The sequence below is a fragment of the Micromonospora gifhornensis genome (genome assembly GCF_016863515.1).
GTDB classification, from domain to species: domain Bacteria; phylum Actinomycetota; class Actinomycetes; order Mycobacteriales; family Micromonosporaceae; genus Micromonospora; species Micromonospora gifhornensis.
This window is the reverse complement of record NZ_BOPA01000026.1, coordinates 1-55590: the sequence shown is the minus strand read 5'-3', so window position 1 is coordinate 55590 and position 55590 is coordinate 1. Positions and strand designations below refer to the sequence as shown.

Below are 55590 nucleotides of genomic sequence, written 5' to 3'. Positions count from 1 at the left end.
ACACGGGTTCCGCTGTACCGACGAGCCGCCGGCTTCGGCTTCCCCGGCGTCCGGGTGGACGGCAACGACGTGCTGGCCACGTACGCGGTGGCCCGGCACGCCCTGGACAACGCCCGCAACGGGCAGGGCCCGAGCCTGATCGAGGCGTACACCTACCGGATGGGGGCGCACACCACCTCCGACGACCCGACCCGCTACCGCATCGCCAGCGAGGTCGAGGCCTGGCAGGCCAAGGACCCGATCGCCCGGATGAAGGCCTTCCTGGAGCGGGAGAAGATCGCCGACAGCGACTTCTTCGCCGAGGTCGACGAGCAGGCCCGCCGGGAGGCGATCGACCTGCGCGAGCGGGTGCTGGCCATGCCGAACCCGGAGCCGGTCACCATGTTCGACCACGTCTACCCCAACGGGTCGCCGCTGCTCGACGAGCAGCGCACACAGTTCAACAGGTACTTCGACTCGTTCGAGGGGAGCGCGCACTGATGGCCACGGAGACGCTCACCCTCGGCAAGGCCCTCAACATCGGCCTGCGCAAGGCCCTGGAGAACGACCCCAAGGTCGTCATCATGGGCGAGGACGTCGGCAAGCTCGGCGGCGTCTTCCGGATCACCGACGGGTTGCAGAAGGACTTCGGCGACCAGCGGGTGATCGACACGCCGCTCGCCGAGTCGGGCATCATCGGCACCGCGGTCGGCCTGGCCATCCGGGGCTACCGGCCGGTCTGCGAGATCCAGTTCGACGGCTTCGTCTACCCCGCGTACGACCAGATCGTGTCGCAGGTGGCGAAGATGCACTACCGCTCGGGCGGCAAGCTGAGCATCCCGATGGTCATCCGGATTCCCTTCGGCGGTGGCATCGGCGCGGTCGAGCACCACTCGGAGTCGCCCGAGGCGTACTTCGCCCACACCGCCGGGCTCAAGGTCGTCTCCTGCGCCAACCCGCAGGACGCGTACGTGATGATCCAGCAGGCGATCGCCTCGGACGACCCGATCGTCTTCCTGGAGCCGAAGCGGCGCTACTGGGAGAAGGGCCAGGTCGACCTGGACGCCCCGCTCGCCGAGGCGTACCCGCTGCACTCGGCCCGGGTGGTGCGGCCCGGCACGGACGCCACAGTGCTGGCGTACGGCCCGATGGTGCGCACCTGCCTGGACGCGGCGACCGCCGCGGCCGAGGACGGCCGCGACCTGGAGGTCATCGACCTGCGCACGCTCTCCCCGCTGGACCTGGGCGCGGTGTACGAGTCGGTGCGGCGCACCGGCCGCGCGGTGGTGGTGCACGAGGCACCGTCCAACGTGGGCCTGGGCGCGGAGATCGCCGCCCGGATCACCGAGGAGTGCTTCTACTCGCTGGAGTCGCCGGTGCTGCGGGTGACCGGCTTCGACACCCCCTACCCGGCCGCCCGGGTGGAGGAGGAGTACCTGCCCGATCTCGACCGGGTGCTCGACGCCGTCGACCGCACCTTCGGCTGGTGAGCGGCATGTCCCGGATCAAGGAGTTCAACCTTCCCGACCTGGGTGAGGGCCTGACCGAGGGCGAGATCCTCGCCTGGCTGGTCAAGGTGGGCGACACCATCGAGCTGAACCAGCCGATCGTCGAGGTGGAGACCGCCAAGGCGGCGGTGGAGATCCCCGCGAAGTGGGCCGGTCAGGTGCAGGCGATCTTCCACCCGGAGGGCACCACGGTCGAGGTCGGTACGCCGATCATCGCGATCGACACCGACCCGGGCGCCGGGCCGATCGAGTCCTCGGCCGAGGAACTGCCCACGCCCTCGGCGGCCTCGCTGGCCGCTGTCGACATCGCCCCGGCGGAGGGCGCGGTCGAGCCGGGCCTGATCGGTGGTCCCGCACCGGGCGGTCGTACGGCCGTGCTGGTCGGCTACGGCCCGCGCACCACCGCCGCGAAGCGCCGTCCCCGCAAGGGCGCGGCCCAGGCCACCGCCCCGGCCACCCCCGCCGCGCCGGCCCCGGTTGTCACGGCTCCGGTCGTCGCGGCTCCGGTGCCGGTGCAGGCCGCGCCGACGGTGAACGGCAACGGTCACCACGGCGGCCCGGTGCTGGCCAAGCCGCCGGTACGCAAGCTCGCCAAGGATCTCGGCGTCGATCTGCGTACGCTGACCGGCTCGGGCCCGCTCGGCTCGATCACCCGGGAGGACGTCCAGCAGGCAGTGGCGGCGTCGTCGGCCGAGCCGCTGACGGTCGGCGCGGCGGCCACCTCCGCCGCGAGCTTCGGCGCCGACCGTGAGCAGCGCATCCCGGTCAAGGGGGTACGCAAGCTCACCGCCGAGAACATGTCCCGCTCGGCGTTCACCGCGCCGCACGTCACCGAGTTCCTCACCATCGACATGACCCGGGCGATGAAGGCGCTGGACCGGCTGCGTGGCCGGCGGGAGTGGCGCGACGTACGGGTCTCGCCGCTGCTGCTGGTGGCGAAGGCGGTGCTGCTGGCGGTCAAGCGACACCCGATGGTCAACTCGACCTGGGCCGGCGACGAGATCGTCGTCAAGGAGTACGTCAACCTGGGCATCGCGGCGGCCACCGAGCGCGGCCTGATCGTGCCGAACATCAAGGATGCCGGCCGGCTGACCCTGCGCGAGTTGGCGGACGCGATGACGGACCTGGTGCAGACCGCCAAGGCCGGCAAAACCTCGCCGGCTGCCATGTCGGGCGGCACGCTGACCATCACCAACGTCGGTGTGTTCGGGGTGGACACCGGGACCCCGATCCTGCCGCCGGGGGAGTCGGCGATCCTGGCCTTCGGGGCGGTGCGGGAGCAGCCCTGGGTGCACAAGGGCAAGGTCAAGCCACGCATGGTGACGACGCTCGCGCTCTCCTTCGACCACCGGATCATCGACGGTGAGCTGGGTTCGAAGTTCCTGCGCGACATCGGTGACTTCCTCACCGACCCCGAGGCGGCACTGCTCGCCTGGACCTGACGCACTGCGACGACGGCCGGTGTGCCACGGGTGAACGCCCGGCACACCGGCCGTTGCCGTTGGGCGAAGAATGCCGGTCCACATCGCATCCGATACCTACGATTCGTAGGCTCGTGGCGCAGCTCACCTAATAATCGATGGATGTTGGCGGGGTTTTGCTGTTCAATAGAGACATCAACGGGCCGACAACCGAATAGCCAGCAGGAGAGAACACCATGAGCATGATCGAGCGAATCCGTAGCCGCCGCGACGCCAACCGCCGCGCCCGGGCCATCGAGCGGGCCCTGCGCTCCGCCAGCTCGCCGGCCGTACGCGACGAGATCCTCGTCATCGCCCAGCGTCACATGCACTGACGCCCACGACATTTATTCACCTCCTCCCCGACGACGACCCGCCCGGACCACCGGGCGGGTCGTTGTCATTGCGCCCATGCCCTGACACCGGGATACCGCCTCGCCCCAGCGCCCGGTACGGTGGGGCACGGTCGTCATCCCCGGCTCGGGAAGGTCGATGCGATAGATGCGAATCGACACCACCCGGCAACGGACAGTGATGACTGGCGCTCCCCGGATGCGCCCCGGTGACCACCGGATACGGTGCGGGGGGAGCCGGCACGGCCGGCACGCCGGCACCGCCGGCTGCCCGGCCGAGACAATCGGCGACGGCGGCCGACATGTGATGGAGGAGGCGCACGCATGACGTCCGAGGGCCCGCACCACCCCGGCCACGAGCCGGACGAGGTGCCGCCGGGCGGCGGCGGATCGGCGCCGTACGGCGACCGCCCGGTTCAGCAGGACAACGGCTACGGCGCACCCGCCCCGGACCTCGGCTGGGCACCCCCACCGCCGGCCCGCCCCGACCAGGCCGCTCCCGCCTGGGCGAGTCAGCCGGGTGCCGGCTGGGGCAGCCAGCAGGCCAACCGGCAGGCGCAGGCGCCGAACTCCGGCACCTGGACGCCGGCTGCCGGCGGCCAGCCGTCCTGGACCCCACCGGGCGAGCAGCCCGCCGCCAACTGGCCGGCAGCGTCCACGTCGGACCAGCCGGCCTGGGCCAGCGCTGGGCAGAGCAATCCGGCCTGGGGTGGTGCCACCACATCAGAGAGCACCCAGCCAGCTGAGTGGACACCCCACCAGACCTCGTCGGACCAGTCCGCCAGCAGCCAGTCAGGTTCCCCGCCCGCCAGTTGGCAGGGCAACCAGCAGCCGGAGTGGAACGCCACCCCCCGCCCCGCGGAGCAACCGCCCGGCTGGGCCGCAGGCGCACCCGAGTCGGCGCAGCCGGACTGGGCGCAGGGCAACGCCCCCGCACAGCCCAACTGGACGCAGAGCAGCCCGCCTGCGCAGCCGGACTGGGCGCAGGGCAACTCGCCCGCACAGCCGGACTGGGCGCAGGGCAACTCGCCCGCGCAGCCGGATTGGGCGCAGGGCAACTCGCCGGCGCAGCCCGACTGGGCGCAAGGCAACTCGCCGGCGCAGCCCGACTGGGCGCAGGCCAACCCGCCGGCGCAGCCGGACTGGGCGCAGACCAACCCGGCCGCCCAACCGGAGTGGGCGCAGGGCGGTCCCTCCGCGCAGCCGGACTGGGCGCAGACCGATCAGGCCGCGACGCGCGCCGAGCCGGCCGCCCGGGCCACCGCCCAGGTGCCACCGGCCGACCCCGCGCCGCAGCAGCATTCCGCCCCCGGCGACCCGGCCCGTGCCGGTGCCTGGCCTGGCGAGCAGGAACAACCCGGTTGGGCCGGCGGCCAGGGACGCCAGCCGGAAACGGGCGGGTGGGCTCAGGACCAGGCCCCGGCCTGGACGCCCACCGAGGCCGCCAGCGGATCGGCATCGCCGCTGCCGTCCCGCAACGCCGGTGACCGCGCGCCGCTGACCGAGGTCGAGCCGTGGGCACCCGGCGAGGCCTGGGGTGGTGGCGGGGCACCCGAGGCAGGGCCGTCCCGATCCGACACCGGGCGTGCCGAGGAGAGCCCGGTGTACCAGCCCGCGCCGGCGCCCGGCATCTCGCCGGCCAACATGGTTCCGCTGCCGCCACAGGAGCAGCGGGTCCCCGGTGCCAGCCTGGCCGCGGCACCCCCCACCGACTACCCCGCCCCGGGTCAGTACCCCGGCGACCAGTCCGTGCCGAGTCAGCGCCCCGGTGTCGACCAGCCGGCCGGCAGTTGGGGGCAGCCCGAGTCGCGGCCGGACGAGCCGCAGCCGTCGGCTGAGGCGGCGATCCCCGCCCCCCGTACCTCGCCCGAGTCGGTCGGCCGGGCCACTCCGACGGCGGCGGCCGGCGGCGTCTCGGCGAGCGCGTCGGTGCCGACGGCCAGCCGGGTCACCCCGCCGGCCGACCACACGGCCCTTCCGACCGGCGCGCCGGCACCTCGGGTGTACGGCCGACCGGCCCGCCCGGAGCCGGAGGAGCCGGTCCAGGAGCGCGAGGAGCAGCCCCAGCCACCCCGGTTCGGCCAGGGCCCCGAACCACGCTTCGCCGATCACGAGCAGGCCGGACCGGCCGCCTTCACCGGCGCGGCCGCTCCCGCGTCCCCGGCTTTCCCGCCGGGACTGCCCGCCTTCGCCGACGCGCCGGCCACTGATCGGCCGGTCAACGGCGTCAAGCCGCACCCCGAGCCGGACCGACCGGCCGACCGCTTCGGCGGCGCGGCCGGGGATCCCTTCGGCGGCCCGGCCGGGGATCCCTTCGGCGGCCCGGCCGGTGACCCGTTCGGCGGCGCGGCCCGTGACCCGTTCGGCGGCGCGGCCGACCGCCCCGGCGTCACCTACGGTTCGCCCGCCCGTCCGGAGTCGGGCCCAGACCACACGTCGGCCTTCCCGCCGGGGCCCCAGCCGAACGCGCCGTGGAGTCCGGGCACGCCGGCAGGCGAGCCGGAGCAGGGCCGCTTCGACGCGTTCAAGCCGGTCGCCGAGCCGGCCGCCGACGCACCGCCACCGAAGGTACGCAACGGCCGGGTGCTCGCCGCGGTACTTGTCGCCGCGGTGCTCATCCTCGCCATCCCGCTCGGCCTGCTGCTGCTGCTCGGCAAGTTCGGCGGCTCGGACGACAACGCCTTCGACCCGGCGGTCGGCTCCTGCGTCAAGCGCTCGGGCGACTCCGCCGTCGAGGCGGTGTGCGGGGAGCCGGAGTCGTTCAGCGTGGTGTCGAAGGTCGAGTCGAAGGACAAGTGCCCCGACCCGGCCCTGCCGTACGTAGAGTTGCGCGGCGACGTGGCCAACCCGGTGCTCTGCCTGAAGAACTCCACCGGCTGATCACTCCGTTGCGCCGGAGTTGCGGTATCCCGGCGGCTTGGATACCGCAACTCCGGTGCAACTGTGCGGTTCACCCGGAGATCGCGCCCAGCGGGTCGGTCCCGGCCGGCCGTACGGCACGATGGGGGTATGAGTGCACGCGTACGGGCGCCGGAGCTGCGGGGTCGGGGTTGGCTGAACACCGGTGGGCGTGAGCTGACGCTCGCCGACCTCCGCGGCAAGATCGTGATCGCCGACTTCTGGACGTTCTGCTGCATCAACTGCCTGCACGTGCTTGACGAACTGCGCCCGCTCGAGGAGAAGTACGCGGACGTCCTCGTCGTGATCGGGGTGCACTCGCCGAAGTTCGAGCACGAGAAGGACCCGGTCGCGCTTGCCGACGCCGTCGAGCGGTACGGCGTGCACCACCCCGTACTCGATGATCCTGAAATGGACATGTGGCAGCAGTACGCTGCCCGCGCCTGGCCGACCCTCGCGGTGATCGACCCCGAGGGCTACGTGGTGGCCACGATGGCCGGCGAGGGTCACGCCGAAGGGTTGGCCCGGTTGATCGACGACCTGGTCGCCACCCACGAGGCCAAGGGCACGCTGCACCGGGGCGACGGCCCGTACGTCCCACCGGCGGAGCCGCAGACGACCCTGCGTTTCCCCGGCAAGCTGGTGGTCGGGCCGGACGGCACCCTGCTGGTGTCGGACTCCGCCCGGCACCGGGTGGTCGAGTTGGCCGCCGACGGGGAGACGCTGCTGCGCGCCATCGGCACCGGCAGCCGAGGCCGGGTCGACGGTACGGCCGACACCGCGACCTTCTCCGAGCCACAGGGGCTCTGCCGGCTCCCGCCGCACGTGGCCGAGGTGGCCGGCTACGACCTGGTGGTCGCCGACACGGTCAACCACCTGCTGCGCGGCGTACGCCTGAGCAGCGGTGAGGTGGTCACCGTGGCCGGCACCGGGCGGCAGTGGCGCTCCACGGTCGACGACCACGCCCACGACGCGCTCTCGGTCGACCTCTCCTCACCCTGGGACCTCGCCTGGTACGACGACAAGGTCGTCATCGCCATGGCCGGCATCCACCAGCTGTGGTGGTTCGATCCGATCAAGCGGACCGCCGGCATGTACGCCGGCACGACCGTGGAGGCGCTGCGCGATGGGCCGCTGGCGGAGGCCTGGCTGGCGCAGCCGTCCGGGCTCGCCGTCTCCGCCGACGGCCGCCGACTCTGGGTCGCCGACAGCGAGAGCAGTGCCATCCGGTACGTCGAGGACGACGTCATGGGTACATCGGTGGGCCAGGGTCTGTTCGACTTCGGTCACGTGGACGGGCCGGCGGCGCAGGCGCTGCTCCAGCACCCGCTCGGCGTCTGCGCGCTGCCCGACGGTTCGGTGCTGATCGCGGACACCTACAACGGGGCGGTGCGGCGCTACGACCCGGCGACGGGCGAGGTGTCGACAGTGGCCACCGACCTGGCCGAGCCGAGCGACCTGGCGCTCACCCCGGACGGTGCGGTGCTGGTGGTGGAGTCCGCCGGGCACCGGATCACCCGGTTGGCTCCGGGCGCGCTCTCCGCCGTCGGCGCGAGCACCGTCGACGGCCAGCGCCACCGGACCGAACGCAAGCCGACCGACCTGGCGGCCGGTGAGGTGACGCTGGACGTGATCTTCACTCCGGCGCCGGGGCAGAAGCTCGACGAGACGTACGGCCCGTCCACCCGGGTGATGGTGTCCGCGTCCCCGCCGGAGTTGCTGGTCGAGGGGGCCGGCACCAGCACCGAACTGTCCCGCCGACTGGTGCTCTCCGACTCGGTGACCGAGGGCGTGCTCCAGGTGACCGCCCAGGCGGCCACCTGCGACGCCGACGTCGAGCACGCGGCGTGCCACCTGACCCGACAGGACTGGGGCATCCCGGTACGCGTCGCCACCGGCAGCGCGACCCGTCTCCCGCTGGTGCTACGCGGCCTCGACGCCGGCTGACGCGGGCATCGGGCGGATTGTGTTAAGAGGGGGCCCTCCTCTACCGCAGGCGTTAACAAGGTGCCCTTCCTTTCACCTCAGGTGAAGGGGGTGGGGGTGGCGCCGGCGTCGATGAGGGCGGCGCGGACGAGTTCCGCGGCGGCCACCGCGCCGGGGCTGTCGCCGTGCAGGCAGATCGAGTCGACGACGCACGGGAAAACGCTGCCGTCGATGGCCACCACCGTCTGCTCGGTGGCCATCCGTACGGCCCGGCGGGCCACCTCGTGCGGATCGGTGACCAGCGCGTCGGGCGAGGTACGCGGCACCAGTTGGCCGTTGGGCAGGTAGTTGCGGTCGGCGAAGCCCTCGGCGACCACCCTCAGTCCCGCGCCCTGGGCGAGTTGGGCCAGCACCGAACCGGGCAGGCAGAGCAGGGGCAGTTCCGGGTCGTAGTCGTTGACGGCGGCGACCACCGCCGCCGCCTGGGTCTCGTCACGGGCCGCCGCGTGGTAGAGCGCGCCGTGCGGCTTCAGGTAGCGGACCCGGGTGCGGTACGCGCGACAGAAGGCGTCGAGCGCACCGAGCTGGTACAGGACCTCGTCACGCAGCTCCGCGAACTCGTACGCGATGTGTCGACGGCCGAAGCCGGCCAGGTCGCGGTAGCCGACCTGGGCGCCGACGGCGACCCGGCGTTCGGCTGCGGCGGCGCAGACCCGGCGCATCGTCACCGGGTCGCCGGCGTGGAAGCCGCAGGCCACGTTGGCCGAGGTGACCAGGTCCAGCAGTGCCTCGTCGTCGCCGAGTTGCCAGACACCGAAGCCTTCACCGAGATCAGCGTTGAGGTCCATGGAACCTGACGGTAGTGCCTGGTCTGGCCTGGGCGAGCGGGGTCACGTCGTCCACCACGGCGATGACGGGATATCCGCCGGTGGTGGGATGGTCGGCGAGGAAGATCAACGGCTGGCCGTCCGCCGGCACCTGGACCGCGCCGAGGACGACACCCTCGCTGGGCAGTTCCCCGGGCACCGCGCGGGGCAGCGGTGCGCCGGTCAGTCGCGCGCCGACCCGGTTGCTCAACGGACTCACCGTGTACGCCGTGCCGTACAGCCGGTCCAGCGCCACGGCGTCGAACCAGTCGTGTCGCGGCCCGAGCCGGGCGGTCAGGTGCAGTTCCTGCGGGTACGCCGTCGGCACGGTGACGTCGACCGGGGCGGGTGGGCCGACCGGGACGCCCACCGGCAGCCGGTCGCCGTCGCGCAGTGGCGCCGGTCCGAGTCCGGCGAGGGTGTCGGTGGCCCGGCTGCCCAGCACCGGCTCCACGGCGATGCCGCCGGCCACCGCCAGCCAGCAGCGCAGACCCCGTCGGGCGGGGCCGATCCGCAACACCGCCCCCGCCGGTACGGCCAATGGGCGACCGGGGTCGCCGGGCCGGTCGCCAACCCGCACGTCGACCTCGGCCCCCACCACGGCAACTGTGCCGGCCCGGGTGAGGCGAAGTTCGCAGCCGGTCATGGTGATCTCCAGGCCGGCAGTCGGTTCCGGGTTGCCGACCAGCCGGTTGGCCAGCCGTAACGCGTCCGGGTCGAGCGCGCCCGAGCGGGGGACCCCGAGGTGCGCCCAGCCGGGGCGGCCCAGATCCTGCACGGTGGTCAACGCCCCGGCGGTCAGCACCTCGATCTCGCTCATGTCGGCAGCAGGCGCACCGGGGTGCCGGGGGTGAGCCGGGCCGGCGGGTCGGCGCGCACGTCGAACAGGGCCAGCGTGGTACGCCCCACCAGCAGCCAACCGCCGGGCGAGGCGGTGGGGTAGATCCCGGCGTACGGGCCGGCAAGCGCCACCGAACCGGCCGGCACCCGGGGTCGCGGCGAGGGCAGCCGGGGCACCGCCAGTTCGGCGGGGAGCCCGGTCAGGTAGCCGAAGCCGGGTGCGAAGCCGCAGAAGGCCACCCGGAATTCGGTCTGCGCGATGCGGCGCACCACGGACGGCACGTCCGTGTGCCAGTGTGCCGCCACCCGGGGCAGATCCTCCCCGTCGTACGTCACCGGCACCTCGACCGGTTCGGCGGCGGCCGACGTGGTGAGCGGCGGCATCGGGGTCCACGTCCTGATGGCGGCGGCGGTGGCCGCCGGGTCCGGTACGCCGTCGAGCAGCACGGTGGCCGCTGCCGGAACGATCTCGGTGGCCACCAGTTCGGCGCGCTCCCGACGACGCCACAGCTCGGCCCGCCACCCCTCCACCAGGGCGGGGTCCACCGGCTCGGCCGGGGTGAGCGCGTCGGGGCTGTCGGGCTCAGAGTCGGTGGGTGCGGCGAAGTCGAGGAGCAGGGCGTGCCCGCCGACGCGTCTGATCCGCATGCCACTATCCTTCCGGACCGGGGCACCCGGACGCGTCATCCGGCCGTCCGCAAGCGTGACCCGTTGCACTACCCGAAAGTAACCTACGCTGCCGTAACCTGGTGATGTGACGACCTCAGCACCGTCCCGGCTCAAGCCGGTCGACATCGGGAAACCCCGGATGCGCGGCTGGCTGCACACGTACGCGTTCTTCGTCGCCGTGGTCTGTGGCATTGTGCTCTGTTCGATCGCCGCCGCCCGGCCCGGCTGGACACCCCTGATCAGTTGCGCGGTCTACAGCTTCACCGTCTGCGGCCTCTTCGGCACCAGCGCGCTCTACCACCGTCGCGTCTGGTCCGCCCGCGGCTTCCAGGTGATGCGGCGGATGGACCACTCGATGATCTTCCTGTTCATCGCCGGTACGTACACGCCGTTCTGTCTGCTGCTGCTCGACAACCGCGCCACCGTGACCATGCTGGCGGTGGTCTGGGGCGGCGCGCTGGCCGGCGTGGCCCTCAAGATGATCTGGCCGCACGTCTCGCGGTGGGTCTCCGCACCGCTCTACCTGGCGCTCGGCTGGGTGGCGGTGGCGATCCTGCCGGACATCCTGCACCAGGGCGGCGTCACCGCGTTGGTGCTGCTCAGCGTCGGTGGCGCGATCTACACCGTCGGCGCGGTCTTCTACGCGCTACGCCGGCCGAACCCGTGGCCCACCGTGTTCGGGCATCACGAGTTCTTCCACGCCTGCACCCTGGTCGCGGCGATTTGTCACCACATCGCCATCTACTTCGCCCTCTTCGCCTGACCGCACGGGGGGTCGGCGGGCGAACCCACCGACCCCCCGGGTTGCGGACGCGGATCAGACAGTGGGGCCGGGCCGGCGCACCTCGCGGTACTCCTGCACCACCCGGTCGTCCTGGACCGGTACGGCCCGGTCGGCGACGACCCGCTCCTGACGGACCGGGGTGACCACGGTCCGTCGGCGCGAGTTCCAGAAGTAGAGCGTCACGAGCAGGCCGGCAACCCCGGTGAGCATCAGCACCCAGCCGACGACGCTCAGGTTGAGCCAGCCGAGATCCGCCTCCACGGCGAACGCGAAGATCGCGCCGAGCGCGATCAGGAAGATACTGCCACCGATGCCCATCTCTCGTCTCCTCGGCTATCGAAGCTGCATTCCACTTCGCCGCGGCCATCGATGAGGTTGCGGCATGCCTGGACTTACCCCGCCACGGAGATCGCCAATCGGGCAAGCTGGTGACATGAGGGACGGCGCGGTGCAGGAACGGACGCTCGTGCTGCTGCGGCATGCCAGGGCGGAACCACCCACGGCGGACGGTCTCGACGTCGAGCGCCCGCTGTCGGCGCGGGGGCGAGCCGACGCCGCCGCAGCCGGTGCCTGGCTGGCCCGGTACGGGCTGCTGCCCGAGGTGGTGCTCTGCTCGGCGGCGCTGCGGACCCGACAGACCTGGCACGGCGTGGAGATGGGCATGACCGGGTCACCCCCGGAGGGTGGCCCGGCCGGTCCGGTGCCGGAAGTCCGTTACGAGCCGGATGCGTACGAGGCACATCCGGACGATCTGCTGACCCTGGTACGACGGGTCGAGCCGACGGTCGGCACGGTCCTGCTGATCGCCCACAACCCGGGCATCTCGCTGCTGTCGGAGTTCCTCGACCCACCGCGGGCCGACCCGGACGGGCTGCGCACCAGCGACCTGGTGGTGCACCGGAGCACGCTGCCGTGGGCGGACCTGGCTCGCGGTACGGCCGCGATCAGCGCCCGGCACACCGCCCGAGGCTGAAAGAGGCTGAAAACGGACGCGCCGAGCCAGCGGGCCGGTGGCCCTGCTGACTCAGCGCGTGTGGTGCCTCAGCTCGGTGGTGCGGTGGGCGGCGGCGGATCGGGAGGTGGCGGCATCATCGCGGTCGGATGAGACAGCCGGTTCTCCTCCACGATCAGCGTCCTCGCCCGCTTTCGGCGATCCTGCCAGAACCAGAGCGTGGTGAGCAGGACGCCCAGGCCGGCCAGGATGAAAACCCAACCGACCGCGCGTAGGTCGACCCACCAGACGTTTGCCCGGATGGCGAAGGTCAGGATCGCACCGATGGCGATCAGGAAGATCCCACTACCAATGCCCATGTGCGCGGCACTCCCCCGTGCGGTTGCTTCTGGGCGTACGTTGACTGGCCCGCGACGGTTACCCGTCCGAGCCGGGGTTACCCGCGCCGCGCTGGGCGAACACGCCGACGGCCGGCGGGCAGTACGCCCACCGGCCGTCCGGAGCCGCTATCGGCAAATCAGAAGATCTCCTCCGGGAGGTCCATGATCTCCAGGTCGGTGCCCTCGATGATGCGCCGGTCGGCGCCGATGCGCGGCAGCACCTCGCGGGAGAAGAACCGGGCAGCAGCCACCTTGCCGGTGTAGAACGCCTTGTCCGCCGCCGAGACCTCACCGGCCAGCGCCTTCAGCGCCACGTCCGCCTGCTTCTGCAGCAGCCAGCCGACCACCAGGTCACCGATCGCCAGCAGGAACCGCCGGCTGGCGAGCCCGACCTTGTAGAGCGCGCGGGTGTCGCCGCCCTGTGCCTCGCCCAGCCAGCCGGTCAGCACGCCGAGGATGGTCTGGATCTCGGCCAGCGCCTTGCCGAGCGCCTGGCGCTCCTGCTTGAGCTGGCCGTTGCCGCCCTCGCTGGTGATGAACTCCTGGATCTCGGCGGCCACCGCCATCAGGGCCTTGCCGTTGTCCCGGACGATCTTCCGGAAGATCAGGTCGAGGCTCTGGATCGCCGTGGTGCCCTCGTACAGGGTGTCGATCTTGGCGTCCCGGACGTACTGCTCCAGGGGGTAGTCCTGGAGGAAGCCGGAGCCACCGAAGGTCTGCAGGGACTCGTGCCCGAGCAGCTCGTACGCCCGCTCCGAGCCGACGCCCTTGACCAGCGGCAGCAGCAGGTCGTTGACCCGCTTGGCCAGCTTGGTGGCCTTCTCGTCACCGGCCGCCTCGGCGATGGCGACCTTGTCCTGCCAGGAGGCGGTGTAGCAGACCAGGGCCCGCAGCCCCTCGGCGTACGACTTCTGCAGCAGCAGCGAGCGCCGTACGTCGGGGTGGTGGGTGATGGTCACCCGGGGGGCGGTCTTGTCGGTCGACTGGAGCAGGTCGGCGCCCTGCACCCGGTTCTTGGCGTACTCCAGGGCGTTCAGGTAGCCGGTGGAGAGGGTGGCGATCGCCTTGGTGCCGACGAGCATCCGGGCGTACTCGATGATCATGAACATCTGCCGGATGCCGTCGTGCTTGTCGCCCATCAGCCAACCCTTGGCGGGCACGCCGTGCTCGCCGAAGGTCAGCTCGCAGGTGTTGGAGACCTTCAGGCCCATCTTGTGCTCGACGTTGGTGGCGTAGACGCCGTTGCGCTCGCCCAGCTCGCCGGTCTCCTCATCGAAGTGGTACTTCGGCACGACGAACAGCGACAGACCCTTGGTGCCCGGGCCGCCCACGCCCTCCACGCCGACCGGGCGGGCCAGCACGTAGTGGACGATGTTGTCGCTGAGGTCGTGCTCACCGGAGGTGATGAAGCGCTTCACGCCCTCGATGTGCCACGAGCCGTCCGGCTGCGGGATGGCGCGGGCCCGGCCGGCGCCCACGTCCGAGCCGGCGTCCGGCTCGGTGAGCACCATCGTCGAGCCCCACTGCTTGTCGACGAAGAGCTTGGCCCACTTCTTCTGCCGCTCGGTGCCCTCGACGCGCAGCACGTGCGCGAAGGACGGGCCGGAGGCGTACATCCAGATCGGGGCGTTCGAGCCGAGCACCAGCTCGGCGAGGGCCCACCACAGCATCCGGGGTGCGTTGCTGCCGTCCAGCTCCGCGGGGAGGTCCAGCCGCCAGAACTCGGAGTCCATGAACGCCTGGTACGACTTCTTGAACGACTCCGGCAGCGGCGCGGTGTGCGTGGCCGGGTCGAAGACCGGTGGGTTGCGGTCGCTGTCGGTGTAGCTGGCGGCCAGGTCCTCGCGTGCCAGGCGGTCCATCTCGGCGAGGAAGGTCCGCGCCGTGTCGACGTCGAGGTCGGTGTACGGCTCCTGGCCGAACGCCCGGTCCGCCCCGAACACCTCGAACAGGTTGAACTCGAGGTCCCGAAGGTTGCTCTTGTAGTGGGTCATGCCGCTGGCCCCGCTTCCGGACAGGTGTTACCGATCAGTAACCCCGACTGTATTACTCACGGGTAGACAGCGACAAGTCGCTCGCCGAAGTGACGGCAATTACACACGATCGAACATGGCCGGCGCCTCAGCCCTCGGTCGCGCCGACCTCCCAGCTCGGCACCACCGCTGTCACACCGCTCGCGGTGCCCGTGTACTCCATCAACACCAGGGCGATGTCGTCGTCGAGCCGCCCGTGCACCCACTCCTTCAGCGCGGTCTCCAGCGACGCCAGGCCGTCGGCGACCGTGCCGTGCCCGAGCAACCGCCAGGCCCGGTCCGCAGTCGGGAAGAACTCGCCGTCCCGACGTGCCTCGCCGAGACCGTCGGTGAACAGCAGCAGGCGATCGCCCGGCTCCAACCGCTCCACCCGGGGACGGACCACCGGCATGAAACCCAGCGGCGGCGCGGGAGCGGGCGGCTCCAGCGGGATCACCGCACCACCGCGCAGCAGCAACGGAGCCGGATGCCCGCAGTTCACGATGGTCAGCGTGCCGCCACGCTCCTCGACAAGCGCCGCGGTGACGAAGTCCTCGTCGCCGACGTTGCGGGCCACCGCGCGGTCCAGGTCCGCCACCACGGCCCGCAGGTCGGCCCGCTCGTAGGCCACGTGCCGGTACGAGCCGAGCACGATGCTGGCCAGCCGGACCGCCTCCAGCCCCTTGCCGCGTACGTCTCCGATGATCATGCGTACGCCGTACGGAGTCTCGATCGCCTCGTACAGGTCGCCACCGATCTCCGCCCGCGCGGTGGAGGAGATGTACCGCCCGGCCACCGACAGGGCGCCCACCCGAGGGCCGAGCGGGCGCAGCACCGCCTGCTGGGCGACCGCCGCCAGCTTGGACAACTCGGCGATCTGCTTGGCCTGCCGCTCCCGTACCGACGCCACCGCCGCAGCGATGCCGGCGCCCAGCACGATGCCCGCCACGGCGACCGCGGTGGACAACGACAGCATCCGCTCGGCCAGCGCGAAGCCGGCCCCGAGCAGGGAGGCCGCCGCCCCCACACCGAGCACCACCCGCCAGGACGCCAACGCGGCGGCCAGGAAGGGGGCGGCCACCATCAACGCGATGTAGTTCGCGGCGGGACCGTCGGCCAGCTCCACCGCCGAGACGGTTGCGAGCAGAACGAGGGCCGCGCCGAGGCCGGCGCGGGATCCGGGGCTCAGCGGGCTACGGCCCGGCTGGAGGAGTCGCGTGCGTACGTCCGACAGCATGCCTGATGGATGTGAACGAAAGCACGAACCTGACCCGTCGTACGAGCGGACTCTGACCACCAGGATCGTGGGCCAGAGCCGATCGCCGGCCGGCACCGGCTCAGCCGAGCACCTCGTACCGGACCTCGATGTGGCCCAGGTCGAGCGAGGCGATCTCGGCGAACGCGGCCCGGGACAGGTCCAGGCAACGGCCGTCGATGAACGGCCCCCGGTCGTTGATCCGGACGGTGATCGACTTGCCGTTGGCCGGATTGGTCACCCGGACCTTGGAGTTGAACGGCAGCGTCTTGTGCGCGGCCGTCATGTCCTCCGGGTTGAACGTCTCGCCGTTGGCGGTCATCTGACCCTGCCAGTAGAACGACGCGCCGCAGGAGCCGGTCTCCACCACCGGTCGCGCCGTCGTCTTCTTCGCGGTGGGCGTCGGCTTCGTGCTCGGCGTCGGCTTGGCGCTGGGCGTACGCGGCTTGCTGCGCGACGGCGCCTGCGCGGTACGGGTCGGCGTCGGGCTCGCGGTAGCGCTCGGCGAGCCGCTGGCGCTCGGCGAGCCGCTGGCCAGCTCAGGCGTGGCGGAGCTGGGCGAGAAGTCGATCGCCGCCGGCCGGACCGGCTCCAACCCGGCGGTCAACTGTACGGCGCCGACGGTGCCACCGACGGCGAGCGCGACGGCCACCACCGCGCTGGCCGCGATACCGGCCGGCGAACTGATCCTGCGGGTACGGGTGTGCCTACCAGTCACCGGCCCGGTCCTTTCCTCAACAGATCAAATCGGGTCGGACCATAGCGAGAGAAGCACTTCCGAAGTCAACGTGATCATGGTGGTATGGCCGGAATTGCGGCGATACCTGAAGCCGATCATCCGACCTGCGATCGGCCGGGCGGCCCGCTGCCCGCCGACGTCCCGGCGCACCATAGGAAGATGTCCGCCGAGCTCAGCAAGCGTCTCGTCGAGTTGTTCCGTTGGGTCGACCCGGGCCCGGACGCGAGCCACCTGGTCAGCGACATCTCCGGCTGGTGGCGGGACCCGACCGTCCTCGCCGAGTTGGGCCCGGCACTTGTCGCACCGTTCCGGGCGGCCCGACCCACAGTGGTCGTGGCACCGGCGGTCACCGGGTTCCTACTCGGCCCGCTGGCCGCCACCGCGCTCGGCGTCGGCTTCGTGCCGGCCCACAAGCCGGGCGACGGACGGCTGCCCGCCGGGCCACTGACCTGGGCGCAGAGCCCGTCCGACTTCCGTGGTCGGCGCGTCGACCTGGCGGTGCAGAGCCGACACCTGAACGCCGGCGACCGGGTGCTGGTGGTGGACGACTGGGTCGCCACCGCCGCCCAGGTCCAGGCCCTCTACGACATCTGCGCCAGCCTCGGCGCGGAACCGGTGGGCACCTCCGCCGTGGTCGTCGACTGCCCCCCGTCCGTAGCGACCACCCTCCGCATCCACGCCCTCACCACCCTGCCCACGTGAAAGGAAGGGCACCTTATTAACGCCTCAGGTAGAGCAAGGGCCCCTTGTTAACACCCGCACCGCGCCCACACCAGCGCCGCGCACGCAGCCGCACCGCGCCCACACCCGCACCGCGCACGCAGCCGCGCCGCGCACGCAGCTCAGCTCAGCGGACGCGGACGAAGCCCTCGACCACGGTGCAGACCCGGCCGAGCGCCTCGGCCGAGTGGGCCAGCGGCCCCGGCACCATCAACGCGTGATCGGCGGCCGGGATCTCCAGCACGTGCGGGGTCAGCCGCCGGGCGGTCGCGCTGTCCCAGGACGAGTCGGCCGTACCCCCGACCAGGATGAACGGGGCGGTGGCCCGGCGCAGCGCGTCGACCAGCTCCGCCCGGTGCAGCAGCGGGGTGAGCCAGACGGCGGGCAACCCGCGCGCGGCGGCCAGCGGCGCGGCCAGCGTGCCGAGCGACTTGCCGACCAGCAGGTCCGTGCGTTCATTCAGGGACGGAGCGACCTGGTCGCACACCCACCTGCCGATGGTGTCCACGTCGAAGTCCTCCGGCACCTGCCAGGAGATTCCGTGCAGCCCGAAACCGGCCCGCCGCAGCGCCTCACCCAGATAGAGGAACAGTGGGTACCGGGTGTCGTAGCCACGCCCCGGAATGAGCACCGCACGTCGGTCCGCCATGGACATCTCCTTCTTGTCGGGCATCGACCGTACCGCCAGAAAAGCCGCAGCGGCATGGCCGAAGCGTCACCGGGCGCCCACCGGCTGGTCGGCCGGTACCCTCGGCAGGATGTGGCCACGGATCGGCGACCTGCGCGCCCTCGCTCTCGGTACCCCCGGCGAGCTGCGAACCCACCTCAACACGCTGGTGCTCAACGGGGTGAAGACCGCAACCGCCGGCCTGCTCGACGAGTACGCCGAGGACGGCGAGGAACTGGAACACGTAGGTGAGCGGCTGGCCCTCGTCGACGACCACGACGCGCTGGTGGGCGTCGTCGAGGTGACCGATGTGCAGATGTACCGCTTCGCCGAGGTGCCGTGGGACTTCGCCCGCGCCGAGGGTGAGGGCGACCGTTCGATCGAGGAGTGGCGGGCCGGCCACGCCGCCTACTGGGCCCGTATCGGCACCCCGGTCACCGACGACACCCAGATCGTCTGCCTCCGTTTCCGCCTGGTCAGCGCCGGCGAAGGCGGCATCGCCACCGGCGACCTGAGCACCTGACCCCGGCGTCCTCAGCCTCTCAGCTGCGGCAGGAGGCGGGTGGCGACGTCGGCCAGGACCGCCTCGTCACCGGCGTACCAGCTGCTCTCCCGGGGCCAGTGCGTGATCACGTCGGTGAAGCCCAACTCGGCCGCCCGCCCGACCTGGTCGGCGAAGAACTGGGCACTGCTCAACGAGAAGACCGGAGCCGCGTCCAACGAGAGATAGCGGTCCAGCGCGTCCGGGTCACGTCCCTGTGCCGCCAACACCGAGTCGAACCTGGCCACCGTCTCGGCCACCCCCGCCCACCAGGTGTCGAGGTCGTCGCCACCGACGCCGATGGTCACCCAGCCCTGGCCGTACCGGGCGGCGAGCCGCATCGAACGCGGCCCGTTCGCAGCGACCACGAACGGCACCCGTGGCTGCTGCACACACCCGGGGTTGTTGCGCGCGTCGACAGCCGCGAACCAGTCGCCGCGCCACGTCGTACCGTCCTCGCGCAGGATCGCGTCGAGCAGCTCGGTGAACTCGGCGAACCGGTCCACCCGCTGCCGCGGCGGCAGCGTCTCGCCACCGAGCACCGCCGAGTCGAAGCCGATGCCACCCGCGCCGAGCCCGAGCAGCACCCGACCGTCGGAGACGTCGTCGAGCGCCGTCACCTGCCGGGCGAACGCCGCCGGATGCCGGAAGTTGGGCGAGGCGACAAGCGTCCCGAGCCGGATCCGGGAGGTCACCGTCGCGGCGGCGGTCAGCGTGGCCATCGAGTCGAACCAGGGCCCGTCCACCAGATCCCGCCAGCCCAGGTGGTCGTACGTCCAGGCGTGGTCGAACCCCCACTCGTCGACCTGCTGCCAGCGGTGCCGGGCCACCGACCAGCGCTGGTCGGGCAGAATCACGATGCCAATCCGCATGATCACCAGGGTACGGCGATCCCGGTCATCGGGCGCGGCACCATCGCGTCGGAGACCTCGGTCCCTACTTGCGGTTCCGTCGCGCCATCCAGAGGCCAGCGACGGCCGCCGCGGCGAGCGGCACCAGACAGCACAGGCTGAGAATGAACAGTTGCCACGGCTTGATCGCTCCCACGGCCAGCAGCGTATCGACAGTCGGCCACCTACGAAGTTCCGTGGTCGACGGCGCTCGTCTCGCCCCGATGTGTTCTGGTCCGGTTACCGTCCTTCTGATGGTTGCCTGGCCCAGCCGATGAAGCGTCGATGCAGCGCCCCAGCCGGCGGCCAAGGCAGGTCGCAGCCACCACAGCTCCAGATCAGCAACACCGGACCGTGCGTGCTCACCGCACGCCCCCCAGGAACCGGGCCACGCTCGCGCGGGCCTGCCGGCTCGTCGCCCATTCCACCTGCCAGCACGGGTACGGCACCAGCCGCGCCCACCACACCCGGCAACCCGCACACATACCGTCGAGCCCTCGGACGTGTACGGCGAGAATCATGCGCTCCGGCCCGCCGGTCACTGCTCACTCTCCTGCGGCCAGTGGCCACGGTTGATCGGGATCCGATGCCGGGCACGACAGGGCAGGTCGGCACCGCATCGGCAGACACGCCGCCAGCGCTGCCAACACCACACCGGCCGATGCCGCCGCGCGAACGTCAACGCGGTAGCGGAGAGATACTCGTCGTACGAGACGCGCCGCACGTAACCTCCCTCGCCGATCACGAGGGCACTGTTGCCGCCACCCTCTGATTGCGGGGGACGCGGCGGCCAGGCGTTGATCGCACCGCCCGCCGCATCCCGTGACCGGAAAGCTACGGCCGGTGGCGAGGCGGAATGGGTAAGGTTCCTACCCCTGGATCACGGCACGAGCCCGACCTTGACCGCGAGGTCACGGGCATCGTCTCGGATGGAACGCGGCCCGTCGAGCAGGTCCAAGGTGATCTGGCGGGCGTACCCGTTGAAGCGGATCGTCTCCGGGGCCGACTCGTACGCCTTCCGCAGCGTCGCCACGGTCGCTTCCTTGTCGTCCTTGCCGTAGTGCGCCCGCGCGACCTCGATGAGATGGCGTGCCCGTCGCGGCCGCGACGGGATCGCCGCCGCGTCATGTCGACGGGCCTGCCGCACCGCCTCGCCGGATTTCTGCAGTTCCACCGCCACGGTCACCGCATGAGCACCCATGATGACCTGGGAGAACGACGTCTGCGGCTGGTAGAAGCCCTTCGGCAGGCGCTGTGCCACCTGGTCCGCACGGTCCCAGTACCGCCAGGCTCGCCCTTCCTCACCGGCACGAGCAACGGTGTACGCGGCTTCGAAGTTCAGCGCACCCCACAAGGCCAGCAGATTCGTGCTCCCGTCGGCTGCCCGCGGCTCCAGCGCCGACAGCACATCCAGCGTCACCGCCATTGCGGTGTCCCAATCCCCGGCGTCCCGATGCACCTGACACAGGAACCACCCCGCACACGCGAGCGCCTCCGGATCACCGGACTCCTGCGCCGCCACCATCGCCCGATCCGCCACCCGCCATAGCAACTCGGCAGCGGGCTGGTACGCGATGAACATCTGTGCCAGCCCGAGCATCTCCGCCAACAGGGCCTGTGCCTGCCGCCGCTGGTCACCCTCGTACGCCAACACGGCCCGCTGCCCGTCGCGCAGCAACCCCGGCAACAACCCGCCCAGCACCGTACGGTGATCCGACGCCTGATGCCTCGCCCGCCACGCCACCGCAAGCCGCTCCCTCAGACCGGCCAACGACTCCGCCGGGGTGTCACCGGAAAGCGGGATGCGGTTCACGGCATCCCGAACCGACGCCAGCGCCGGATGCTCCGGCCCGTTGACAGCCGCCGACCGATCACCCAGCTCCACGGCCAACACCGACACGTCGATCTTCAGGGCACGCGCGATCCGATCCAGCATGTGAATGCGCGGCGGCAGAATCCGATCCGTCTCCACCGCCTTGACCCACTCGGCGCTACGCCCCACCAACCCACCGAGCACCGCACGAGTCTTCCCGGACCGCTCCCGGTAGACCTTCAACCGCTGCCCGAACGTCAACTCCGGCAAGGAATCCACCCGGAACCTCCTCGCGTAGCGCGGCGAAGACCACCGACCCATCGACCGCAATCACCACGCTACCGACAGGCAGGCCACCCCATAACCCCTCACAGCCGACCGTGGACGGTGCTGTGGTCCGATCGCGGCTCTGGAGTGATCCGCTATCGGTCGCCGTAGTGGTACCGGCAGGCGATGATCTCAACGTCGTCCTTGGTGATCCGGTAGACCAGCCGGTGTTCGCGGTCGATTCGGCGGGACCAGAAGCCGGACAGCTCTCCCCGCAGGGGTTCCGGCTTGCCGATGCCCTCGTATCCGTTGCGCATGATGTCCGTGATGAGGTCGTTGATGCGTTTGACCAGTTTACGGTCGGTGTGACTGAGGTACTGGCTCCAGGCTGTCGCGGTGAAGACCAGCCTCACGCGACGTCCCGCACGGTGGCCGGGTCGATCAGGTCCCGCTCGGCCGCCTCACCCTGCTCGAGCTCGGCGATCGAGCGGCGCAGGGCTGCGGCGTTGGCCGGGTTGCGAAGGAGGTACTCGGTCTCCTTCATCGCCTCGTACTCCGCAAGCGGGACGATGACCACCGGTTCGTGACCCGACCGGGTCACCACCACTTCCTCGGCGTCGTTGATGACGCTGTCGAGCTCGGCGGCCAGGTTCTGGCGCAGTTGGGTGAAGTTCACGGTCCGCATGACCACCTCCGATAAGTACAGGAAATTGTACCTCGGCTGGCTCGTGTTCCATCGCTGGTCGACGAGGCGGAGCGCCCTACCGGTCGAGCCTCAATGGTTGTTGTCAAGGGTGGGGGTGTTGGGCTTGATCCGGCTGGCGGCTCGGGGCCATCGGACGGTGGGGCAGGTGGGTGCGTCGGTGGCGCTGCACCCGTTCTGTTCGCGGAGGCGGTACCACTGCTCGTGCGCAGCGAAGATGCGGTTCATGCCGTCATGCTCGTCGCGTAGCTCCAGGAACTCGTCGAGGAGGTCGAACAGGCTCTCGACGGTGCGGGCGTCCAGGTCCGGATCCATGTCGCGGACGTTCTTGGGACCGATGGGTTCGGTCAGGTGAGCGACGATGCTCCACCAGGCGTGGTTGTTGAGGCAGCCGGCTTGAGCCACCAGCCATGGCTGGAAACCAGTCAGCAAGGTCCGTGCGGTCGCCTGGTTGCACCCTTCGACGAATGCCACGACGCTGGCGAAGTCTTCTCGGATGAGCCACATCCTGGGGCGTTTGCGGATGTTGGCGAACAGGTCCCGGTAGTTGGTGATCGTGATGGTCACGGCCGAATTGTGCCTGACTGGTGGCGGCTCACGCGCCCTTGCGGTGTGGGGTCTCCTCGGCCGGGCAGGCTCGCCCACTGGCCACTGCTTGCCGCAGCAATATCGAAAGCCCTGGCTGGGACTGTCGTCCTGACCAGGGCCTTTGACCGTGGATCGGGTGACGGGAATCGAACCCGCACTGCCAGCTTGGGAATTGCCGATCTCCGGCAGGCCACCGGCTTGACAGCGAGGTCTCGGCAGTCTGCCGTGGCCTCGATTGGCCCCTACTCTCCTCGCCCAATGGCACGCCGGGTTGCTCCCTCGACGGCCGGCGATGGGTGGTGACGGCACCGCCAGTCTGCGAAGTGGTGCGGGTAGTTCGGGGGTGGGGGTGGCGAGGGCGCGCAGCAGCAGCGGGCCCACGGAGTCAATGAGGGCTGAAAAGATCGCATGCATGGTCTCCCTACCTCAACCCGACGACCTGGTGTCCCTGGTCTTGCGCATCGGCCTTCACGACGGCCCGGCCGGGGCGGCTCGGTGAATCCCAACAAGGCAACGCCTCGGGTTGTGGCGGAAGAGGATCTAGCCGGGTTCACAGCCGATCAGTTCCTGGAGGTCATGAAAGTCCTCACAGTGATCCTGACCTTGCCCCAATCAGCGGCCGACCACGTGGACGCGCTCGTGGTAGCCACCGGCCAGGGCGAAGAATGGCGTCTCACTCATGCGATCCGCAACTGGGAGACGAACCCAACGCTCCGCCACCTTCTAGTAGCGAACGGGAACCCGGATGAAGAGACCTACGTCGAGATCACGCTCGACTACCTACGGAGCCTCGGCCTTCGTCGCATCAACGGGGTATACATCCAAGCCGAGCCAGCCCCCAACACCGGCTTGCAGGCTGCGTGGATCGTCGACCAGGTCCACGCCCGCGGTATCACCAGCCTCGCGCTCGCCGTCTCGCCCTACCACTTGGCCCGCGCCTACCTCACGGTCCTCAGAGCATTCACCAGGAGCGGACTTCGCCTCCCGATGGTCCCGCTACCCGTGGCCGTTCCCCCTGATACGCCCGTCCCGGAAACCGGAGCGACGGCCTACGACCTCGTACCCGGCGAGATCAAACGCATCCTCAACTACATGGACAACGGATGGGTCGCCACGCCGGAGGAAGTGCAGCAGTACCTACAGTGGCTTTGGCGCCATCACAGAGCCCTCCTCGTCACGACCCCGATCTGAAGCAGGCGTAGACCGTCCAGCCTCTCTGTGCGACGAGCCGGGCCGCACCTTCCGGGTACCACCCCGCTGGTACGCCGAGGTCTCGGCCAACCTCTCCATCGCGAACATGGACTTCGCCGACTTCGCAGACTCCGTCGACGCTTCCGGCGTGTTCCAGGGCTTCGAGCGGGCCTGAGCGCCCAACGTGAGCTAATGGCACGCCAATGACACGTCACATGATCGTTGACCTTGAAACATTGAAGGCCCTGACCGGGACTCGCGTCCTGATCAGGGCCTTTCGCGTGGAGCGGGTGACGGGAATCGAACCCGCACTGTCAGCTTGGGAAGCTGATGTTCTGCCATTGAACTACACCCGCAAGCGGGACCACTGTACCTGAGTCACTGCCCCCGTGCACCCAGGCACCCCGCTCGCCATCCGACCGGCGGGCCGCCCCATGGGCCGGCAAGAAGTTTCACCCCAGCAACATATGCCCATTCTCAAATCTATCGATGGGTTGTAACGTCTGCCCCACGTTTTCCGCACGGCGCGACACAACCCCCCGGTCGCGTCGACAGAAAGAGGTGGGCTTATGGGACTCCGTCCCGTCCTGCTGAACCGGCGCCTCGCCGGCATCGCATCGACGTCACTGGTCATGGCGCTCGGCCTGGTAACGGTGGGCGCGCTGCCGGCCGCCACCATCTCCGCCAGCCCGGCGCTGGCCGCCGGGCACGGGCATGCGCACGCCGACGAGGAGTGCGCGGAACCCACCGGCAGCGCGGCCCGGGTCCGCGGTGGCGGCGTCCTCGTGCACGACCCGAACGAGCTGACCAAGAGCCAGGTCCTCCAGCGGGAGGCCGAGTTCGCCGACCTGCTCCAGGAGCGGGCCAAGCGGGTCGGTCAGCGTTCCCTCGGCACCCAGGCCGCCGCCGCGTCGGTCACCATCCCGGTCGTGGTGCACGTGATCCGGAAGGACACCACCCGCGCCGGCGGAAACATCCCCGACTCGATGATCCAATCGCAGATCAACGTGCTCAACCAGGCGTTCAGCGGCGCGACCGGTGGGGCGGCGACCGCCTTCGCCTTCCAGTTGCAGAGCATCAACCGGGTCACCAACACGTCGTGGTACCCGATCCGGCAGGGCACCACCGCCGAGCGGCAGATGAAAACCCAACTGCGGGTCGGCGGCAAGAACACGCTGAACATCTACCTGGGAGCACTGAGCAACAACCTGCTCGGCTGGGCGACCTTCCCGCAGCGCACGCTGAACAGCATGGACGGCGTCGTGGTGCTGAGCGAGTCGCTGCCCGGCGGCACCGCCACCAACTACAACCAGGGCGACACCGGCACCCACGAGGTCGGTCACTGGCTGAACCTGTACCACACCTTCCAGGGCGGCTGCTCCGGCTCGGGTGACCAGGTCTCGGACACCCCGGCTGAGGCTTCTCCGGCGAGCGGCTGCCCGACCGGTCGGGACACCTGCTCCGCCCCGGGCCTCGACCCGATCACCAACTTCATGGACTACTCGTACGACTCCTGCATGTACCAGTTCACTCCGGGCCAGGCCAGCCGCATGATCAGCGCCTGGAACACCTACCGGGCCGCCTGACGCGAGCCCTTCGGCGCGTACCGTCTCCGGTGCCGGTCCCGTTCGACGGGGCCGGCACCGGCTGGTGTCAGGCGGCGCAGCGGGCGCGGCGGGCGGAGTGGGCCGCCAACGACGCGGGCCGCTGCGCCTGCGGGGCGGTGGCTGTCGGATCGAGCCAGACCTGGACGGCCGGCGTCCCGCCGTGCTCGCCCGGCACGTCGGAGTTGGCGTGGCCGCGGCGGCTGAGCATCGCGACCTCGATCGTGAACTCGAACAGTCGCCAGTCGACCTGGGGCGCTGCTCGGGCGGCAAGCGCCAGGCGCGCCACGGTGGCGTCGTCGGTGACCGGCCAGGCCCGACCGGCGACGTAGGCCTCGTCGTCGCTCTCCTCCGGCGGGAAGGAGTGCAGAGCGTAGCGGCCGTCGCGTTCCAGGTCGCGCCGCTTCGGCGAGTCGACCACGAAGCAGTAGAGACCGTCGTCGGTGATCACCGGGGAGACCGGGTGCACCCGGGGCCCGCCGTCGGCGCGGACCGTGGCCAGGTAGCCGAAGCCCGGGCCGTACTGCTGCATGAGAAGGCGGATCTCGTCGGCGAGTCGAGGCTCGTCAGCGGCGAATTCGGACCAGGAAGCCATGTCGACATCTTATCGAACATACGTTCTAGACAGGTAGCGCGACACGCAGGTCAGCCATATCGGTATGGTGTGGCGATGCTGCTCTCCGACCGCGACCTGGTCTCCGAGATCAAGGCGGGCACGCTCGCGCTGGAGCCCTTCGAGCCCACGCTGGTGCAGCCGTCCAGCATCGACGTACGCCTGGACAAGCTGTTCCGGGTCTTCAACAACCACCTCTACACCCACATCGACCCGGCGACCCGGCAGGACGACCTGACCTCGCCGGTCGAGGTGCCCGACGGCGAGCCCTTCGTGCTGCACCCGGGCGAGTTCGTGCTCGCCTCCACCCTGGAGGTCATCTCCCTCGGCGACCAGTTGGCCGGCCGACTCGAAGGCAAGTCCAGCCTGGGGCGCCTCGGCCTGCTCACCCACTCCACCGCCGGCTTCATCGACCCCGGCTTCTCCGGGCACGTCACGCTGGAGTTGTCCAACGTGGCGAACCTGCCGATCACCCTCTGGCCCGGCATGAAGATCGGTCAGCTCTGCATCTTCCGGCTCTCCTCGCCCGCCGAGCACCCGTACGGCTCGGCTGTCTACGGCTCCCGCTACCAGGGTCAGCGCGGGCCGACGCCGAGCCGGGCCTGGCAGAACTGGCGCACCTGGCCAACCCGCTGACCACACCAACACCAGACCCACGCCTCCGGCAGGACCACGCCAACGCCGGGACCACCCCTCAGCCGGGTCGGCCGAAGCTGTGGATGGGGCTGGTGTCCATCCGTTTCATCTTCACCGGCTGACCGGCGCGGGAGGCGTGCACCACCCAGCCGTCGCCCACGTACATGCCGACGTGGTGCAGATCCCGGTAGTAGAAGACCAGGTCACCCGGGCGTAGCGCGCTGCGGCTGACCGACGCGGTGACCTGACGCTGCCGGGCCGCGTTGTGCGGTAGCGCCACCCCGGCCCGCGCCCAGGCGGCAAGCATCAGACCCGAGCAGTCGTACGCGTTCGGTCCCTCGGCTCCCCACACGTACGGCTTGCCGATCTGGGCGCAGGCGAACTTCACCGCCACCCCCGCCGGCCCGCCCGGATAGCCGGCCGGGCAGGGCGCCGGGCGCAGCGGGCCACCGCCTCCGTTGCCGTACGCCCGCAGCCGGAGCCGCTGCAACCGGTCGATCTCGGCGTCGATCTGGCGTCGCTTCTGCCCGAGCTCGGCCTCCGTACGGGTCAACTGGTCGATGGTGCGTTCCAGCCCGGCCTTGGCGGTGGTGAGTTCGTCGCGCAGTTCGCTGGCCTCGCGTACGTCCTGTTGCTGGAAGTGGGCGTAGCGGTCGAGCAGGCCGATCTGCTCCACGACCTCGCCCGGCGACCTGCTGCCCAGCAGGACGTTGACGGCACCGACCGTGCCGCCCTTGTACGCCCGCGCCGCCAGCGCGCCGACCCGGGTCATCGCCGCGTCGACCTGCTGCTCAAGCGGTGCGATCCGAGCGGCCAGGGCGTCGGCCTCCCGGCGTTTGCCGGCGAGATCCTGCCGGGTGGCGTTGTGGCGTTCGATGAGTGGTTCGAGCCGGTTCCAGTCCGCGTCGATCTGGCGCTCGATGGCGTCGACCGTCGGCTCGGCGTGGGCCGCCGTCGCGCCGCCGGTCAGCATGACGGCGGTCGCGGACAGAGCGGCGAGTGCGGTGGTGCAGCGGTACCAGCGGGATCGCGGCGCAGCCGTCGTCGGGCCGGACGGTGCCGGCCGTGCTGACAGTGGCCGCGGGGCATGGTGTGCCACCGGGCTCCGTACTCCTTCTTCCCGTACCGCCTACCGGGTTAGCTGACGGGTTCGGGCGGGAAGGGAGCGCCCTACCGCGATGATCGCGGATTCACCCCGGGAACCTGGGTCCCCGGCTCGCGCAAGCGACTCGGCGGTGTCGGACCGTCACCGCCCCTGGTGGACGGAACTGCCATCGGGCCGACGATTGCCCAGCGTAGGGACGATCCCCGTCGATACGCAACACATCCACGCCATCACTCACGGTGCACAAATCCGACAACGGACAGGGCCCTCGGTCGCTTGACCGAGGGCCCTGGTGATGTTCCTGTGTGCTCGCTCAGCCGGGTCGACGGAAGCCGGCGACCGGCATCGTGGTGATCGGTGAGACGTTCACCGGTTTACCTGCTCTGGGTGCGTGCACCATCAAATTGTTGCCCAGATAGAGGCCGACGTGACTCAGGTCACTGCGGAAGAAGACCAGATCGCCGGGGCGGGCCTCAGACCTGGAAATCGCCTTGCCCTCGTTCCACTGCGCGCCGGTGAAGTGCGTCAGGTAGATGCCGGCGGCCTTGTACGCGTACTGGGTCAGGCCGGAGCAGTCGAACGAGTTCGGGCCGGTGGCACCCCAGACGTACGGCTTGCCGACCTGGGCACAGGCGACCTTGATGGCGGTCCGGGCCGCCGCGCTGACCACCCCGTTGATGGTCGGGCAGTTGGTGGTCTTCACCGTGGTCACCGGCAGCGACCGCTCAAGTTGCTTGATCTTGGCGTCGATCTGCTTCTTCTTCGCCGCCAGCTGCTTTTCCTTCGCCTCCTGGTCGGCGATCAGCGCGTCGAGCTTGGCCTTCTGGGTGTCGTACTTCTTGCGGACCTTCATCACGCTCTCGAGCTGCTGGCGCTCGTACGCCGCCAGCCGCTCCAGCATGGTCATCTGCTCGCCCAGCAGGTCCGGCTTCGCGTTCAGCAGCATCGCGCCGATTTCCTGGGACGGCCCGTTCACGTAGTACCGCGAGGCCAGGTCCGCCACCCGGTTCATGGCCAGCTCGGCCTCCAGGGCCAGCGGCTGGATCTTCTTCTGCAGGTCGGCCGACTTCTTCCGGTTGACCTTCAGCTGCGACCGCACCTTGTTGTACTGCTCGATGGTGGGCTCAAGCTGCTGCCACTGCTTGTCGATCTGGCGCTCGATCTCCTCCACCGAGGGCTCGGCGTGCGCGGGGGCGGAGAGCAGGCCAGCGCCGACTGCGGCGGCGGCCACCAGGACGAGCAGACGGTGAGCGGCTCTCCGCAGGCCACCTGGACGGCTCGACCGTCCGGGCACGTGACGATGGAGGGGCATGGTTGCCACCGGCAGCGACTCCTTTGCAACCGACCGCCGGGTGTCCCGCGGGCGGTAGAGGGGCGGAACAGACGACCTACAGCGGTCGGTGCCCAACATTAGGGAAGGCGACGGTCGGAATCAAGGCGACCAACGACCGATTCACGTTTGCGCAACCGGCTGCGCACAAAGGGTGTCGATCATTTCGTTATAGTCACACCAGTAAATATGAATACGGGGTACGACGGACCACGCGAGCCCGCCGTACCCCGTAGGTGTTCAAGCCTTGCTCAGCTGCCGACCGGCTCGCCCTCCTCGGCGCCCCGGGCCTGCTCGGGCCGGACCGACCGCAGTAGGACGCTCGCCACATCGACGACCTCGACCTGCTCGCCGGCGCCCTTGCCGTTCACTCCGTCGGTGAGCATCGTCGAGCAGAACGGACAGCCGACGGCGATGGTCTTGGCCCCGGTGGACATGGCCTCCTCGACCCGGTCCACATTGATCCGCTTGCCGATCCGCTCCTCCATCCACATCCGCGCGCCACCGGCGCCGCAGCAGAAGGAGCGCTCGCTGTTGCGCGGCATCTCGGTGATCTCGCCGGCCCCCAACGCACTGCCCAGCACCTCACGCGGCGGCGTGAAGACCCGGTTGTGCCGCCCGAGGTAGCACGGGTCGTGGTACGTGACACCGCCGTCGACCGGCTGTACCGGGGTGAGCTTGCCGGTGGCGACCAGATGCGCCAGCAACTGGGTGTGGTGCACCACCTCGAACTCGCCGCCGAGCTGGCCGTACTCGTTGCCCAGGGTGTTGAAGCAGTGCGGACAGGTGGCGACGATCTTCCGCTTGGCCTTCTCGCGGCCGGAGAACGCCTCGTTGAGGGTCTCCACGTTCTGCTGGGCGAGCATCTGGAAGACGAACTCGTTGCCGATGCGGCGGGCCGGGTCACCCGAGCAGGTCTCGCCCTCACCGAGGATGGCGAAGGAGACGCCCGCCTCGTTCAGCAGCGTGGCCACCGCGCGGGTGGTCTTCTTGGCCCGGTCCTCGAACGCACCGGCGCAACCCACCCAGAACAGGTACTCGAAGTCGTCGACCTCGCCGACCCGCGGCACCTCGAAGTCGAGGCCCTTGGTCCAGTCCTCCCGGGTGTTCTGCGGCGCACCCCAGGGGTTGCCCTTGTTCTCCAGGTTGCGCAGCATCACGCCGGCCTCGGAGGGGAAGCTCGACTCGATGAGCACCTGGTAACGCCGCATGTCGACGATGTGGTCGACATGCTCGATGTCCACCGGGCACTGCTCGACACAGGCACCGCAGGTGGTGCACGACCAGAGCACGTCCGGGTCGATCACGCCGCCGGCCTCGGCGTCGCCGATCAGCGGCTTCTCCGCCTCGGCGAGCGCCAGCACGTCGACGTGGGCGAGCTGCGCGGCGGTGGCCTTCTCCTCGCCGGTGAGGTCCTTGCCGCCGCCGGCCAGCAGGTAGGGCGCCTTGGCGTACGCGTGATCCCGCAGGCTGAGCACGAGCAGCTTCGGCGACAGCGGCTTGCCGGTGTTCCAGGCCGGGCACTGTGACTGGCACCGACCGCACTCCGTGCAGGTGCTGAAGTCCAGCAGGCCCTTCCAGGTGAACTGCTCGACCTGAGCCACCCCGAACTGGTCCTTCTCGGGGTCGGCCTCCTCGAAGTCCAGCGGCTTGCCGTCGCTCATCATCGGCCGCAGCGGGCCGAGGCCGGAGCCGGCCGCCCCCGGCTTGCGCTTGAAGAAGATGTTGGGGAAGGCCAGGAAGCGGTGCCAGGCCACACCCATCGTCACGTTCAGCGAGATCACGATGAGCCAGGTCATCGAGATGGCGATCTTGATGAGGGCGGCGACGCTGACCCCGGACTCCCAGTCCGGCAGCGCCGACCCGACCGCGTGGCTGAGCGGGGTGGCCCAGGTCGGGTACTCGAAGTGATCGGTGGCGACCTTGAAGCCCCGGATCAGGAAACCCATGATCAGTACGGCGAGGACGACCGCCTCGACGAAGTAGCCCTGCCACATCGTCGACCCGGTGAACCGCGAGCGGCGACCGGCCTTCGTGGGCCGGTTGGCGAGCCGGATCGCGATCAGCACCACGATGCCGACGATGCCCAGGATGCCGATCCACTCGGTGACCAGGCCGTAGAGCGCCCAGCCGCCGATCAGCGGCAGCCCGCCGGTCGGGGACACCACCTCGAAGTACGCTTCGAGCACCAGCAGCGACAGCACGATGAAGCCGACCATCACGAACCAGTGCGCCGCGCCGACCACGCTCCAGCGCAGCATCCGGGTGTGCCCGGCGGTCTCCGCGAGCATCGTTCTGGTGCGGCTGGCCTTGTCGTCGAACCGGGACGGGTCGGGCTGACCCAGCCGGATCACGGCCGTCATCTGCATGACCGCGCGCACCGCAAGCCACACCGCAACGGCGGTGATGGCGGCCGCGAGGATCGTGGTGACGATCTGGACGCTGCCCATCGAGTTGGCCTCCCGGTCTGCTGCCTGGCGAGCGGCTCGGCGACCGGGTCAGAGGTGCGTACGCGACCTCAGCCGCCGCGCACCTCGAACCGGACCGGTCGATGACCTTCCCGCTCGGTCATGCAGTGCAGCCTACGCGCAAGGTTACCCAGCAGTAACGTGAGTCTTCTCGCACCTGGGCCGCGCCGCCCTGCGCCCACCCTAGGAGGCAGCCACAGCATCCGCGCGACGGGGCCCTCGACGACTCACCCGGCGCTGCCGGGTGAGCTGTGGATCAGCGCCAGCGCGACAGCAGGATCAGCGAGCCGACCATCGCGCCGAAACCCACCGCCAGGTTCCAGTACCCCAGCTCCATGACCGGGTACTCCTGCTCGGAGAGGTAGTAGACCACCAGCCAGCCGATGCCGAACACGATCAGCGACACCGCGGTGACCGGCAGCCACATCGGGCTGGGCTTGCGCGTCGCCGCTGTCGCCGCCGGGCGGACGTCCGTGGGCGGGGTGTACACCTTCTTCTTGCGGACCTGAGACTTGGGCACGACGCTCTCCAGAGGGGTTACGACCTCGTCCGGCCTGCAACCGGGCGCGAGGGCGACGGTCCATGGCCAATAATGTTCGAGAGCTAGCGTAGTCCGGAAGCCCCGCTCAATCCACGAATGGGGGCCAGCCCGTTGCCCGGCAACCTGGGAAACGGACCACGGACGAGGGCCACCGGACCGTACGGATGCGGTCGTCGGGGCCGCAGACAGGGGGAAACGGGTCGTGGAGTACACGTCCGGCGCAGCCTCGTGGCAGAAGGTCCTGCGGCGACTCGTCGCCGGCCTGCTGCGGCGCGGGCGGCGGCGACGCCCTGGCTGGTCGATCGGCGTACCGCTGATCGCCGCCGCCGCTGGCCTGCTCTTCACGACCACGGCCACCACCGCCGGCGGCACCGCCCTGCGTGAAGACCGCCGCCCTCAGCTCACCGAACTGATCGAGGACCGCCGGGAGCGGGTGGCCGCGAACGAGGAGCGAGCGGCGACGCTGCGCCGGGAGGTCGAGAGCCGTACGACCGACCTCGCGGACTCGGACACGCCGATCAAGGAGCAGCAGGAGCGGGCCGCGGAGAACATCGCGGTCGCCGGCTTCACCGCCCTCACCGGTCCCGGGCTGACGGTCGAGCTCAACGACGCGCCGCAGCTCGGCAAGCTCCCCGAAGGGGCCAGCAACGACGATCTCGTCGTGCACCAGGGCGACGTGCAGGCCGTGGTGAACGCGCTCTGGGCCGGCGGTGCCGAGGCCATGTCAATCATGAATGTCCGCGTTCTGGCGACCAGCGCGGTACGCTGCGTGGGTAACACCCTGCTGCTGCACGGCCGGGTGTACTCCCCACCTTTCAAGATCGTGGCAATTGGCGATCCCGGCGCGCTTCGAGCGGCCCTCGCCGCTTCCGAGGGAGTCCGGTGGTTCAGGAACGCGGTGGAGAACTACCAACTCGGTTACTCCGAGCATGCTTCCACGGTCACCGTGCCCGCATTCGAGGATTCCACCACCCTGCGCTCGGCAACGGTGCCAGAGTGAGGCCGTCATGCGTGATCTAGTCATCAGCACGGTGCCGGGGTCGAAGCACTGTCATGAGTGAGCGTCCCGACGGTCGCCACCGCGACCAGGCCGACGAGGCGACCGCCTTCCTGCCTCGCGTCGACCGAGCCGAACCGACCCCCACCCGTTCGGCCAACGCCTGGCCCGAGCCGGTGCCGCCGCGTCCGTCCGCCCCGGCGCGCAACGACGGCCCGCTGCAGAACACCGGCGTACCGCTGCCGTCGGGCCAGCCGGACATCCCCGTCGGGCCGACACCCTGGCGCGGAGCGTTCGAGCCGAGTCGGCCGACCGACACCCCCCAGCCGCCCGCGAGCGCCGCGTTCACGCCGCAGCGACCCCAGAGCGGCCCGTCCCCTCAGGCCGCACCGCAGCCGCCGAGCGCGCAGCAGTGGCCCACCACGCCGTACCGGCCCGACGGGCGACAAGCGCCCACCGCACCGCAGGGGCCCATCGGGTCGCAGGGGCCGACGGCACCGCAAGGGCCCACTGCACCGCAAGGGCCGGTGCCATCGCATGGGCCGGTGCGGTCGCACGGGCCAACGGCGTCGCATGGTTCCGGTGCGCCCCCGGTGGGTGCCACCTCGGGGCAGGGGATGCCGAGCGGACAAGCTTCGAGTGGTTGGTCGGGCGATGGTCCGACCGCGCTGATGCCCAGGATCGGGGACGCCGCCGCGGCACCGCCCCCGGCTGCGGGCGGCGGCCGGCCGGTGGAGCCGAGCCGTCCTGGCCAGAACTCGACCGCCCCTGCGCCACAGGCCGGCCCGCCGGCTGGCTTCGCAGCGTCCGGCCCTCAGCCTGGTTTCGCAGCGTCCGGCCAACCGGCTGGTTTCGCAGCGTCCGGCCAACCGGCTGGTTTCGGAGCGTCCGGCCCTCAGCCGGCCCGCAGCGGGCCGCACCAGCAGACCGGGCCGGGCGGCGACGGGCGGGCCGACGAGGCGGCCACCGCCCTGATTCCGGCGGTTGCCGGCGTCCGGCCGGGCACGCCGCCCGCGATGGATTCCACCGCCCTGATGGGTGCGGTACCCCGAGCGCCCAAGGTCGACGAGCCGGCTGGCGACCAGCCGGCCGAGCCGCCCAGGCCACGCCGGGGCGACCGGGTGGTGCAGTTGCGGGCGGAGCAGACGGGCGAGGGCTACAAGAGCGTCTACTCGGAGCTGACCCGCCCGTCCTTCTGGTCCCGCGTACGCACCGGTCTGCGTTTCGGCGGTGAGCTGCTGATCACCTTCGGCCTGGTGGTGCTGCTCTTCGCGGGCTACGAGATCTGGGGCAAGTCGGCGATCGTCGACGCTCACCAGGACGAACTGAGCCAGCAGTTGGCGCAGGCCTGGGGGCCCGAGGGCGACCCGACTGTGGCCCCCTCGGCCACTCCCTCCGCCTCCGCCTCACCCAAGCCGCCGGTGCAGGGCAAGCCCATCGCCGGTCTCTTCATTCCGAAGTTCGACAAGGAATGGATCGTGGTCGAGGGCGTGACCCAGAAGGACATCCGGTACGCCCCGGGCCACTACCCGGAGAGCGCCATGCCGGGTCAGGTGGGCAACTTCTCCGTCGCCGGGCACCGCAACCGGGCCACCTTCTGGCGTCTCGACGAGCTTCGCAAGGGCGATCCGATCATCGTCCAGGACCGCGACCAGTGGTACGTCTACCAGGTGACCGAGAATCTGATCGTCAAGCCGCACCAGGTCGAGGTGGTGGCCCCGGTTCCCGGACGTCCGGGGGACAAGCCGACGAAGCGGATGCTCACCCTGACCACCTGCAACCCGAAGTTCGACAACTACGAGCGGTTGATCATTCATGCGGAGTTGACGCGTACCCAGTCGAAGGACCAGGGACGACCGGCTGAGCTGGGGACCTGATGTACGGGTGGATCTGGCGCAAGCTGCCGTTCGGGCTGCCCGGCAAGCTGATCGGCAGCCTGCTGCTCGCCACCACGGTGGTCGCGCTGCTCTGGTACGTGGTCTTCCCCTGGGCCGGACCGCTGCTGCCCTTCACCGGTGAGGACGTCCAGGTCACCCAGCAGGACTCCGAGGTGCCGGGCGCCCCCGGTGACGTGGAGCCCGGCACCGATCCGGCCGACGAGGCCCCAGCGGGCGACGAACACGATCTGCCGTACGACACCGACCGGAACAACTCCCCACCCCCCGACGAGGACGAGTGAGACCGATGCGCGTCCTGGTGATCGACAACTACGACTCGTTCGTCTTCAACCTGGTCCAGTACCTCGGCCAGCTCGGCGTCGAGTGCGACGTACGGCGCAACGACGAGATCGACCTCGCCGAGGTGGGCCGGCTCGGTGAGGCCGGTGTGCTGCTCTCGCCGGGGCCCGGCAGCCCGGATCGCGCCGGCATCTGCTTGGACGTCATCCGCGAGTACGCCGGCAAACTGCCGATCTTCGGTGTCTGCCTGGGGCACCAGGCCATCGGCGAGGCGTTCGGTGCCACAGTCACCCGGGCACCGGAGTTGCTGCACGGCAAGACCTCGCAGGTCCACCACGACAACAGCGGAGTTCTCGCCGGGCTGCCCGATCCGTTCACGGCAACCCGCTACCACTCCCTGGCGGTGCTGCGCGAGACGCTGCCGGACGAGCTGGAAGTCACCGGCTGGACCGAGTCCGGCATCGTGATGGCGATGCGGCACCGCACCCTGCCGATCGAGGGGGTCCAGTTCCACCCCGAGTCGGTGCTCACCGAGGGCGGCCACCTGATGTTGGCGAACTGGCTCGCCACCTGCGGTCACCCGGAAGCCCTGGATCGCGCCCCGGCACTGGCCGCCGAGGTGGACGCCCGCCGCCTGGCCGCCTTCGCCACCACCTGAGCCGCAGGGCGGGCTCAGTCGGTCAGCGCGTCGGTGACTCCCGGGTGTGCCGGCGAGTCGACTGCGGCGGGCCGGTTGCGGATCACGTCCCAGGCGGCCTTGCCGCTGGCGAAGTAGTCCCGTATGGCCTTCTCCACCAGCAGGCCGGTGCCGCAGCTGGTGCAGCGGGCGGGCACCCCGTCGGCGTCCACGCCCAGCTGCCGGCAGAGTGTCACCGCCCGGGACAGGTGGTAGGACTGGGTGACGATCAGGGCCCGCTCGACCCCGTACACCTCCCGCGCGCGGCGACAACTGTCGTACGTGTCCAGGCCGTACGGGTCGGCGACGATGCGCTGCGGATCGACGCCGAGCTGCTCGGTGAGGTGAGCCGTCATCGCCGCCGTCTCGTCACCGGAGGCACCGTGCCCGTCGCCGGAGACGAGGACCACTCGGGCCCGCTGCTGGCGCACCAGTTCGGCGGCGGTCTCCAATCGGCCCGCCAACCGGATGCCCGGTTGGCGTCCTTCCTCGGTCACCGCCGTGCCCAGGACGATCACCACGTCCGCGACCGGTGCCTCATCGACGGCATGGACATGGCCGTACGCGGCGACTGTCGTCCATACCCACGGCAGGCTGGTGAGCAGGAGCAGCAACAGCCCCGGGACAGCGATCCGGCGCACCGGTCGCCAGCGACCCCGCCGACGCACCGGCACGGTCACCGGCGGATCGTCCGGCACCCGCGCCGCAGGATCGCCGGCTCCCTGACCCGACTCGCCCGGCGCGGTCACTCTCCAGGCAGGCGGAACGGCGGGAAGATCGGCAACAGCTCGCCGTCGCCACCGCCACTACCGCCGCCACCATCGTCGTCCGGCGGTGGGGTGGTCGGATCCCCGGTCGGCGGTGCCGACGTCGGCGGGTCGTCGTCCTCCGGCTCCGGCACCGAGACGACGATCGTCACCTTGGTGCCCTTGGTCCGCTGGCTACCGGCGTTCGGGTTCTGGTCGGTGACCCGACCGGCCCGGTCGGCGGGCACCTCAGGGCCGATCTCCACATCCACCTTGAAGCCGGCGTTCTCCAGTTCCCGCTTCGCGTCGGCCTCGGTGAGGTTCTCCACGTTCGGTACCCGGACCACGTTGCCCTTGGAGACGGTGAGGGTGACCACGCTGTTCTCGGCGACCTTCTCGCCTTCCTTCGGGTCGACCTCGAGCACCAGCCCGGCGGCGTCGGGGCTGTCCTTGTCCACGGTCTTGACCCGGAGATTGAGTTGCTCAAGGCGCAGCGTGGCGCTGTCGACCTTGCTGCCTTCAAGGCCGCCCGGAATGGTCACCTCGGGCTTGCCGCCGCAGAGCTGCACGGTGACCGTGCTGTTCGGGGCGATCTTCTCCCCGGCGGGCGGGGTCTGGTTCGTCACCCGACCCTTACGGCAGTCCGAGGTGAAGACGTCGTCACCCCGCACCGGCTGGAAGCCGTCCGCCTCCAGCCGGGCGAACGCCTCCTGCTGGGTCATCCCGCTCAGCGCGGGCACCGGCACGTCCTCGACCGTCTTGTCGTTGAACAGCAGCGCGGCCACCAGCGCGATCACCGCGAGCACGCCGAGCGCGGCGAACATGGCGATCAGCCAGGACGAGGCGCGCCGCTGACGCGGGTCACCCACCCGGGCCGGGATCTGGCGGGTCTGTGTCGCCCCGCCCGACGGGTAGCCCGAGCCGCTGGCCGCGGACATCGGCACGGTCTCGTCCTCGCGCAGCACCGGGGTGGCCATCACCGGCCGACCGGCCGCCGCCCGGAGCAGGTCCGCGCGCATCTCGCCGGCGCTCTGGTAGCGGTTGAGCGGGTTCTTCGACAGCGCCTTGAGCACGATCGCGTCGACCGCCGGGTTGACCTCCGGGTTGAGGTCGCTCGGCGTCGGCGGGGCCTCCCGGACGTGCTGGTAGGCCACGCTGACCGGGCTGTCGCCGACGAACGGCGGATGCCCGCAGAGCAGCTCGAAGAGCACACAGCCGGCGGCGTACACGTCGGAGCGGGCGTCGACGGCCTCGCCGCGGGCCTGCTCGGGCGAAAGATACTGGGCGGTGCCGATGACCGCGCTGGTCTGCGTCATCGTGGTGGCACCGCTGGCCAGAGCCCGGGCGATGCCGAAGTCCATCACCTTGACCTGGCCGGTCTGGGTGAGCATCACGTTGCCGGGCTTGATGTCGCGGTGGATGATGCCATGCCGGTGGCTGAAGTCCAGGGCGGCGCAGATGTCGGCGCAGATCTCCAGCGCCCGCCGGGGTTGCAGTCGGCCCTCGGCGCCGAGCACCTCCTTGAGGGTGCGCCCGTTGACGAACTCCATCACGATGAACGGAAGGGTTTCGCCGGTAGGCGCCTGCTCCTCGCCGGTGTCATAGACCGCGACGATCGCCGGATGGTTCAGCGAGGCGGCGTTCTGCGCCTCCCGGCGGAAACGCATCTGGAAGGTGGCGTCCCGAGCGAGGTCCGTGCGGAGCATCTTGATCGCGACGTCCCGGCCGAGCCGAAGGTCACGACCACGGTGCACCTCGGCCATGCCGCCATACCCGAGCAGCTCGCCGACCTGATACCTGCCCCCGAGCAGGCGGGCCTGCGCTGTCATCGCGTCCGTCGTCCTTCGCTCGTCGTCGTCTCGTCGCCCGGTCGGAGCTGATCCAGTCGACGGTACGCCGTCAGGGCCGGATCGTCTCGCCCGGCGGGCCCCAGCACGCCGGACGTCACCGTGTGCACGGACACCTCGACCGGCATGCCGTTGTTGATGCTGTCCTTCAGCCTGTAGGAAACCACGCCCGAGCAGACCACGACCAGCGTGCCCAGCAGGATCGCCAGGAACCACATGCCGGACCGTGACCGTCTGGGCGCGGGCCGTGACTGATTGGGCTGCGGGGCGTACGCCGGGGGAACCGGGGCTGCACCGCGTGGGTAACCGGTCGCCGCCGGTGCGACAGTCGTCGGACGCGGCTGCGCCACCGGCTGCCGTGCGGCCAGCGGCCGGTGACCCGCAGCCGGAGCGTGTGGCGCGGCCGGCAGCCGGGGTGCGGCAGGCGAGTGCGGTGCCGCGGGCGGGCGGGGCGGCTGCGGCACCTGGGCCCGGCCGGGCGGCGGTGTCGCCGGGTTGCGCCCAGCGGGGGCCGGTGAGGCCGGAGCCGCCGAGATGGGCGCTGAGCCACCGGGGCGCGCCTGCCGGGACAGTGCCGTCTTCAGTTGCCGGGCGACCCCGGCCAGTACGGCGGCGCTCGCCCAGCGGTCCTTCGGGTCCTTGGCCATCGCCCGCTCGACCAGCGCACAGACCTGTGGCGGAATGTCCGACGGCAGCGGACGCGGCGTCTCCCGGACGTGCCGCATGGCGATGTCGAGCGGGTTGTCACCCTCGAACGGCCGACGCCCGGCGAGGCACTGGTAGGCGACCACGCCGAGGGCGTACACGTCGGAGGCGGGGGTGGCGACCTGGCCGGTGGCCTGCTCCGGCGAGATGTACGACGCGGTACCGAGCACCGAACCGGCCGCGGTGAGCTGACCCACCAGCTCGGAACGGGCGATGCCGAAGTCGGTGAGCACCAGCGTGCCGTTGGGACGGACCAGCAGGTTGCCGGGCTTCACGTCCCGGTGCACGATGCCCTTGACGTGGGCGGCGTGCAGCGCGTCGGCGGCCTGCGCGACGAGCGCCATCGTCCGCGCCGGGGTGAGCCGGCCGACCCGGCTGAGGGTGGCCGACAGCGGATCACCCTCGATGTACTCCATCACCAGGAAGGCGATCTGCTGGTCACTGCCGAAGTCGTAGACGTCGACCACGCCCGGGTGGTTGATCGTCGCCATGGTCCGGGCCTCGCCCCGGAACCGCTCGGCGAAACCCGGCTCGTCCAGCAACGCCGGGAGCAGGCTCTTGACCGCGACCGTACGCCCCAGCACCTGGTCGGTGCCGCGCCACACGTCACCCATGCCACCGCTGGCGATCCGTTCGTCGAGGCGGTACCGGTTACCGAGCTGCACTCCCGGACTGAGCATGTCAGCGCCCCCCGGGGTCGGCGATGGCGGCGCGCATGATCTGACCGGCGATCCGGGCGGCCTCGGCGCTGCCGCCGCTGCCGGCCTCCTCCAGAACGACGCAGACGGCCGAGACGGGGTTGCCGTCGGAGTCCAGTGCGAAGCCGATGAACCAGCCGTGGTCGGGCCGGTCCGGCGCGGACTGCGCGGTACCGGTCTTGCCGCCCACGGTGTAGCCGTTGATCTGCGCGTTGCGGCCGGTGCCGTTGCGCACCACGCTGACCATCATCTCCCGCAGGTCGGCGGCGACCTGGCTGCTGACCGGCCGGCGCAGCTCGCGCGGGTTCGCGGTGTCGTAGACGGTGGTGCGGTCCGGTGCGAGCAGCTGACGCACCAGGTACGGCCGCATCTGGCTGCCGCCGTTGGCGACCGCCGCAGCGATCATGGCCCCCTCCAGCGGGGTCATCCGCACGTCACGCTGCCCGATGGAGGACTGGGCCAGCGCGGCCGGGTCGGGGCCGCCGTCCGGGTTCTCCATGGTGCCGGTACGGCTGGCCGCCACGCCGTGACCGCCTTCGCCGAGCCGACCCACGGTCAGGTCCTCCTGCTCGAAGCCGAAGTCCTGGGCCTTCTTCTTGATCGCATCGGGGCCGAGTTGCACGCCGAGCTTGGCGAAGCCGGTGTTGCAGGAGTCGGTGACCGCCTTCATCAGGGTCACCTCCGCCTGCGGGCAGATCGACGGCGCGGCGTTGGTGATCGACTGACCGGAGGTGGGCGGGGTGTAGCTGGGGCCCGCCGAGATGTTGGTGTCCTTGCCGATGCCGTTCTCCAGCGCGGCGGCAGCCACCACGATCTTGAAGGTGGAGCCGGGCGGCAGCACCTCGCCGAGGGCCCGGTTGCGCAGCGGGCGGGACCGATCCTGATCCAGCTTGTTGTACGCCGCGACCGCCTCGTTGGTGTTGTGGCTGGCCAGCGGGTTCGGGTCGAAGCTGGGTATGGAGACCATGGCCTGTACGGCCCCGGTACGCGGATCGATGGCGATCGCCGCCCCCTTGCTCGCCCCCCGGTTGTTGTTGCGCAACTGGTCGTACGCGACGTCCTGGGCGCGCGGGGAGAGGGTGAGCAGCACGTTGCCTCCGGCGGTGCGGTCGCCGGTGAACATGTCCTTGATCCGGTTGGCGAAGAGCTTGTCGCTGGTGCCGGCGAGGAAGTCGTTCTCGGACTTCTCGATGCCGGTGTCGGCGAGGTTGACCGGCTTGTAGCCGAGCACGTGGGCGTACTTCGCCCCGCCGGGGTAGGTGCGGAGGAAGGTCAGCTTGCCGTCGGTCTCCTTGCTGACCGCCAGGGCGGTTCCGCCGGCCTCGATGTTGCCCCGGCGACGCTCGTACTCGGCGACCTGGACCCGGCTGTTGTAGTCGCTGGTGCGGTATTCGTCGGCCTTGTACGCCTGGATCCAGTTGAGGTTGGCGAAGAGCAGACCGAACAGGACGATGACGACGACACCGACCCGGCGCAGGGGTGCGTTCACGGCTTGATCACCTCCGTGGGGGCACCGTGCAGTTGCTCGGGTGGGCCCCCGGACGGACGGTTCACCTTGCCGCCGCCGGTGACCGGCCGACGACCGGCGTCGGAGACCCGCAGCAGCACCGCGATGAGCAGCCAGTTCGCCATCAGCGAGGAGCCACCGGCGGACAGGAACGGGGTGGTCTGACCGGTCAGCGGGATGAGCTTGCTGATCCCGCCGACGATCACGAAGACCTGCAGCGCCAGGGTGAAGGCCAGGCCACCGGCGAGCAGCTTGCCGAAGGAGTCCCGCACCGCCAGGCCGGCCCGCAGCCCGCGCTCCACGATCAGCAGGTAGATCACCAACAGGGCGGAGAGCCCGAACAGGCCGATTTCCTCACCGATCCCGGCGAAGATGAAGTCGTTCTGCACCTCGGGCAGTTCCGTCGGCTGGCCGCCACCCGGCCCGGCCCCGAACAACCCACCGGTGCCCAGGGCCAGCAGCCCCTGCACCAACTGGTAGCCCTCGTCGTACGGCTTGGCGAAGGGGTCCAGCCAGATGTCGGCCCGGACCGAGAAATTGAGGAACGGTCCACCGATCGACTTACCGAGCACGTACGCCAGGTAGGCGCCGCCGAAGAACAGGACCAGACCGATGAGCAGCCAACTGACCCGTTCGGTGGCGATGTAGACCGTCGCCACGAACATGCCGAAGTAGAGCAGGGAGGTACCCAGGTCCTTCTGGAAGATCAACACCAGCAGGCTGATCACCCAGACCACCACCACCGGACCGAGGTCACGGCCGCGCGGGAAGTCGATGCCGAGGAACCGGTGACTGGCCAGCGAGAGCACCTCGCGCTTGCGGACCAGGTAGTAGGCGAAGAAGGCCAGCAGGGCCAGCTTGGCGAACTCGCCGGGCTGGATGGAGAAGCTGCCGATGCGGATCCAGAGCTTCGCGCCGTTGATCTCGGAGATGCTGGCCGGCAGCACCGCCGGGAGCATGACCAGCACGATGCCGGCCAGCCCCAGGGTGTACGCGTACCGCGAGATCGAACGGTGGTCGCGCACCAGGGCCAGCAGGCCGGCCGCGAGCAGCACGGACAGCAGGGTCCAGGCCAGTTGCCGACCACCGGTACCGGCGAAGATGGCCAGGTCGGCGCGCTCCTCCGGGGCCGCGTTGCCCAGGTCGAGTCGGCGCAGGAAGCCGACTCCGAGACCGTTGAGCAGCGCCACCGCCGGCAGCAGGGCCGGGTCGGCGAACGGGGCCAGGAACCGGATCGCCACGTGGATGCCGAGGAACACGGCGGTGAGCACCGCGGCCGGCACCCAGAAGTTCGGGGTGACCGTGTCGAGCACGTTCGCCTCGACCATCGCCCCGTACGCGGCGACCAGCGCCATGGCCAGCAGCAGCAGCGACAGTTCGGCGTTGCGTCGGGACCGGGCCAGGCGTACGCCGGGCCGCTCGCCCGCGGTCGCGGGCGAGGATGCCGGGGTGGCCGCTGCGGTCACGATCGTCCTCGGGTCGGAAGCCGACGCCTACTCGGGCGACCGGCAGGCCGCCGGGTCGACCGTGGGCGTGAAGGCGTCGGTGGGCGGGGCGTCCGGTGTGCTCACCGGCGGGGCCAACGAGCCGTCGGGCGACGGCGAGCCGCTGCCGACCGGGCTCGCCGAGCCGGCCGGAGTGCTCGGCGGCGGCGAGGTCGACTCCGTCGTGGGGTCGACGCTCGGGCTGGAGGTGGGCGGGCAGAGTGGCTTGAGGTTGACGTTGGTCGGGCTGTCCATCGTCAGTTCCGCCAGCCGGCGTGCCGCGTCGGGCTCGTTCCTGGCCGGAATGCCCTGCTTGACCTGCTCCTGGGCGGCGAGGGTGAGATCGTCCAGTTGGGCGGTGCTCTTGGAATGCACCGTGGAGAGATCCATGCCGGCGATCTCGCCCTGGATGCCCCGGAAGACGGCCACCTGGCCGTCGTCGGTCGCCCCGACGTAGTACTGCCGCTGGGTGTAGTCGTACCCGGCGAAGACCCCGCCGCCGATGATCACCAGGAGGGCGGTGGTCATCGCCAGGGCGCGCAGCGGACGGCGGCGGGCCTCCGGCTCGTCGTCGTTGCCGGCCGGCTCCTCGGGCACGGGCGGCCGGGGAGCGGAGAGCGCCGAGGCCCGGGCCGCCGGGGTGGAGACGTCGGCCGAGGTCGCCATGCCCCGGTCCCGCGCGGCCGCACCGCCGACGATCGGGGCCGCCTCGACGATGTCGCGGTCGGTGGCGTCGGCGATGATCACGGTGATGTTGTCCGGGCCGCCGCCGCGCAGAGCGAGCTGGACCAGTCGCTCCACGCACTGCTGCGGGTCGGCGTACTCCCGCATGGTCTCGGCGATGGTCTCCGCACTGACCACCCCGGAGAGGCCGTCCGAGCAGATCAGGTAGCGGTCGCCGGGCAGCACCTGGCGGACCGAGTACTCCGGGTCGATGTCCCGCCCGTCGAGGGCTCGGGTGAGCAGCGACCGCTGCGGGTGGCTGCTCGCCTCCTCCGGGCTGATCCGGCCTTCGTCCACGAGCATCTGGACGTAGGTGTCGTCCTTGGTGATCTGGTTGAAGTCACCGTCGCGCAGCAGATAGGCGCGCGAGTCACCGATGTGGACCATGCCCAGCTTGCTGCCGGAGAAGAGGGTCGCGGTGAGTGTGGTGCCCATCCCCTCCAACTGAGGGTTGGCGTCCACGGTCTCGCGGAGCTGTTGGTTGGCGGTGCCCACGGCGGAACGCAACGCGTCGACCAGGGCGTCACCCGGGACGTCCTCGTCGAGCGGCGCCATGGCACCGATGACGATGTTGCTGGCGACGTCACCGGCGGCCATACCGCCCATGCCGTCGGCGACGGCGAGTAGCCGCGGTCCGGCGTAGACGGAATCCTGGTTGCCGTCTCGGATCAGACCGCGGTCGCTGTGGGCCGCATAGCGCAGGGTCAGAGTCATGGCCGTAATTCGAGAGAGGTGCGGCCGATCCGGATCGGCACGCCGAGGGGTACGGGGGTCGGTCCGGTGACCTTAGCGCGATCGAGGTACGTCCCGTTAGTCGAACCGAGGTCTTCGACGAACCACTGCCCGTCACGGGGCACCAGCCGGGCGTGTCGCGCCGAAGCGTAATCGTCGGTGATGACGAGAGTGGAATCCTCGGCCCGACCGATGGTTATCTGAGCTTCACCCAGCGTGATCCTGGTGCCGGCCAGTTGACCCGCGGTCACCACCAACTGGTGGGCCGCCCGCCCTCGCTTCACCTTCGCCGGCTTTGCCGACGCCTGACCGGTCGACGCACCCACCGTGCGGGGCGCGGCCACCAGGCGACCGGACCGGGCCCCGGCGAAGAGGTCCCGCCGGATGACGCCGACCACCGTGAACACGAAGATCCACAAGAGGACGAGGAATCCGAACCGGGCGACGGTGATGACGAGTTCCGGCAAGGCGGATCAGCCGTCCACGCGGAAGGTGAGCGTGGTGGTGCCGAGCTGGATCATGTCACCGGGGTTCAGCGCCACGGCGGAGACCCGCTGGCCGTTGACCATGGTGCCGTTGGTGGAGCCGAGATCGGTCAGCACGACCTGCCCACCGTCGAAGTCCAGCCGGGCGTGTCGGCGGGAGATGCCGACGTCCGGCAGACGCAGGTTGGCCTGGTCGCCGCGACCGATCACGGTCGAGCCCATCTGCAGCGGGTAGGTGCGGCCGTCGCCGGAGACCAGTCGCACGTTACGACCGCCACCGTGCCCCGGCGGCGGGCCGTAGCCGCCACCCTGCTCGTACGCGGGGTAGCCGGACGGGCCGGCGTCGTAACCAGGCGCGGAGACCGGGGCGACCTCACCACCGGTGTAGACCTCGGCGGTGACCCGGAACATGCCGGTGTCCAGTCCTTCGCCGCGCTCGATCTCGACGATCACGTCGCCGTAGACCGTCCACGCCTGCTCGCCGATGAACTCCGCCTGCGACTGGGCCAGCTCCTGGGCCAGCGCGGCGGCGTACGGCGCCAGCCGACTGTGGTCGTACGGCGAGAGATCGATCACGTAGCGGTTGGGCACCAACGTGCGCCCGCCAGCCAGGATGGCCTTGTGCGCCTCGGCCTCCCGCTGCATGGCGTTGAGGATCTCCACAGGGTGCACGACCCCTTTGAAGACCTTGGCAAAAGCCCCTTCGACCAGGCCTTCCAGACGCTTCTCGAAGCGTTGCAGCACGCTCACCGGCTCCTCCTCGGGTCCCGAGGACATGATGGTATCGGTCCAGAGCGCACGCAGCTCACACGCCGCTCGGCCGGCAGGCCACGCCTCGTTCGGACGGCTCAGGATTGTCGTGCTACTCTTTCGTCCGCCACGAACGGTAACCGCTGTGAGCAGCGAATGCCATTCGCGGCAAAGACCGAAGCCACGTAACATGGCCGAGACCCCGCTGGCGACAGCGGAGACGGCAATGACTACGCTGTCCGAGGTCATGCCACGGGGAAGTGGCGGAATGGCAGACGCGCACGGTTCAGGTCCGTGTGTCCGAAAGGACGTGGGGGTTCAACTCCCCCCTTCCCCACCAGTGACGAGGGCCTCGCGAATTCGCGGGGCCCTCGCTCGTATTCGGGCGTACCGGGCGTCAGGCTATGCTTCGCTGGTTTCTGCCTCCAACGGACCAGGAGTGGCTCGTGAGTGTCGCATTCGTGACCGGCTCGGGCGGGTTGATCGGCTCTGAGGCGGTCCGCCACTTCGCCGGCATGGGTCTCGATGTGGTCGGCATCGACAACGACATGCGGCAGGAGTTCTTCGGCGAGGAGGCGTCCACCGCGTGGAACGTTCGCCGACTCACCGACGAGCTGGGTGAGGCGTACTCGCACCACAGCATCGACATCCGCGACCGGGGCGCGCTCGGCGCGCTGTTCAAGCGGTACGGCCGGGACGTCGCCGTGGTGATCCACACCGCCGCGCAGCCCTCGCACGACTGGGCGGTACGCGATCCCTTCACCGACTTCGACGTGAACGCCGCGGGCACCCTGAACGTGCTGCAGAACGTCCGCGAGCACTGCATCGAGGCGCCGGTCATCCACTGCTCGACGAACAAGGTCTACGGCGACCGCCCGAACAGCCTGCCCCTGGTCGAGCTGGAGACCCGCTGGGAGATCGAGCCGGGGCACCCGTACGAGCAGGGCATCCGCGAGGACATGCCGATCGACGCCTGCCTGCACTCGATCTTCGGTGCCTCCAAGGTCGCTGCGGACGTGATGGTGCAGGAGTACGGCCGCTACTTCGGGATGAAGACGGCCTGCTTCCGGGGCGGCACGCTTACCGGGCCGGCACACTCCGCCACCGAGCTGCACGGCTTCCTCGGTTACGTGATGCGGGCCAACATGGAGCACCGCACCTACAAGATCTTCGGCTACCAGGGCAAGCAGGTCCGGGACGCCATCCACAGCTCGGACGTGGTCTCCGCGTTCGAGGCGTTCTTCCGCAACCCGCGCTCGGCCGCCGTCTACAACCTCGGTGGCGGCCGGTACTCCAACACCTCCAACCGGGAGGCGTTCGCGCTGGCCGAGCAGATCACCGGCCAGGAGATGATCACCGAGTACGTCGAGGCCAACCGGATCGGCGACCACAAGTGGTGGATCGGCTCCAACGAAGCGTTCCAGGCCGACTACCCGGACTGGAAACAGGTGTACGACGTACCCATGATCATGCGAGAGATCTACGAGGCCAACGTGGACAAGTGGGTCCCGGCGCGCGACGGCGAGGTCCGGTCGTGAGCAAGCGCAACGTGCTCGGCGTCCTGGTCGACGCCACCGACTACGCCACCGCTACCGAGCAGGTCATCGCCGCCGCGCAGGAGCGTCGGCCGATGGCGTTGACCGCACTGGCCGTGCACGGGGTGATGACCGGGGTGCTGGACCCGGCGCACAACGCCCGGCTGAACTCCTTCGACCTGGTGACTCCGGACGGCCAGCCGGTGCGGTGGGCACTGAACCTGCTGCACAGTGCGGGGCTGACCGACCGGGTCTACGGGCCTCAGCTGACCCTGCACGTGCTCTCCCGCTGTGCCGACGAGGGCCTACCGGTCTACCTGTACGGCTCGACCGAACAGACCCTGGCCCGGCTGATCCCGGCGCTGGAGCAGATGTTCCCGGCCCTCAAGATCGCCGGAGTGGAGCCGTCCAAGTTCCGCGCCGTGCAGCCGGGCGAGGACGTGGAGATCGCCGACCGGATCAAGGCCAGCGGCGCCCGGCTCGTCCTGGTCGGCCTGGGATGCCCCCGCCAGGAGATCTTCACGTACGCGATGCGCCCGCTGCTGGACATGCCGTTGATGGCCGTCGGCGCAGCGTTCGACTACCACGCCGGGCTGCTGCGTCAGCCGCCACCGTGGATGCAGCGGGCCGGGCTGGAGTGGTTCTGGCGGCTCGGGCTGGAGCCGAAGCGGCTGTGGCGCCGGTACGTGATCCTCAATCCGGCGTACCTGAGCCGGTTGGCCGCGCAGAAGGTCGGCCTGTGGAAGGCCCGCCCGCCCGCGCCGGCCACCGAGCGCCCGGCCGGTTTCGCGGTCTGACCGCCCTCCCGAGAGTTGACGACGAGCGGGCCCCCGGCCGAGTGGCCGGGGGCCCGATGTCGTACCGGTGTCAGAGGGTCAGGGTCCAGGTGTTGATGTAGCCGGTGTCAGCGAGGTAGACGTCGCGCACCTGCAGGCGCCACGTGCCGTTCGCCGCCTCGCTGGACAGGTTCACCGTGTAGGTGGTGTTCACGTTGTCCGTGCTGTCCGAGCCGCTGCTGTTCTTCAGCCGGTAGGACGAGCCGTCCGGGGCGAGCAGGTCGATGACCAGGTCGCCACGGTAGGTGTGCACGATGTTCACCGCGACCTTCGAGCTCGACGAGGCGTTCCGGTTGCAGCCGGAGATGGTGATCGAGCTGGTCACCGCCGAGCCGGCGTCCGGGATCGACACGTCGGTGCCGTTGGTGCCGGAGCAACTGCCGCTACCGCTGCCGGTCACCGTCAGGGTGTAGGTGGCGGTCCTGGTGCCGGAGGCCGCGCTACCGGTGATGGTCACCGGGTACGTGCCGGCCGGGGTGCTGGTCGAGGTGCTGATGGTCAGCGTCGACGAGCCACCCGAGGTGACCGTGGCCGGGCTGAACGAGGCGGACGCCCCGGACGGCAGGCCGCTGGCCGAGAGGCTTACCGACTGGGCGGAGCCGTTGGTGGTGGCGGTGGACACCGTGGCGGTCGCCGAACCGCCCGGCGCGACCGAACCCGAGGTCGGCGAGACCGAGACCGAGAAGTCGTTGGTCGGCGGCGGGGTGCTGCCGTTGACCACGTAGAGCAGCTGGTTGGGGGTACCGGTGCCCACGTTGCTGATCACGTTCGGCGTGGAGTTGTTGACCAGGTAGTCCCGCACCTGCTGGTTGCTCCACGTCGGGTTGGCCGAGAGCACCAGGGCGGCGGCACCGGCGACGTGCGGCGAGGCCATCGAGGTACCGCTGATGGTGTTCGTCGAGGTGTCGTTGGTGATCCACGGGGCGGTGATGCTCACGCCCGGCGCCAGGATGTCGACGCAGGTGCCGAAGTTGGAGAAGCTCGCGGCGGCGTCGTTGTTCTGGGTGGCACCGACGGTGATCGCCGGCGCGGTCCGGGCCGGGGAGTAGTTGCAGGCGTTCTGCCGGACACCGAGGCTGTTGCCGTTACCGGCAGCCACCACGAACGTGACACCCGAGTTGATCGAGTTGATCACCGCGTTGTCGAGCGTGGTGTTCGCTCCGCCACCGAGGCTCATGTTGGCCACGGCGGGCTTGACCGCGTTCGCGGTGACCCAGTCGACACCGGCGATGACCCCGGCGTTGGTGCCGCTGCCGGAGCAGTTGAGCACCTTGACGGCCACCAGTCGGGTCGCCTTGGCGACGCCGTACGCGGTGCCGCCGACCGTACCGGCGACGTGGGTGCCGTGGCCGTTGCAGTCGGTGTTGTTGGAGTCGACCGCGTTGGTGCCCCAGGTCGCCCGGCCGCCGAAGTCCGAGTGGGACGTCCGGATGCCGGTGTCGATGATGTACGACGTCACGTTCGAGGCCGTGTTGGGGTACGTGTAGGAGCTGTTCAGCGGCAGGTTGCGCTGGTCGATCCGGTCCAGACCCCAGGACGGGGGGTTCGTCTGGGTGGCGGCGAGCTGCACGGTGTGGTTCTGCTCGACGTACGCCACTGCCGGATCAGCCGCGATCCGGGCCGCAGCCTTGGCACTGAGTCGCAGCTCGGCGCCGCGGATGGCCGCGCTGTACGTGCGCGCCGCCGCTCCGCCGTGCCGCCGCAGCAGCCGGTCCACAGAGGAGCCGACCGCGGCACGGCCGACCTCGCTGTCCTTGAACACCACGATGTAGCTGTCTTTGACGGCGGTGGCACCGCCGGCGCTTCGGATCGTGCCGACCGGCTCGGCGGCCATGGCGGGCGTCGCTGCCGCCACCATGGCCAACGCGGCCAGTCCGACGAAAACGGACCTCTGTCGAAGAACCATCTTCCTACCTCCCTCTGTCGGCAGCCCTCGTCGCATTGCTCATGGCTCACTGATCGATGACTGCCGATCAAGGAGAGGGTAGTTCGAGGCATGGACACAGATAAACATGTCGGATCCCTCATAACATGAAACGATGGTTCCCCTACGGGGGCGGCTACGGGACGAACGGGGGGCGCTCCCGGATTCGGCGAGCCGGAAAACGGGCAAGGCTGACAGGCATGCAGAACCACCTCGTCCTCCTGCTCCCGGTCGCCGTCGTCTGGTGGGCCGCCGGCTACCTCGCTGAGGGGTTGCCCCGGATGACGCACGCGCGCGAGCTTCGTCGACATGCCGGCTGGCTGCTCGGGCTCACGCTGGTCGGGCTCGGCCTGACGGTGGCACTGCCGATCGCCGGCCTGACCACCGCCGGGGCGACCCTGGCTGACCGGGCCGCCGCTGGGCTGGCACTCGCCGCGCTACCGGCACTGGTGGTGGCGCTCTGCACCGTACGCCGGGTGCGTCGGCTCCGGGCCGGAGCGGGCGCACTGGCCGCCACCGCCCGGACGCCGGCACCACACGGGCTACGGGCCGCCGCCGCCCACCCACTGATCGGGCTGCCGCTGCAGGTGACCGGCCTGGCCCTGCTGCCCGCGCTGATCACGGCCAGCGGTGCCGCCGGGTATTTCGGGCCGGGGATCACCGGGCCGGCGGTCACCATCGGAGTGCTGGGCGTCGGGGCCATCGGGGTCCGCCACGCGCTGCGCCACAACCGGCTCGCCGAGCGAGCCATGCCGCAGCGGTCCGCGACCTCACCGAGCCCGGCCGGTGCCCTGCACGTATAGCAACTCCAGAATCGCCCGCGTCGCCTCGAACCAGCGGTCGAGCCAACCCGGCGGCGGCACACTGCCCCGTGGCGGCAACTCCATAAGCAGGCCGCGGAGCAGCGGGTGATCCGCAAGGGAGCCGTCGTCCACGCTCGACCATCCGGTCGCCGGGAACGACGGTTCGGTGAGCGGGTTCGGGTCCAGTGACGGCAGGGTGAGCGGCGACGTGGCCGGCTCGCCCGGTGCCGCGGTGTCCCGCCCGGGGTGTTCGGTGTCCGTCGACACCACCTCGGTCAGGACGGTGTCCCGCCGAGCCCCGCGATATTTGCCGCCGAACCGTTCCGGCTTGCCCGGGCTGTTGGTGAGGTTGTCCGATCCGATACTCGTCATTCGTCTCGCCTGCCTCGCTCGGTTACCCGCCCTGCTCGGGGGGATTTCGACCAGCGCGTACCGAGAGGTACAACGAGACGGGTGGGAAGTGGCGACGGCAGCCGACCGGGCCGGACGCCGCGGCGGGACTGCCGAGCGTCGCGGCACCATGACATGGTCCCCGACCGGACGTGCCGATCGGGGACCAGGTCGTTGCTACGGGATCAAGCCCGTCCGAAGACGCCACCCCGTGTGCCGGCGACGAAGGCGTGCCAGTCACCCGGGGTGAAGACGAGAGCCGGTCCGGCCTTGTCCTTCGAATCCCGGACGCCGACCGCCCCGGTCACATACGCCACCTCAACGCAGTTGTCACAGTTCGGCCCGCTCTTCGAGCTCTTGAACCAGTGCGCCTGCGTCAGGTCCACGGGGAATCCTTGCGTCGCCATTTCCACAGCGGCTCCTCTGCCAATTTTGCGATGTACCCGACGGACTCCTCCGGACGCATGGCCGCTGCTCGAATGTGATCGAAGATGAAGCTGTACTTCTGCAGTTCGTCGCTCTTCTCCAGGAAGAGCCCACCCGTGGCGTTCTCCGCGTACACGACATCCGGATCACCTGGTTCGGGGAAGCTCAGGATCGTGAAGGTACCGTCCATGCCGGCATGTGCCCCGACCTCGAACGGCAGGACCTGCAACGTCACATTCGGCAGTTCGGCTACCTCCACCAACCGCTTGAGCTGGTCACGCATGACCGTGTCCCCGCCCACCGGACGGCTCATCACCGCCTCATCGAGCACCACCCACAGATCGACCGGATCGTCCTGGGTCAATAACGATTGGCGACCGAGTCGGACACGCACTCGTTGTCGCACCTGTTCCGCAGTGAAATCAGGGCGGGCCGCACGAATCATCGCGCCGGCGTAATCCTCGGTCTCCAGCAGGCCCGGAACCACCTGCTGCTCGTACGCCCGAATCGAACTGGCCGCAGCCTCCAGACCCACGTACGCCCCGACCAGCACCGTGCTGTACGGATGCCACCAACCTTTCTGCCGCGCCTCCCGAGCGATCTGCACCAGCTCGTCGCTCTCGGCACCGACCACCCCGTAGATCCGGAGCATGTCCCGGACGTCCCGGGGTGTCGCGGTGGTGTGACCGGTCTCGATCCGGGAGATCTTCGACGCCGAACACTCCAGTTGCTCGGCCACGGCCTCGATGGTGATCCCGGCCGTCTCGCGCTGACGGCGCAGTTCCGCGCCCAGGCGACGCCGGCGGATGGTCGGACTGCGCCGCTCGCTCACGGTGTCACCTTCCGCCTCGACGCGCCGCTGTCTGCCGCCCGCCTGGGACGCGACCATAAGGCGGCGGGCGTTTCGCGGCAAGGGATGGAGCCGGTCCTCGGCCGGCCGCGACGGGCGAAACCGTCCTCAGTGTGCCGTCCGGGTGGCGGCACGTTCAAGCGCCGTTTCGCGCGAGCCGCTCACGTATCGGCAAAAGTCGACGTGCAACTTGCATGAAGCACGACGCTGATGCACTCTGTCCGTATGACGCGGGCTACACACCGTTCTGATCCAGTCTCCCCCTGTGATCACCGCGGTGCCGACGGAGACGACGACCGGATGACCCGGTCGACCGTCGACCGCCCCCGCGAATCCGGTGGCCGGTCGCCGACGCGCGACGGCGGCGGTGGTCCCAGACACCTTTCCTGACAGCCCAGACACGGCGGGCCGAGTACGCCACCAGCGCAGAGAAGCCCGTCAACGCCACGAACCCGGTTCCCGAGACACGACCTCGTCGCCGGAGCCCGCACTTCCCCCCGATCAGCCTTGCCGGCCTCCCCGCCGGCCGACCCTTCAGGAGCCCATGTGCTTCCCCGCTCCGGTGACGTACTGAACGTGACAAGCGCGGCGAGTGTCCAGTTCATCAGACCGATTCACTTCCGGGTGATCCGGGTGCTGGACCGCCCGACCTATGACGGCTGGCTCTGGCTCGAAGGTTACGAGTTGAACGCGGCGGGGGACGCGGTCAACCGTCGATCGATCTTCGTCCAGCGGGCCGGGCTGCACCTGGTGCAGGCCGCGCCGCAGCCGCAGCCGCGACCGCACACCGTCCGCTCGGCCCGCCGGCCCGTCACCCGGACCCCGGTACGGGTGGGCTGAGCATTCGAAACGCCGCCGACGGGCACACCGACGCCATAGAATCGGTGTGCCCACCCCGGCACGTCTCCACCGCGCCTCCAGGACCCCGAACCTGGGATGGCCATGGTCAATCTGTCCGCGCGGCGGCCCGATCGGTCCCGTATCGCCCACGCCTTCGGAATCCTGGCACTCTTCGGTGCCGCCATCACCCTGATGGTGCTGGTCCGGGATCCCGCCCTGTCCTCCACCCGGCTGGCCGAGCCGGTTCCCGCACCCGAGATCACGGTGGTGGAAGCCACGCCGCCGACCGGATCGGGAGGCTCACCGCCCGCCTGGGACGAATTCGACGACGACCGCACGGCAGCGCTGACGCCCGACGGCTCAGCTGCTCTGCCTGACGGCTCGGCTGCTCTACCTGACGGCTCGGCCGCGATACCCGACGACGCCGAGTCGTCCGCCAGCAGTGCGCACCGGGCGGGTACGTCCCACCGAGCCGGCGACCGGCACAACTCCGACGCACTCAGCAGGTCGCTGTTCTGGTCAGGGGTGTTCGGGCTCGCCATCTCCCTCGCCGGACTCGGGCTGGTCAGCACCAGACGAAGGATGTGGTGAGCAGCCGTTCACCCGGTGGGGCTCGCCGTGACCGTCGGGTCGGTGGTCGGCCCGGTCGTCGTCGGGTCGGTGGTCGTCGGCGCGGTGGTCGGTGCCGTCGTCGACGGGCTGGGGGTGGCGACCACCAGCCTGACCACGTCGCCGCTTTGGACGATCTCACCCTGGCCCGGATCGGTGGCGATCACGGTGCCGGCCCGCTGGTCCGACGGGCGGTACACGACCTCGGGTTCGAGATCGAGTGCTTCCAGCCGGGCTCGGGCCGCATCCTCGGTGAGCCCGACCAGGGGCGGCATCGGCAACCCCGTCGGCGCGGCACTTGTCGTCGGTGCCGCCGAGGGCGAACGGGTCGGTGAAGCCGACGCGCTCGTCGGCGCCGTCGAGGTCGGCTGGGGCGACGGCGGCGGGGAGTCGCCCTCGTCCACCGCCTGGCGTGCCAGCCACAACCCCACTCCGAGCGCGCCGAGCAACAGCAGCAGGACGATGCCCCAGAGAATCGGCAGCCACCAACGCCGACCGGCCTGCTCGTCGCCGTACCACTCGCCGGCGGCCAACTCACGGTCGTCACCCGGACCCGGTGGCCGCACCTCCGCCCGTCCCGACCACAGCTGAGGTCTGGGGGTCGGTGGCACCACCACTGTCGCGTCCGCCTCGGTGCCTTCGGGCGGCGTACCACCCAGCACGGCGGTGTCGTCGGGATCGCCGGCGGGCGGAGGCAACGGACGTGTCCGGTCGTCCGGCTGTTCCTCGCCCCGCTCGCTCATGTCGGCATCCCCACGCTGGTCAACCTAGCGGTTCCGCCCGCCATCGGCCGGGATCAGCGTGTCGGGTGCCTGTCACTGCCCAAGGAACTCGTCATCCGACGACCGAATCGCGCAGAAGATGTACGCGACGTCATCCCATCGTCCGACGGTGCCGGCGGCGGGTTCCTGGTCGGTGACCTTCCCGGTCAGCCCGGCCGGATAGCGAGGCGAGAATCCGTTGTCGAAGAGTTCGGCCGCGGCCTTCCGGCAGTCTTCCCCGACCAGTTGCGGCATCTCGTTCGATGGAGCCGCGCCGGCCACGGTAATCGAGATCGTGCTGCCGTGCTCCACCGGCGTACCGGCGACCGGATCAGTGCTCCGTACGCTCTGGTTGTCGCCGGTGCCGAAAACGAATTTCCATTCCAGCCCGCGCTTTCGCACCTCGTTCCGGGCTTCCTCGAGGTCCATGCCGACGAGATCCGGCACGGTCAGCCCGGTCGGACTCGGTGCGGCGGCACTGGTCGGGGCGGAGGTGGACGCGGGCCGCTCACGCGGTGACGAAGGGGCCGGTGCGCGCGGGCTGCGGCTTCCCTCCGCGAGGACGGGCGTCTCCGGCTGCCGCTGGTCGTCGCCCGCGAGCACCCAGCCGCCGGCGGCTCCGATGATCGCGAGCAGCAGCGCCGCGACGCCACCACCGACCACCATCGTCGTCCGATCGGGACCGGTGTCGGCCCGCGTCGTCCGGCCGTCCGTCACCTCACCCGTCATTGCGCCCACCGCCTCATCACCGGCGACCGTACCCATCGACGACAAACACCGTCCGTCACCTT

56 protein-coding genes, 2 tRNA genes and 1 riboswitch (1 of these 59 only partly in view) are annotated in these 55590 nt (G+C 70.3%); of the genes, 24 read left to right on the top strand and 34 right to left on the bottom strand.

The features are described 5' to 3' along the window. From pdhA to Vgi01_RS18775, 6 genes are all read left to right on the top strand, one after another. On the top strand, positions 1–480 hold the 3' portion of the coding sequence (gene pdhA, locus Vgi01_RS18800; RefSeq protein ID WP_204291876.1) for a pyruvate dehydrogenase (acetyl-transferring) E1 component subunit alpha. 696 nt of this gene lie to the left of the window's left edge; the window shows 480 of its 1176 coding nt (coding positions 697–1176); its start codon lies beyond the left edge, outside the window; it ends in the stop codon at positions 478–480. Further along, entirely contained in the window at positions 480–1469 is a 990-nt protein-coding gene (locus Vgi01_RS18795; RefSeq protein ID WP_204291875.1) for an alpha-ketoacid dehydrogenase subunit beta, read from the top strand. Before pdhA ends, Vgi01_RS18795 begins: the two co-directional genes overlap by 1 nt. Before the next feature lie 5 nt (positions 1470–1474). Next, complete coding sequence (locus Vgi01_RS18790; protein WP_204291928.1) at positions 1475–2929, top strand: dihydrolipoamide acetyltransferase family protein; 1455 nt, start codon at positions 1475–1477, stop codon at positions 2927–2929. Between the two features lie 215 nt (positions 2930–3144). Further along, positions 3145–3282: a hypothetical protein gene (locus Vgi01_RS18785; RefSeq protein ID WP_013730805.1), complete on the top strand. Its 138-nt coding sequence runs from the start codon at positions 3145–3147 to the stop codon at positions 3280–3282. A 342-nt stretch (positions 3283–3624) separates the two neighbouring features. Next, on the top strand, positions 3625–6180 hold the full coding sequence (locus tag Vgi01_RS18780) for a hypothetical protein (RefSeq protein ID WP_204291874.1): 2556 nt from the start codon (positions 3625–3627) through the stop codon (positions 6178–6180). Positions 6181–6309: 129 nt separating this feature from the next. Beyond that, the gene (locus Vgi01_RS18775; protein ID WP_204291873.1) at positions 6310–8145 is read left to right on the top strand and encodes an NHL domain-containing thioredoxin family protein; all 1836 of its coding nucleotides are present in this window, start codon (positions 6310–6312) and stop codon (positions 8143–8145) included. Positions 8146–8222: 77 nt separating this feature from the next. Here the strand turns inward: Vgi01_RS18775 and Vgi01_RS18770 are convergent, their stop codons facing one another. Genes Vgi01_RS18770 through Vgi01_RS18760 form a run of 3 tightly spaced genes read right to left on the bottom strand, consistent with a single transcriptional unit; the run spans position 8223 to position 10478 of the window. After that, entirely contained in the window at positions 8223–8972 is a 750-nt protein-coding gene (locus Vgi01_RS18770; RefSeq protein WP_102657718.1) for a LamB/YcsF family protein, read from the bottom strand. Beyond that, positions 8956–9810 carry a 5-oxoprolinase subunit C family protein gene (locus Vgi01_RS18765; protein ID WP_204291872.1) on the bottom strand — a complete coding sequence of 285 codons (855 nt, stop codon included), beginning with the start codon at positions 9808–9810 and terminating at the stop codon, positions 8956–8958. The genes Vgi01_RS18770 and Vgi01_RS18765 overlap by 17 nt, the downstream gene beginning before the upstream one ends. Further along, complete coding sequence (locus Vgi01_RS18760) at positions 9807–10478, bottom strand: 5-oxoprolinase subunit B family protein (RefSeq protein WP_204291871.1); 672 nt, start codon at positions 10476–10478, stop codon at positions 9807–9809. Before Vgi01_RS18760 ends, Vgi01_RS18765 begins: the two co-directional genes overlap by 4 nt. Before the next feature lie 106 nt (positions 10479–10584). Here Vgi01_RS18760 and trhA point away from each other — a divergent pair, with 106 nt between their 5' ends. Continuing rightward, positions 10585–11262, top strand: coding sequence for a PAQR family membrane homeostasis protein TrhA (gene trhA, locus Vgi01_RS18755; protein WP_102657715.1), 678 nt, complete (start codon positions 10585–10587; stop codon positions 11260–11262). A gap of 54 nt (positions 11263–11316) precedes the next feature. Here trhA and Vgi01_RS18750 read toward each other — a convergent pair whose 3' ends face one another. Beyond that, entirely contained in the window at positions 11317–11601 is a 285-nt protein-coding gene (locus Vgi01_RS18750; protein WP_013730797.1) for a DUF6458 family protein, read from the bottom strand. Between the two features lie 115 nt (positions 11602–11716). Between Vgi01_RS18750 and Vgi01_RS18745 the strand changes: the two genes are divergently transcribed. Beyond that, positions 11717–12256 carry a SixA phosphatase family protein gene (locus tag Vgi01_RS18745; RefSeq protein WP_204291870.1) on the top strand — a complete coding sequence of 180 codons (540 nt, stop codon included), beginning with the start codon at positions 11717–11719 and terminating at the stop codon, positions 12254–12256. 68 nt (positions 12257–12324) lie between these two features. Here Vgi01_RS18745 and Vgi01_RS18740 read toward each other — a convergent pair whose 3' ends face one another. From Vgi01_RS18740 to Vgi01_RS18725, 4 genes are all read right to left on the bottom strand, one after another. Then, a complete protein-coding gene (locus Vgi01_RS18740) occupies positions 12325–12594 on the bottom strand; it encodes a DUF6458 family protein (RefSeq protein ID WP_013730795.1) in 270 nt (89 codons plus the stop codon). Positions 12595–12752: 158 nt separating this feature from the next. Beyond that, entirely contained in the window at positions 12753–14609 is a 1857-nt protein-coding gene (locus Vgi01_RS18735; protein WP_102657713.1) for an acyl-CoA dehydrogenase, read from the bottom strand. A 127-nt stretch (positions 14610–14736) separates the two neighbouring features. Next, positions 14737–15864 carry a PP2C family protein-serine/threonine phosphatase gene (locus Vgi01_RS18730; protein WP_204291869.1) on the bottom strand — a complete coding sequence of 376 codons (1128 nt, stop codon included), beginning with the start codon at positions 15862–15864 and terminating at the stop codon, positions 14737–14739. A gap of 100 nt (positions 15865–15964) precedes the next feature. Continuing rightward, entirely contained in the window at positions 15965–16600 is a 636-nt protein-coding gene (locus tag Vgi01_RS18725; protein ID WP_204291868.1) for a septal ring lytic transglycosylase RlpA family protein, read from the bottom strand. 180 nt (positions 16601–16780) lie between these two features. On the opposite strand from Vgi01_RS18725, the gene Vgi01_RS18720 reads away from it, so the two are divergent. Beyond that, positions 16781–17323, top strand: coding sequence for a phosphoribosyltransferase (locus Vgi01_RS18720; protein ID WP_204291867.1), 543 nt, complete (start codon positions 16781–16783; stop codon positions 17321–17323). 145 nt (positions 17324–17468) lie between these two features. Here the strand turns inward: Vgi01_RS18720 and Vgi01_RS18715 are convergent, their stop codons facing one another. Further along, positions 17469–17990 carry an alpha/beta fold hydrolase gene (locus tag Vgi01_RS18715; protein WP_102657757.1) on the bottom strand — a complete coding sequence of 174 codons (522 nt, stop codon included), beginning with the start codon at positions 17988–17990 and terminating at the stop codon, positions 17469–17471. 109 nt (positions 17991–18099) lie between these two features. Here Vgi01_RS18715 and Vgi01_RS18710 point away from each other — a divergent pair, with 109 nt between their 5' ends. Further along, positions 18100–18531 (top strand): ASCH domain-containing protein, encoded by a 432-nt coding sequence (locus tag Vgi01_RS18710; RefSeq protein WP_102657709.1) that lies wholly within the window; start codon positions 18100–18102, stop codon positions 18529–18531. An 11-nt stretch (positions 18532–18542) separates the two neighbouring features. Here Vgi01_RS18710 and Vgi01_RS18705 read toward each other — a convergent pair whose 3' ends face one another. From Vgi01_RS18705 to Vgi01_RS18685, 5 genes are all read right to left on the bottom strand, one after another. After that, complete coding sequence (locus Vgi01_RS18705; RefSeq protein ID WP_102657756.1) at positions 18543–19421, bottom strand: LLM class flavin-dependent oxidoreductase; 879 nt, start codon at positions 19419–19421, stop codon at positions 18543–18545. An 898-nt stretch (positions 19422–20319) separates the two neighbouring features. Continuing rightward, the gene (locus Vgi01_RS18700; RefSeq protein WP_204291866.1) at positions 20320–21531 is read right to left on the bottom strand and encodes a helix-turn-helix domain-containing protein; all 1212 of its coding nucleotides are present in this window, start codon (positions 21529–21531) and stop codon (positions 20320–20322) included. 143 nt (positions 21532–21674) lie between these two features. Continuing rightward, positions 21675–21932: a Txe/YoeB family addiction module toxin gene (locus tag Vgi01_RS18695; protein WP_102657706.1), complete on the bottom strand. Its 258-nt coding sequence runs from the start codon at positions 21930–21932 to the stop codon at positions 21675–21677. Beyond that, entirely contained in the window at positions 21929–22204 is a 276-nt protein-coding gene (locus Vgi01_RS18690; RefSeq protein WP_204291865.1) for a type II toxin-antitoxin system Phd/YefM family antitoxin, read from the bottom strand. Before Vgi01_RS18690 ends, Vgi01_RS18695 begins: the two co-directional genes overlap by 4 nt. A gap of 90 nt (positions 22205–22294) precedes the next feature. Further along, entirely contained in the window at positions 22295–22789 is a 495-nt protein-coding gene (locus Vgi01_RS18685) for a hypothetical protein (protein WP_204291864.1), read from the bottom strand. A gap of 516 nt (positions 22790–23305) precedes the next feature. On the opposite strand from Vgi01_RS18685, the gene Vgi01_RS18680 reads away from it, so the two are divergent. Next, positions 23306–24001, top strand: a complete 696-nt coding sequence (locus Vgi01_RS18680; protein ID WP_373306995.1) for an ElyC/SanA/YdcF family protein — start codon at positions 23306–23308, stop codon at positions 23999–24001. Beyond that, a complete protein-coding gene (locus Vgi01_RS31445) occupies positions 23967–24176 on the top strand; it encodes a DUF6924 domain-containing protein (RefSeq protein WP_373306998.1) in 210 nt (69 codons plus the stop codon). The genes Vgi01_RS18680 and Vgi01_RS31445 overlap by 35 nt, the downstream gene beginning before the upstream one ends. 107 nt (positions 24177–24283) lie before the next feature. Here the strand turns inward: Vgi01_RS31445 and Vgi01_RS18675 are convergent. Continuing rightward, positions 24284–24357 (bottom strand) — tRNA-Gly (locus tag Vgi01_RS18675). Positions 24358–24570: 213 nt separating this feature from the next. Between Vgi01_RS18675 and Vgi01_RS18670 the strand changes: the two genes are divergently transcribed. Continuing rightward, positions 24571–25587 carry a zinc metalloprotease gene (locus tag Vgi01_RS18670; RefSeq protein WP_102657703.1) on the top strand — a complete coding sequence of 339 codons (1017 nt, stop codon included), beginning with the start codon at positions 24571–24573 and terminating at the stop codon, positions 25585–25587. 67 nt (positions 25588–25654) lie between these two features. Here Vgi01_RS18670 and Vgi01_RS18665 read toward each other — a convergent pair whose 3' ends face one another. Further along, entirely contained in the window at positions 25655–26200 is a 546-nt protein-coding gene (locus Vgi01_RS18665) for a pyridoxamine 5'-phosphate oxidase family protein (RefSeq protein WP_102657702.1), read from the bottom strand. A gap of 75 nt (positions 26201–26275) precedes the next feature. Here Vgi01_RS18665 and dcd point away from each other — a divergent pair, with 75 nt between their 5' ends. Then, entirely contained in the window at positions 26276–26854 is a 579-nt protein-coding gene (gene dcd, locus Vgi01_RS18660) for a dCTP deaminase (RefSeq protein ID WP_013730777.1), read from the top strand. A gap of 58 nt (positions 26855–26912) precedes the next feature. Here the strand turns inward: dcd and Vgi01_RS18655 are convergent, their stop codons facing one another. The 4 genes from Vgi01_RS18655 to Vgi01_RS18640 form a co-directional block, all read right to left on the bottom strand. Next, positions 26913–27953 carry a C40 family peptidase gene (locus Vgi01_RS18655; protein WP_204291862.1) on the bottom strand — a complete coding sequence of 347 codons (1041 nt, stop codon included), beginning with the start codon at positions 27951–27953 and terminating at the stop codon, positions 26913–26915. A 12-nt stretch (positions 27954–27965) separates the two neighbouring features. Further along, a riboswitch (cyclic di-AMP (ydaO/yuaA leader) is annotated at positions 27966–28099 on the bottom strand. Positions 28100–28272: 173 nt separating this feature from the next. Further along, positions 28273–29286, bottom strand: coding sequence for a C40 family peptidase (locus Vgi01_RS18650; RefSeq protein ID WP_102657754.1), 1014 nt, complete (start codon positions 29284–29286; stop codon positions 28273–28275). Positions 29287–29540: 254 nt separating this feature from the next. Beyond that, entirely contained in the window at positions 29541–31739 is a 2199-nt protein-coding gene (locus Vgi01_RS18645) for a (Fe-S)-binding protein (RefSeq protein WP_102657700.1), read from the bottom strand. A gap of 274 nt (positions 31740–32013) precedes the next feature. Then, positions 32014–32277, bottom strand: coding sequence for a cell division protein CrgA (locus Vgi01_RS18640; protein WP_102657698.1), 264 nt, complete (start codon positions 32275–32277; stop codon positions 32014–32016). A 223-nt stretch (positions 32278–32500) separates the two neighbouring features. On the opposite strand from Vgi01_RS18640, the gene Vgi01_RS18635 reads away from it, so the two are divergent. Genes Vgi01_RS18635 through Vgi01_RS18620 form a run of 4 tightly spaced genes read left to right on the top strand, consistent with a single transcriptional unit; the run spans position 32501 to position 36130 of the window. Continuing rightward, positions 32501–33298 carry a DUF881 domain-containing protein gene (locus Vgi01_RS18635; protein ID WP_102657697.1) on the top strand — a complete coding sequence of 266 codons (798 nt, stop codon included), beginning with the start codon at positions 32501–32503 and terminating at the stop codon, positions 33296–33298. A gap of 53 nt (positions 33299–33351) precedes the next feature. Then, entirely contained in the window at positions 33352–35172 is a 1821-nt protein-coding gene (locus Vgi01_RS31620) for a class E sortase (RefSeq protein ID WP_204291861.1), read from the top strand. Beyond that, positions 35172–35474, top strand: a complete 303-nt coding sequence (locus tag Vgi01_RS18625; protein WP_204291860.1) for a hypothetical protein — start codon at positions 35172–35174, stop codon at positions 35472–35474. The genes Vgi01_RS31620 and Vgi01_RS18625 overlap by 1 nt, the downstream gene beginning before the upstream one ends. Positions 35475–35479: 5 nt before the next feature. Then, positions 35480–36130: an aminodeoxychorismate/anthranilate synthase component II gene (locus tag Vgi01_RS18620; protein ID WP_013730769.1), complete on the top strand. Its 651-nt coding sequence runs from the start codon at positions 35480–35482 to the stop codon at positions 36128–36130. A 14-nt stretch (positions 36131–36144) separates the two neighbouring features. Here the strand turns inward: Vgi01_RS18620 and Vgi01_RS18615 are convergent, their stop codons facing one another. From Vgi01_RS18615 to Vgi01_RS18580, 8 genes are all read right to left on the bottom strand, one after another. Next, on the bottom strand, positions 36145–36828 hold the full coding sequence (locus Vgi01_RS18615; protein ID WP_239089045.1) for a SanA/YdcF family protein: 684 nt from the start codon (positions 36826–36828) through the stop codon (positions 36145–36147). A gap of 65 nt (positions 36829–36893) precedes the next feature. Beyond that, on the bottom strand, positions 36894–38723 hold the full coding sequence (gene pknB / locus Vgi01_RS18610; RefSeq protein WP_102657693.1) for a Stk1 family PASTA domain-containing Ser/Thr kinase: 1830 nt from the start codon (positions 38721–38723) through the stop codon (positions 36894–36896). Then, complete coding sequence (locus Vgi01_RS18605) at positions 38720–40126, bottom strand: serine/threonine-protein kinase (RefSeq protein WP_204291858.1); 1407 nt, start codon at positions 40124–40126, stop codon at positions 38720–38722. The genes pknB and Vgi01_RS18605 overlap by 4 nt, the downstream gene beginning before the upstream one ends. A 1-nt stretch (position 40127) precedes the next feature. After that, positions 40128–41633, bottom strand: a complete 1506-nt coding sequence (locus tag Vgi01_RS18600) for a peptidoglycan D,D-transpeptidase FtsI family protein (protein ID WP_203221757.1) — start codon at positions 41631–41633, stop codon at positions 40128–40130. Next, positions 41630–43117: an FtsW/RodA/SpoVE family cell cycle protein gene (locus Vgi01_RS18595; protein WP_203221758.1), complete on the bottom strand. Its 1488-nt coding sequence runs from the start codon at positions 43115–43117 to the stop codon at positions 41630–41632. The genes Vgi01_RS18600 and Vgi01_RS18595 overlap by 4 nt, the downstream gene beginning before the upstream one ends. A 27-nt stretch (positions 43118–43144) precedes the next feature. Further along, on the bottom strand, positions 43145–44572 hold the full coding sequence (locus Vgi01_RS18590) for a PP2C family protein-serine/threonine phosphatase (protein ID WP_203221759.1): 1428 nt from the start codon (positions 44570–44572) through the stop codon (positions 43145–43147). Then, positions 44569–45057: an FHA domain-containing protein FhaB/FipA gene (locus Vgi01_RS18585; protein WP_093409190.1), complete on the bottom strand. Its 489-nt coding sequence runs from the start codon at positions 45055–45057 to the stop codon at positions 44569–44571. Before Vgi01_RS18585 ends, Vgi01_RS18590 begins: the two co-directional genes overlap by 4 nt. A gap of 6 nt (positions 45058–45063) precedes the next feature. Beyond that, positions 45064–45852 (bottom strand): FHA domain-containing protein, encoded by a 789-nt coding sequence (locus Vgi01_RS18580; protein WP_043719182.1) that lies wholly within the window; start codon positions 45850–45852, stop codon positions 45064–45066. Positions 45853–46079: 227 nt separating this feature from the next. Between Vgi01_RS18580 and Vgi01_RS18575 the strand changes: the two genes are divergently transcribed. The 3 genes from Vgi01_RS18575 (at position 46080) to Vgi01_RS18565 (ending at position 48157) form a co-directional block, all read left to right on the top strand. Then, a tRNA-Leu gene (locus Vgi01_RS18575) sits at positions 46080–46165 on the top strand. A 64-nt stretch (positions 46166–46229) separates the two neighbouring features. Then, a complete protein-coding gene (locus Vgi01_RS18570) occupies positions 46230–47363 on the top strand; it encodes an NAD-dependent epimerase/dehydratase family protein (protein ID WP_204291857.1) in 1134 nt (377 codons plus the stop codon). Next, positions 47360–48157, top strand: coding sequence for a WecB/TagA/CpsF family glycosyltransferase (locus Vgi01_RS18565; RefSeq protein WP_204291856.1), 798 nt, complete (start codon positions 47360–47362; stop codon positions 48155–48157). Before Vgi01_RS18570 ends, Vgi01_RS18565 begins: the two co-directional genes overlap by 4 nt. Positions 48158–48227: 70 nt before the next feature. On the opposite strand, the gene Vgi01_RS18560 is transcribed toward Vgi01_RS18565, so the two are convergent. Beyond that, positions 48228–50102, bottom strand: a complete 1875-nt coding sequence (locus Vgi01_RS18560) for a S8 family peptidase (protein WP_204291855.1) — start codon at positions 50100–50102, stop codon at positions 48228–48230. Between the two features lie 218 nt (positions 50103–50320). Here Vgi01_RS18560 and Vgi01_RS18555 point away from each other — a divergent pair, with 218 nt between their 5' ends. Beyond that, entirely contained in the window at positions 50321–50923 is a 603-nt protein-coding gene (locus Vgi01_RS18555) for a hypothetical protein (RefSeq protein ID WP_102657684.1), read from the top strand. On the opposite strand, the gene Vgi01_RS18550 is transcribed toward Vgi01_RS18555, so the two are convergent. The 3 genes from Vgi01_RS18550 to Vgi01_RS18540 form a co-directional block, all read right to left on the bottom strand. Then, positions 50891–51295: a hypothetical protein gene (locus tag Vgi01_RS18550; protein ID WP_102657683.1), complete on the bottom strand. Its 405-nt coding sequence runs from the start codon at positions 51293–51295 to the stop codon at positions 50891–50893. The genes Vgi01_RS18555 and Vgi01_RS18550 overlap by 33 nt on opposite strands. 203 nt (positions 51296–51498) lie before the next feature. After that, entirely contained in the window at positions 51499–51720 is a 222-nt protein-coding gene (locus Vgi01_RS18545; protein ID WP_102657682.1) for a DUF397 domain-containing protein, read from the bottom strand. Continuing rightward, the gene (locus tag Vgi01_RS18540) at positions 51690–52571 is read right to left on the bottom strand and encodes a helix-turn-helix domain-containing protein (protein ID WP_102657752.1); all 882 of its coding nucleotides are present in this window, start codon (positions 52569–52571) and stop codon (positions 51690–51692) included. The genes Vgi01_RS18545 and Vgi01_RS18540 overlap by 31 nt, the downstream gene beginning before the upstream one ends. A 564-nt stretch (positions 52572–53135) precedes the next feature. On the opposite strand from Vgi01_RS18540, the gene Vgi01_RS18535 reads away from it, so the two are divergent. Both Vgi01_RS18535 and Vgi01_RS18530 read left to right on the top strand, forming a co-directional pair. Next, positions 53136–53429 carry a hypothetical protein gene (locus tag Vgi01_RS18535; protein WP_204291854.1) on the top strand — a complete coding sequence of 98 codons (294 nt, stop codon included), beginning with the start codon at positions 53136–53138 and terminating at the stop codon, positions 53427–53429. A 102-nt stretch (positions 53430–53531) separates the two neighbouring features. Continuing rightward, entirely contained in the window at positions 53532–54020 is a 489-nt protein-coding gene (locus Vgi01_RS18530) for a hypothetical protein (RefSeq protein ID WP_204291853.1), read from the top strand. A gap of 8 nt (positions 54021–54028) precedes the next feature. Here the strand turns inward: Vgi01_RS18530 and Vgi01_RS18525 are convergent, their stop codons facing one another. Beyond that, positions 54029–54781 carry a PASTA domain-containing protein gene (locus Vgi01_RS18525; RefSeq protein WP_204291852.1) on the bottom strand — a complete coding sequence of 251 codons (753 nt, stop codon included), beginning with the start codon at positions 54779–54781 and terminating at the stop codon, positions 54029–54031. A 72-nt stretch (positions 54782–54853) separates the two neighbouring features. Then, positions 54854–55564 (bottom strand): PASTA domain-containing protein, encoded by a 711-nt coding sequence (locus tag Vgi01_RS18520; RefSeq protein ID WP_204291851.1) that lies wholly within the window; start codon positions 55562–55564, stop codon positions 54854–54856. Positions 55565–55590 lie beyond the last annotated feature (26 nt).

Bases quoted from the DNA above. Each gene is read 5' to 3' on its own strand.
- Vgi01_RS18795 (WP_204291875.1), top strand. From the start codon at position 480: ATGGCCACGGAGACGCTCACCCTCGGCAAGGCCCTCAACATCGGCCTG.
- Vgi01_RS18790 (WP_204291928.1), top strand. From the start codon at position 1,475: ATGTCCCGGATCAAGGAGTTCAACCTTCCCGACCTGGGTGAGGGCCTG.
- Vgi01_RS18785 (WP_013730805.1), top strand. From the start codon at position 3,145: ATGAGCATGATCGAGCGAATCCGTAGCCGCCGCGACGCCAACCGCCGC.
- Vgi01_RS18780 (WP_204291874.1), top strand. From the start codon at position 3,625: ATGACGTCCGAGGGCCCGCACCACCCCGGCCACGAGCCGGACGAGGTG.
- Vgi01_RS18775 (WP_204291873.1), top strand. From the start codon at position 6,310: ATGAGTGCACGCGTACGGGCGCCGGAGCTGCGGGGTCGGGGTTGGCTG.
- Vgi01_RS18770 (WP_102657718.1), bottom strand. From the start codon at position 8,972: ATGGACCTCAACGCTGATCTCGGTGAAGGCTTCGGTGTCTGGCAACTC.
- Vgi01_RS18765 (WP_204291872.1), bottom strand. From the start codon at position 9,810: ATGAGCGAGATCGAGGTGCTGACCGCCGGGGCGTTGACCACCGTGCAG.
- Vgi01_RS18760 (WP_204291871.1), bottom strand. From the start codon at position 10,478: ATGCGGATCAGACGCGTCGGCGGGCACGCCCTGCTCCTCGACTTCGCC.
- Vgi01_RS18750 (WP_013730797.1), bottom strand. From the start codon at position 11,601: ATGGGCATCGGTGGCAGTATCTTCCTGATCGCGCTCGGCGCGATCTTC.
- Vgi01_RS18745 (WP_204291870.1), top strand. From the start codon at position 11,717: ATGAGGGACGGCGCGGTGCAGGAACGGACGCTCGTGCTGCTGCGGCAT.
- Vgi01_RS18740 (WP_013730795.1), bottom strand. From the start codon at position 12,594: ATGGGCATTGGTAGTGGGATCTTCCTGATCGCCATCGGTGCGATCCTG.
- Vgi01_RS18735 (WP_102657713.1), bottom strand. From the start codon at position 14,609: ATGACCCACTACAAGAGCAACCTTCGGGACCTCGAGTTCAACCTGTTC.
- Vgi01_RS18730 (WP_204291869.1), bottom strand. From the start codon at position 15,864: ATGCTGTCGGACGTACGCACGCGACTCCTCCAGCCGGGCCGTAGCCCG.
- Vgi01_RS18720 (WP_204291867.1), top strand. From the start codon at position 16,781: ATGTCCGCCGAGCTCAGCAAGCGTCTCGTCGAGTTGTTCCGTTGGGTC.
- Vgi01_RS18715 (WP_102657757.1), bottom strand. From the start codon at position 17,990: ATGGCGGACCGACGTGCGGTGCTCATTCCGGGGCGTGGCTACGACACC.
- Vgi01_RS18710 (WP_102657709.1), top strand. From the start codon at position 18,100: ATGTGGCCACGGATCGGCGACCTGCGCGCCCTCGCTCTCGGTACCCCC.
- Vgi01_RS18705 (WP_102657756.1), bottom strand. From the start codon at position 19,421: ATGCGGATTGGCATCGTGATTCTGCCCGACCAGCGCTGGTCGGTGGCC.
- Vgi01_RS18690 (WP_204291865.1), bottom strand. From the start codon at position 22,204: ATGCGGACCGTGAACTTCACCCAACTGCGCCAGAACCTGGCCGCCGAG.
- Vgi01_RS18670 (WP_102657703.1), top strand. From the start codon at position 24,571: ATGGGACTCCGTCCCGTCCTGCTGAACCGGCGCCTCGCCGGCATCGCA.
- Vgi01_RS18665 (WP_102657702.1), bottom strand. From the start codon at position 26,200: ATGGCTTCCTGGTCCGAATTCGCCGCTGACGAGCCTCGACTCGCCGAC.
- dcd (WP_013730777.1), top strand. From the start codon at position 26,276: ATGCTGCTCTCCGACCGCGACCTGGTCTCCGAGATCAAGGCGGGCACG.
- Vgi01_RS18645 (WP_102657700.1), bottom strand. From the start codon at position 31,739: ATGGGCAGCGTCCAGATCGTCACCACGATCCTCGCGGCCGCCATCACC.
- Vgi01_RS31620 (WP_204291861.1), top strand. From the start codon at position 33,352: ATGAGTGAGCGTCCCGACGGTCGCCACCGCGACCAGGCCGACGAGGCG.
- Vgi01_RS18625 (WP_204291860.1), top strand. From the start codon at position 35,172: ATGTACGGGTGGATCTGGCGCAAGCTGCCGTTCGGGCTGCCCGGCAAG.
- Vgi01_RS18620 (WP_013730769.1), top strand. From the start codon at position 35,480: ATGCGCGTCCTGGTGATCGACAACTACGACTCGTTCGTCTTCAACCTG.
- pknB (WP_102657693.1), bottom strand. From the start codon at position 38,723: ATGACAGCGCAGGCCCGCCTGCTCGGGGGCAGGTATCAGGTCGGCGAG.
- Vgi01_RS18605 (WP_204291858.1), bottom strand. From the start codon at position 40,126: ATGCTCAGTCCGGGAGTGCAGCTCGGTAACCGGTACCGCCTCGACGAA.
- Vgi01_RS18590 (WP_203221759.1), bottom strand. From the start codon at position 44,572: ATGACTCTGACCCTGCGCTATGCGGCCCACAGCGACCGCGGTCTGATC.
- Vgi01_RS18580 (WP_043719182.1), bottom strand. From the start codon at position 45,852: ATGTCCTCGGGACCCGAGGAGGAGCCGGTGAGCGTGCTGCAACGCTTC.
- Vgi01_RS18570 (WP_204291857.1), top strand. From the start codon at position 46,230: ATGCTTCGCTGGTTTCTGCCTCCAACGGACCAGGAGTGGCTCGTGAGT.
- Vgi01_RS18560 (WP_204291855.1), bottom strand. From the start codon at position 50,102: ATGGTTCTTCGACAGAGGTCCGTTTTCGTCGGACTGGCCGCGTTGGCC.
- Vgi01_RS18555 (WP_102657684.1), top strand. From the start codon at position 50,321: ATGCAGAACCACCTCGTCCTCCTGCTCCCGGTCGCCGTCGTCTGGTGG.
- Vgi01_RS18550 (WP_102657683.1), bottom strand. From the start codon at position 51,295: ATGACGAGTATCGGATCGGACAACCTCACCAACAGCCCGGGCAAGCCG.
- Vgi01_RS18545 (WP_102657682.1), bottom strand. From the start codon at position 51,720: ATGGCGACGCAAGGATTCCCCGTGGACCTGACGCAGGCGCACTGGTTC.
- Vgi01_RS18530 (WP_204291853.1), top strand. From the start codon at position 53,532: ATGGTCAATCTGTCCGCGCGGCGGCCCGATCGGTCCCGTATCGCCCAC.
- Vgi01_RS18525 (WP_204291852.1), bottom strand. From the start codon at position 54,781: ATGAGCGAGCGGGGCGAGGAACAGCCGGACGACCGGACACGTCCGTTG.
- Vgi01_RS18520 (WP_204291851.1), bottom strand. From the start codon at position 55,564: ATGGGTACGGTCGCCGGTGATGAGGCGGTGGGCGCAATGACGGGTGAG.